The sequence below is a fragment of the Hoyosella altamirensis genome, assembly GCF_014191505.1.
In the GTDB taxonomy this organism is placed as follows: Bacteria; Actinomycetota; Actinomycetes; order Mycobacteriales; family Mycobacteriaceae; genus Hoyosella; species Hoyosella altamirensis.
The window spans coordinates 343947-401617 of sequence record NZ_JACHWS010000004.1 but is presented as its reverse complement, the minus strand read 5'-3'; the positions used below and the strand labels follow the sequence as shown (position 1 = coordinate 401617).

53 protein-coding genes and 1 pseudogene (1 of these 54 only partly in view) are annotated in these 57671 nt (G+C 61.8%); 31 read left to right on the top strand and 23 right to left on the bottom strand.

Annotation, left to right across the window (positions count from 1 at the left end; translation table 11 throughout):
- Positions 1 to 32: 32 nt before the first annotated feature.
- Genes FHU29_RS20810 through FHU29_RS20795 form a run of 4 tightly spaced genes read right to left on the bottom strand, consistent with a single transcriptional unit; the run spans position 33 to position 4945 of the window.
- Positions 33 to 1844 carry an AMP-dependent synthetase/ligase gene (locus tag FHU29_RS20810; RefSeq protein ID WP_064442456.1) on the bottom strand — a complete coding sequence of 604 codons (1812 nt, stop codon included), beginning with the start codon at positions 1842 to 1844 and terminating at the stop codon, positions 33 to 35.
- Entirely contained in the window at positions 1832 to 3013 is a 1182-nt protein-coding gene (locus FHU29_RS20805) for an alpha/beta fold hydrolase (RefSeq protein ID WP_064442480.1), read from the bottom strand. The genes FHU29_RS20810 and FHU29_RS20805 overlap by 13 nt, the downstream gene beginning before the upstream one ends.
- Before the next feature lie 4 nt (positions 3014 to 3017).
- Complete coding sequence (locus FHU29_RS20800) at positions 3018 to 3854, bottom strand: SDR family oxidoreductase (RefSeq protein WP_064442455.1); 837 nt, start codon at positions 3852 to 3854, stop codon at positions 3018 to 3020.
- 32 nt (positions 3855 to 3886) lie between these two features.
- On the bottom strand, positions 3887 to 4945 hold the full coding sequence (locus FHU29_RS20795; protein ID WP_064442454.1) for an SDR family NAD(P)-dependent oxidoreductase: 1059 nt from the start codon (positions 4943 to 4945) through the stop codon (positions 3887 to 3889).
- 251 nt (positions 4946 to 5196) lie between these two features.
- Here FHU29_RS20795 and FHU29_RS20790 point away from each other — a divergent pair, with 251 nt between their 5' ends.
- Positions 5197 to 5805, top strand: coding sequence for a TetR/AcrR family transcriptional regulator (locus FHU29_RS20790; RefSeq protein ID WP_183377639.1), 609 nt, complete (start codon positions 5197 to 5199; stop codon positions 5803 to 5805).
- An 87-nt stretch (positions 5806 to 5892) separates the two neighbouring features.
- Entirely contained in the window at positions 5893 to 7122 is a 1230-nt protein-coding gene (locus FHU29_RS20785) for an NAD(P)/FAD-dependent oxidoreductase (protein ID WP_064442453.1), read from the top strand.
- Between the two features lie 67 nt (positions 7123 to 7189).
- Here FHU29_RS20785 and FHU29_RS20780 read toward each other — a convergent pair whose 3' ends face one another.
- Both FHU29_RS20780 and FHU29_RS20775 read right to left on the bottom strand, forming a co-directional pair.
- Positions 7190 to 7642, bottom strand: coding sequence for a hypothetical protein (locus tag FHU29_RS20780; RefSeq protein ID WP_157095408.1), 453 nt, complete (start codon positions 7640 to 7642; stop codon positions 7190 to 7192).
- 218 nt (positions 7643 to 7860) lie between these two features.
- Positions 7861 to 9153, bottom strand: a complete 1293-nt coding sequence (locus FHU29_RS20775) for a D-arabinono-1,4-lactone oxidase (RefSeq protein ID WP_064442478.1) — start codon at positions 9151 to 9153, stop codon at positions 7861 to 7863.
- Positions 9154 to 9202: 49 nt separating this feature from the next.
- On the opposite strand from FHU29_RS20775, the gene FHU29_RS20770 reads away from it, so the two are divergent.
- The 3 genes from FHU29_RS20770 (at position 9203) to FHU29_RS20760 (ending at position 13188) form a co-directional block, all read left to right on the top strand.
- Positions 9203 to 10408, top strand: coding sequence for an amino acid deaminase/aldolase (locus tag FHU29_RS20770; protein ID WP_064442451.1), 1206 nt, complete (start codon positions 9203 to 9205; stop codon positions 10406 to 10408).
- A 44-nt stretch (positions 10409 to 10452) separates the two neighbouring features.
- Positions 10453 to 11070, top strand: a complete 618-nt coding sequence (gene bluB, locus FHU29_RS20765) for a 5,6-dimethylbenzimidazole synthase (protein WP_423785893.1) — start codon at positions 10453 to 10455, stop codon at positions 11068 to 11070.
- Between the two features lie 114 nt (positions 11071 to 11184).
- Positions 11185 to 13188, top strand: a complete 2004-nt coding sequence (locus tag FHU29_RS20760; RefSeq protein ID WP_064442449.1) for a hypothetical protein — start codon at positions 11185 to 11187, stop codon at positions 13186 to 13188.
- A 3-nt stretch (positions 13189 to 13191) separates the two neighbouring features.
- Here the strand turns inward: FHU29_RS20760 and FHU29_RS20755 are convergent, their stop codons facing one another.
- Positions 13192 to 14805: an ABC transporter permease gene (locus FHU29_RS20755; RefSeq protein WP_064442448.1), complete on the bottom strand. Its 1614-nt coding sequence runs from the start codon at positions 14803 to 14805 to the stop codon at positions 13192 to 13194.
- A pseudogene (locus FHU29_RS20750) lies at positions 14798 to 15058 on the bottom strand (ABC transporter ATP-binding protein); the annotation flags it as partial. The pseudogene FHU29_RS20750 and the gene FHU29_RS20755, both read right to left, overlap by 8 nt.
- A gap of 90 nt (positions 15059 to 15148) precedes the next feature.
- On the opposite strand from FHU29_RS20750, the gene FHU29_RS23450 reads away from it, so the two are divergent.
- Positions 15149 to 15274, top strand: coding sequence for a hypothetical protein (locus FHU29_RS23450; RefSeq protein ID WP_260152982.1), 126 nt, complete (start codon positions 15149 to 15151; stop codon positions 15272 to 15274).
- Positions 15275 to 15974: 700 nt separating this feature from the next.
- On the top strand, positions 15975 to 16415 hold the full coding sequence (locus tag FHU29_RS20745; protein ID WP_183377638.1) for a hypothetical protein: 441 nt from the start codon (positions 15975 to 15977) through the stop codon (positions 16413 to 16415).
- A 199-nt stretch (positions 16416 to 16614) separates the two neighbouring features.
- Here FHU29_RS20745 and secF read toward each other — a convergent pair whose 3' ends face one another.
- Positions 16615 to 17643, bottom strand: coding sequence for a protein translocase subunit SecF (gene secF, locus FHU29_RS20740; protein ID WP_183377637.1), 1029 nt, complete (start codon positions 17641 to 17643; stop codon positions 16615 to 16617).
- Between the two features lie 65 nt (positions 17644 to 17708).
- Entirely contained in the window at positions 17709 to 18557 is an 849-nt protein-coding gene (locus tag FHU29_RS20735) for a universal stress protein (RefSeq protein ID WP_183377636.1), read from the bottom strand.
- A 47-nt stretch (positions 18558 to 18604) separates the two neighbouring features.
- Here FHU29_RS20735 and FHU29_RS20730 point away from each other — a divergent pair, with 47 nt between their 5' ends.
- The gene (locus FHU29_RS20730) at positions 18605 to 20080 is read left to right on the top strand and encodes a potassium/proton antiporter (protein WP_064442683.1); all 1476 of its coding nucleotides are present in this window, start codon (positions 18605 to 18607) and stop codon (positions 20078 to 20080) included.
- Between the two features lie 86 nt (positions 20081 to 20166).
- Entirely contained in the window at positions 20167 to 20676 is a 510-nt protein-coding gene (locus tag FHU29_RS20725) for a hypothetical protein (protein WP_183377635.1), read from the top strand.
- A gap of 23 nt (positions 20677 to 20699) precedes the next feature.
- Here the strand turns inward: FHU29_RS20725 and FHU29_RS20720 are convergent, their stop codons facing one another.
- Positions 20700 to 22265 (bottom strand): multicopper oxidase family protein, encoded by a 1566-nt coding sequence (locus tag FHU29_RS20720; protein WP_064438264.1) that lies wholly within the window; start codon positions 22263 to 22265, stop codon positions 20700 to 20702.
- Between the two features lie 100 nt (positions 22266 to 22365).
- On the opposite strand from FHU29_RS20720, the gene FHU29_RS20715 reads away from it, so the two are divergent.
- From FHU29_RS20715 to FHU29_RS20705, 3 genes are all read left to right on the top strand, one after another.
- Complete coding sequence (locus FHU29_RS20715; RefSeq protein ID WP_064438265.1) at positions 22366 to 22773, top strand: hypothetical protein; 408 nt, start codon at positions 22366 to 22368, stop codon at positions 22771 to 22773.
- A gap of 99 nt (positions 22774 to 22872) precedes the next feature.
- Entirely contained in the window at positions 22873 to 23244 is a 372-nt protein-coding gene (locus tag FHU29_RS20710; protein ID WP_064438266.1) for a hypothetical protein, read from the top strand.
- Positions 23245 to 23331: 87 nt separating this feature from the next.
- Positions 23332 to 24222: a siderophore-interacting protein gene (locus tag FHU29_RS20705; RefSeq protein WP_064438267.1), complete on the top strand. Its 891-nt coding sequence runs from the start codon at positions 23332 to 23334 to the stop codon at positions 24220 to 24222.
- A 49-nt stretch (positions 24223 to 24271) separates the two neighbouring features.
- On the opposite strand, the gene FHU29_RS20700 is transcribed toward FHU29_RS20705, so the two are convergent.
- Positions 24272 to 25513 (bottom strand): alpha/beta hydrolase family protein, encoded by a 1242-nt coding sequence (locus tag FHU29_RS20700; RefSeq protein ID WP_083962044.1) that lies wholly within the window; start codon positions 25511 to 25513, stop codon positions 24272 to 24274.
- Between the two features lie 148 nt (positions 25514 to 25661).
- On the opposite strand from FHU29_RS20700, the gene FHU29_RS20695 reads away from it, so the two are divergent.
- The gene (locus tag FHU29_RS20695; protein WP_341478988.1) at positions 25662 to 26906 is read left to right on the top strand and encodes a hypothetical protein; all 1245 of its coding nucleotides are present in this window, start codon (positions 25662 to 25664) and stop codon (positions 26904 to 26906) included.
- A 9-nt stretch (positions 26907 to 26915) separates the two neighbouring features.
- Here the strand turns inward: FHU29_RS20695 and FHU29_RS20690 are convergent, their stop codons facing one another.
- A complete protein-coding gene (locus tag FHU29_RS20690) occupies positions 26916 to 27311 on the bottom strand; it encodes a pyridoxamine 5'-phosphate oxidase family protein (RefSeq protein ID WP_064438268.1) in 396 nt (131 codons plus the stop codon).
- Between the two features lie 231 nt (positions 27312 to 27542).
- Here FHU29_RS20690 and FHU29_RS20685 point away from each other — a divergent pair, with 231 nt between their 5' ends.
- From FHU29_RS20685 to FHU29_RS20660, 6 genes are read left to right on the top strand one after another with little or no spacing between them, the layout of a single operon-like run.
- Positions 27543 to 28331 (top strand): ABC transporter ATP-binding protein, encoded by a 789-nt coding sequence (locus FHU29_RS20685; protein WP_064438269.1) that lies wholly within the window; start codon positions 27543 to 27545, stop codon positions 28329 to 28331.
- Positions 28328 to 29101 carry an ABC transporter ATP-binding protein gene (locus FHU29_RS20680; protein WP_064438270.1) on the top strand — a complete coding sequence of 258 codons (774 nt, stop codon included), beginning with the start codon at positions 28328 to 28330 and terminating at the stop codon, positions 29099 to 29101. The genes FHU29_RS20685 and FHU29_RS20680 overlap by 4 nt, the downstream gene beginning before the upstream one ends.
- Complete coding sequence (locus tag FHU29_RS20675) at positions 29098 to 31014, top strand: AMP-dependent synthetase/ligase (RefSeq protein ID WP_064438271.1); 1917 nt, start codon at positions 29098 to 29100, stop codon at positions 31012 to 31014. The genes FHU29_RS20680 and FHU29_RS20675 overlap by 4 nt, the downstream gene beginning before the upstream one ends.
- Complete coding sequence (locus FHU29_RS20670) at positions 31011 to 31964, top strand: branched-chain amino acid ABC transporter permease (RefSeq protein ID WP_064438272.1); 954 nt, start codon at positions 31011 to 31013, stop codon at positions 31962 to 31964. The genes FHU29_RS20675 and FHU29_RS20670 overlap by 4 nt, the downstream gene beginning before the upstream one ends.
- The gene (locus tag FHU29_RS20665) at positions 31961 to 33169 is read left to right on the top strand and encodes a branched-chain amino acid ABC transporter permease (protein WP_083962045.1); all 1209 of its coding nucleotides are present in this window, start codon (positions 31961 to 31963) and stop codon (positions 33167 to 33169) included. Before FHU29_RS20670 ends, FHU29_RS20665 begins: the two co-directional genes overlap by 4 nt.
- A 49-nt stretch (positions 33170 to 33218) precedes the next feature.
- Positions 33219 to 34523, top strand: a complete 1305-nt coding sequence (locus tag FHU29_RS20660) for an ABC transporter substrate-binding protein (protein ID WP_064438273.1) — start codon at positions 33219 to 33221, stop codon at positions 34521 to 34523.
- 441 nt (positions 34524 to 34964) lie between these two features.
- Here the strand turns inward: FHU29_RS20660 and FHU29_RS20655 are convergent, their stop codons facing one another.
- From FHU29_RS20655 to FHU29_RS20645, 3 genes are all read right to left on the bottom strand, one after another.
- Positions 34965 to 35780: an ATP-binding cassette domain-containing protein gene (locus tag FHU29_RS20655; RefSeq protein WP_064438274.1), complete on the bottom strand. Its 816-nt coding sequence runs from the start codon at positions 35778 to 35780 to the stop codon at positions 34965 to 34967.
- A gap of 9 nt (positions 35781 to 35789) precedes the next feature.
- Complete coding sequence (locus tag FHU29_RS20650) at positions 35790 to 36845, bottom strand: ABC transporter permease (RefSeq protein ID WP_064438275.1); 1056 nt, start codon at positions 36843 to 36845, stop codon at positions 35790 to 35792.
- 69 nt (positions 36846 to 36914) lie between these two features.
- Positions 36915 to 37958, bottom strand: coding sequence for a substrate-binding domain-containing protein (locus FHU29_RS20645; protein ID WP_083962047.1), 1044 nt, complete (start codon positions 37956 to 37958; stop codon positions 36915 to 36917).
- 266 nt (positions 37959 to 38224) lie between these two features.
- Here FHU29_RS20645 and FHU29_RS20640 point away from each other — a divergent pair, with 266 nt between their 5' ends.
- Positions 38225 to 38725 carry a hypothetical protein gene (locus FHU29_RS20640; protein ID WP_064438276.1) on the top strand — a complete coding sequence of 167 codons (501 nt, stop codon included), beginning with the start codon at positions 38225 to 38227 and terminating at the stop codon, positions 38723 to 38725.
- 24 nt (positions 38726 to 38749) lie between these two features.
- Here the strand turns inward: FHU29_RS20640 and FHU29_RS20635 are convergent, their stop codons facing one another.
- Positions 38750 to 39487 carry a GntR family transcriptional regulator gene (locus FHU29_RS20635; RefSeq protein WP_064438277.1) on the bottom strand — a complete coding sequence of 246 codons (738 nt, stop codon included), beginning with the start codon at positions 39485 to 39487 and terminating at the stop codon, positions 38750 to 38752.
- A gap of 221 nt (positions 39488 to 39708) precedes the next feature.
- Between FHU29_RS20635 and iolC the strand changes: the two genes are divergently transcribed.
- The 10 genes from iolC to FHU29_RS20585 all read left to right on the top strand — a co-directional run bounded on the left by iolC (position 39709) and on the right by FHU29_RS20585 (position 50598).
- Positions 39709 to 40728 (top strand): 5-dehydro-2-deoxygluconokinase, encoded by a 1020-nt coding sequence (gene iolC / locus FHU29_RS20630; RefSeq protein WP_232322848.1) that lies wholly within the window; start codon positions 39709 to 39711, stop codon positions 40726 to 40728.
- Entirely contained in the window at positions 40721 to 41638 is a 918-nt protein-coding gene (locus FHU29_RS20625) for a Cgl0159 family (beta/alpha)8-fold protein (protein ID WP_064438278.1), read from the top strand. The genes iolC and FHU29_RS20625 overlap by 8 nt, the downstream gene beginning before the upstream one ends.
- Before the next feature lie 24 nt (positions 41639 to 41662).
- Positions 41663 to 42589: a 5-deoxy-glucuronate isomerase gene (gene iolB / locus FHU29_RS20620; protein WP_064438279.1), complete on the top strand. Its 927-nt coding sequence runs from the start codon at positions 41663 to 41665 to the stop codon at positions 42587 to 42589.
- Between the two features lie 2 nt (positions 42590 to 42591).
- A complete protein-coding gene (gene iolD, locus FHU29_RS20615) occupies positions 42592 to 44562 on the top strand; it encodes a 3D-(3,5/4)-trihydroxycyclohexane-1,2-dione acylhydrolase (decyclizing) (protein ID WP_064438280.1) in 1971 nt (656 codons plus the stop codon).
- 34 nt (positions 44563 to 44596) lie between these two features.
- On the top strand, positions 44597 to 45526 hold the full coding sequence (locus FHU29_RS20610; protein ID WP_083962048.1) for a TIM barrel protein: 930 nt from the start codon (positions 44597 to 44599) through the stop codon (positions 45524 to 45526).
- 15 nt (positions 45527 to 45541) lie between these two features.
- The gene (locus FHU29_RS20605; protein ID WP_064438282.1) at positions 45542 to 46570 is read left to right on the top strand and encodes a Gfo/Idh/MocA family oxidoreductase; all 1029 of its coding nucleotides are present in this window, start codon (positions 45542 to 45544) and stop codon (positions 46568 to 46570) included.
- 32 nt (positions 46571 to 46602) lie between these two features.
- Positions 46603 to 47472 carry a sugar phosphate isomerase/epimerase family protein gene (locus FHU29_RS20600; protein ID WP_064438283.1) on the top strand — a complete coding sequence of 290 codons (870 nt, stop codon included), beginning with the start codon at positions 46603 to 46605 and terminating at the stop codon, positions 47470 to 47472.
- A gap of 38 nt (positions 47473 to 47510) precedes the next feature.
- A complete protein-coding gene (locus FHU29_RS20595) occupies positions 47511 to 49019 on the top strand; it encodes a CoA-acylating methylmalonate-semialdehyde dehydrogenase (RefSeq protein ID WP_064438284.1) in 1509 nt (502 codons plus the stop codon).
- A gap of 116 nt (positions 49020 to 49135) precedes the next feature.
- The gene (locus tag FHU29_RS20590) at positions 49136 to 49528 is read left to right on the top strand and encodes a tautomerase family protein (protein ID WP_064438285.1); all 393 of its coding nucleotides are present in this window, start codon (positions 49136 to 49138) and stop codon (positions 49526 to 49528) included.
- A gap of 26 nt (positions 49529 to 49554) precedes the next feature.
- Complete coding sequence (locus FHU29_RS20585) at positions 49555 to 50598, top strand: Gfo/Idh/MocA family oxidoreductase (protein WP_064438286.1); 1044 nt, start codon at positions 49555 to 49557, stop codon at positions 50596 to 50598.
- Positions 50599 to 50603: 5 nt separating this feature from the next.
- Here FHU29_RS20585 and FHU29_RS20580 read toward each other — a convergent pair whose 3' ends face one another.
- From FHU29_RS20580 to FHU29_RS20570, 3 genes are all read right to left on the bottom strand, one after another.
- Positions 50604 to 51794 carry a TetR/AcrR family transcriptional regulator gene (locus FHU29_RS20580; RefSeq protein ID WP_064438287.1) on the bottom strand — a complete coding sequence of 397 codons (1191 nt, stop codon included), beginning with the start codon at positions 51792 to 51794 and terminating at the stop codon, positions 50604 to 50606.
- Between the two features lie 186 nt (positions 51795 to 51980).
- Positions 51981 to 53309, bottom strand: a complete 1329-nt coding sequence (locus tag FHU29_RS20575; protein ID WP_157094848.1) for a hypothetical protein — start codon at positions 53307 to 53309, stop codon at positions 51981 to 51983.
- Between the two features lie 8 nt (positions 53310 to 53317).
- Positions 53318 to 53542, bottom strand: coding sequence for a hypothetical protein (locus tag FHU29_RS20570; protein WP_064438289.1), 225 nt, complete (start codon positions 53540 to 53542; stop codon positions 53318 to 53320).
- A gap of 182 nt (positions 53543 to 53724) precedes the next feature.
- On the opposite strand from FHU29_RS20570, the gene FHU29_RS20565 reads away from it, so the two are divergent.
- The gene (locus tag FHU29_RS20565) at positions 53725 to 55032 is read left to right on the top strand and encodes a D-alanyl-D-alanine carboxypeptidase family protein (RefSeq protein ID WP_232322828.1); all 1308 of its coding nucleotides are present in this window, start codon (positions 53725 to 53727) and stop codon (positions 55030 to 55032) included.
- A 9-nt stretch (positions 55033 to 55041) separates the two neighbouring features.
- Here the strand turns inward: FHU29_RS20565 and FHU29_RS20560 are convergent, their stop codons facing one another.
- The 3 genes in view from FHU29_RS20560 to FHU29_RS20550 are tightly spaced (at most 29 nt apart) and all read right to left on the bottom strand, a layout consistent with a single transcriptional unit that may run on beyond the window.
- Entirely contained in the window at positions 55042 to 56067 is a 1026-nt protein-coding gene (locus tag FHU29_RS20560; protein WP_083962089.1) for a YhjD/YihY/BrkB family envelope integrity protein, read from the bottom strand.
- Between the two features lie 5 nt (positions 56068 to 56072).
- On the bottom strand, positions 56073 to 57110 hold the full coding sequence (trpS, locus tag FHU29_RS20555; protein ID WP_064438292.1) for a tryptophan--tRNA ligase: 1038 nt from the start codon (positions 57108 to 57110) through the stop codon (positions 56073 to 56075).
- A 29-nt stretch (positions 57111 to 57139) separates the two neighbouring features.
- Positions 57140 to 57671: the 3' portion of an exodeoxyribonuclease III gene (locus tag FHU29_RS20550; protein WP_064438293.1), read on the bottom strand. The gene runs 281 nt beyond the window's last position; 532 of the gene's 813 nt are visible here — the last part of the coding sequence; its start codon lies off the right edge, out of view; its stop codon occupies positions 57140 to 57142.

Sequence of the window (57671 nt, the reverse complement as noted above, 5' to 3'; positions counted from 1 at the left end):
TTCGCACATAACCGCCCAGTCATGGCATGCAGTCAGACACGGCCGTAGAGCGCATTAACGTCGTTCTCGTGCTCTTTCATCACGACGGCCCTCTTGAGTTTCATCGACGGCGTGAGCTGCCCGTCCTCCACAGTCCAGTCGATGGGGAGGATCTGGAACTTCCGCACCGACTCGGCCTTCGAGACTGCCCTGTTGCCCTCGTCGACAGCACTCTGAACGGCAGCGACTAGATCGGGGTCCGAAGCGAGTTCGACGACGGACCCTGATTTGCCGTGCTTCTCGCTCCATGGGGTGAGCGCTTCGGCGTCCAGGGTGACGAGCGCGCCGATGAACGGCTCGTTATCGCCCACCACCATGACCTGGCTGACCAGAGGATGAGCACGGATGCGGTCCTCGATCACGGCGGGCGCCACGTTCTTTCCGCCCGCGGTGACGATGATTTCTTTCTTCCGTCCGGTGATGGCGAGGTAGCCCTGTTCGTCGAGCGTGCCGATATCGCCGGTGTGGAACCAGCCATCATTATCGATTGCCTCTTCGGTTGCGTCCTCGTTGCGCCAGTACCCGCCGAACACCATTGGGCCCTGGACAAGCACCTCACCGTCGTCGGCAATCCGTACAACCGCCCCTGGGACAGGTAATCCAACGGTGCCCATCTTCGCGTAACGCGGCGGGTTCACCGTGATCGCAGCGGTAGTCTCGGTCAGCCCGTACCCTTCGAGGACCGTTAAGCCGATGCCGCGATAGAAATGACCGAGACGGCTGCCTAGGGCAGAACCGCCGGAAATTGCGTGTGTAGCCCGGCCGCCGAGGGATTTGCGCAGCTTACGGTAAACGAGCGCGTTGTACAGAGCACGGCGGGTGCGCAGCCCAGCGGGTACAACACCAGTATCGAGTGCTTCGCTGTATTGGATCGCGATGGCGGCTGCACGGTTGAAGATCTTGCCCTTGCCCGCGGCATCCGCCTTCTGAACGGCGGTGTTGTACACCTTCTCGAAGACGCGCGGCACTGCCAGGATGAAGGTCGGCCGGAACCCGGCAAGGTCGTCCAGGAGGTCCCGTACATCCGCGGTGTGCCCCAGCGTGACGCGCTGATAAACACAACCTAGCTGGATCACCCGCGCGAAAACATGCGCTAGCGGCAGGAACAGCAGCGTCGCACATTCACGGCGCCCGAAGAGATCGTCGAGCTGCATCGTCACATTGGCGACTTCCGAAAGAAAGTTAGCGTGAGTGAGCGTGCAACCCTTCGGCCGGCCTGTAGTTCCGGAGGTGTAGATCAGCGTGGCGAGTGACTCAGCGTTAAGCGAGTCCCGGCGTGCCTGCACGACAACGTCCGCGATGCCCTCGCTCCGACTGCCCAAAACGAACAGACCTTCTGCGGCCGAGGCGAGTTCACCTTCGATCTGGAATAGATGCTCGAGCGACCGCACTTCCGGCATCAGTCCTGAAACCATCTCGGCGTGCGCCGCTGTTTCCGCGATGCATGCGACAGCTCGGGAGTCCGACAGAATCCAGTGCACTTGCTCCGGGGACGACGTCTCATAAATCGGGACAGTGATCGCGCCAGCGCTCCAGATCGCGAAGTCGAGCAGCGTCCACTCGTATCGCGTGCGGGAGAGAATGGCAACGCGATCGCCTGGGTTCACGCCGCTTGCGATCAGACCCTTGGCCATCGCATCGACCTCAGTGAGGAACTGGGCGGCGGTCACATCGTGCCAGTCACTGCCGACCTTCCGGCGGAACGAGACCGATTGCGGCTCTTCCTGCGCGTTGCGGACGATCATGTCAGTCAAGTTTTCGCGCCGGGCGATGTGTGCGCGCGCGGGTACCGTCAGCTCACGCATACGGGCTCCTTACGGGAAGTAGTGGTGATAGATTCGATGGCTGATCGGAGTTCGGCCATCGAGGGGTTTGTATCGAAGCGCAGGGCGCGAATTTCGTCGGCCTGTCGCAGGAAGTCCGACAGCGCTGCCCATGTAGTGGTCCGAGCGTTGCGGCCAGTGAGCACTCCGAGGTGGCCTCCCGGAGCGACCTCGGTCCGCACATACCGCGAACCGGGCAAGAGTGACGCGAGCTTCTCGACAGACTTTCTCGGCGCGATCGCGTCGCAGCTGCCTGCGACCACCATGACTGGCACCCGGATCCGGGCGAAGTCGATGCACCGGTCAGCGACATCCAGATGCCCGTTGACGAGGCTGTTCTTGCGGAACAGCAGATGGTAGAGCTGAGAGAAGGTACGGCCGGGATACGCCGTCATATGGTCGGTGAATGCATCAACAGCTTCGAGTTGCGCGAGGAACTCGCGGTCGTCGAGCTTCGACAGCATCGTGAAGGGTTTGATGACGTTCTTCGTCAGGCTGCTGAATTGAAAGGCGCGCTTTACGAGTGGCTTCGGTGCCCCACCAAGCGTCCGGGCAAGCTGGGTGAGAACTAGCCCGCGGGTAAGCGCCACGACGGGTCGCACCGGTTTGACGAGCGGCACTGCGGCAAAGTCTATAGGGCTGGCAATCGGCGTGATGGAAGCGATGGGGAGATTCGGCAGATCTGCGGCGGTGAGCAGGCAGAACACACCTCCGAGGCTCCAGCTGACAAGGTGCACCGGAGCTCCCCCGGCATCTTTGCTCGCGGCGCGGATAGCCTGCGGGAGCACGTGGTGGATCCAGTGTTCGATGCCAAGATTTCGTTCACCGAAGCCGATCTGGCCATAGTCGACGACGTACGTGCGTCGGCCGGATTCGACGAGATGCTCCGCGAGGCTGCAACCGCGCCGCAAATCGAAACATGAATCCGGTACCGCCAGCGGCGGCACGAGGAGCACTGGTGCGCCATCGTTTTCGTGATTTCCTGGGGCTGGGAGGTAACGGTAGACAGCACGCTGCGGGCCACTGCTGATAAGAACGCGGGGCATCGGCCGCAGGTCGGCGAGTCCGTGGTAAAGCACCTTGTGGCTCAAGTTCGCGGCGGCTGCAGGCAGCCGTGCGGGTGTTACTGGGAGGGGCATCAGGAGTGTCATCGGGTTACACCTTCTGCGGGTCACGGCCGGTGAAATGCTCCATCGTCTTGTAGACACCGAGTACCCGGCCGGCGACGAAGTCGCGGATGGACGTGGGAAGGATCCCCTTGAATGCCTCGCTGAGCAGCACAGTCTTCGGCAGGATCACGAAGGGTGCGCCCTTCTTCATCTGCTTCCACACCTCTGTGACAACCGCTTCGGGCTCGAGGATTGGGAGCAGCGGCGCAGCTTTCGCGCCGTCGAACATGCCAGTGCTGATGTAGTACGGGCACACAGTGGTGACCTTGACGTGCCGATGGCCAGCTTGCTCGAGTTCCAGGCGCACGGAGTCGGACCAGCCGACGGCCGCCCATTTGGATCCGCAGTAGGAGGCCATGCGCGGGTTCGCGGTCAGGCCTGCTGCTGACGCCACGTTAATGACGCGGCACTCACCCTCAGATGCGACCATGCCAGGCAGGAACTCCCGCGTGATGATCATCGGCGCAAGAGCGTTGATCTTCATGGTGAATGCGGTGTCGCGGGTGCTGTCAGTCTCCCAGAAATAGGCGTTGCCGCGCACCACGCCGGCGTTGTTGAAGAGCACCTCGATGTCGCCCACTTCGTCACGAACCCGTGCGGCCGCATCCTCGATTGCTTCCTGGCTGGATACATCGACCACGTAGGGATGCACCGTCGCGCCGTTCGCGCGCAGTTCGTCGGTGGTCTGCTTGAGCGCGACCTCGTTGATGTCCCACAGCACTATCGCGGACGCGTCTTCCTTCGCCGCGAGCTGCGCATACAGCTTTCCCATGCCCATTGCGGCGCCGGTGATCAGGACCTTTTTGTTTTCGACAGTCTTCATGTTTGTTTCCTTTGTCAGCAGTAGGGGAAGTTTCACCAGTGGATGCCGGGAAGCAGGCGCATCATGGTCTTGGCAGCGCGGGAGAGCGGCTGATCCTGGACGAGGATCGATGCCCTGGCAAGCATCTGGCCACTGCGGCTGAGACCCTGCCGTTCTGGGCTTTCGTCGAGCTCGCCCTTAGCCGCGAGTGAGTCCGGGAAGACCTTGTAGGCCTGGTGGAGGATCTTGTCGACGAGGCCCGGCGCGAGCGTGTAGGCGAGCTCGCCGAATGTGCCCATCGGAGTACCGATCTCTTTGGGACGCTTCACGAGTGCCCGGAGCACCATGTCGGCTGCTTCTTCCGGTGAAAGCGTGGGGAAAGCGTCGTACATCGACGTCGGGGCAATCATCGGTGTACGCACGAGCGGCATGTGGACGGTGGTGAAGCCGACCCCTTTGCCCACCACTTCGCTGGCGACGACTCGGCTGAATGCGTCCAGCGCAGCCTTCGACGCGACGTACGCAGAGAAGCGAGGGGGGTTGGTTTGAGCACCAATCGACGAGATGTTGACGATATGGCCGAAACCGTTTTCGGACATGTGCGGCAGCAGGCGGAGGATCAGCCGGACCGCCGCGAAGTAGTTGAGCGACATGGTGCGCTCGAAGTCGTGGAAGCGGTCGTAGGACAATGCGATCGAGCGGCGGATCGAGCGCCCTGCATTGTTAACGAGCATGTGGATTTGGCCGTGGTCGGCGACGAGCTGTTCGACCAGGGCATCGACGGATTCGTTGTCCGTGACATCGCAGGAGTATGTGTAGGCACTTCCCCCAGCAGCTTCGATTTCCTGCTTGACGGCATCGAGCTTGTCGATGCTGCGGGCGACGAGGATGACGGTGCCGCCGGCTCCGGCAACTTTCAGCGCGGCGGCAGCACCGATGCCGGACGATCCCCCTGTGATGACGACGTTGCGCCCCTCGAGCGGGAGGTCCGCGCCGGAGAGTACGCGGCGTGCAGCGGTCGTCACTGCTAGAGCTTGCGGTAGGACCGCGTGCTCGACGAGGGCACTGAGGGCGGCTGGGGAGATCTGCGATGGAAGGGCGAGAGTTGCCATGGGTGTTACTCCTGTGGTGCGTGAGGTGTGAGATCTGGGCCACAATGCCCTAGAAGGAGGATCAGCTTCACTGGTACTTCTTCGTACCGCTACGAATCACAGTATGGTACGTGACAGTACCGCTTGGCAAGTGACGCTGAACACAGTCTTCAAACTGGCAAAGAATGCCCAGCTCGGAGGGCTCTTCAACACCTCATCGCACGCCGGTGGGTACGATCAGATACCACGCCAGCCTCTACAGGAAGGCACCTATGACTGCAGCTGCACCCGCTAACGGGAAGGGTGATGCCGCGCGCGCCCGGGTCCTCGCCGCCTTCACTGAATCGGTCGCCGCAAAGGGCTACGCCGCCACCACAATCGCCGACGTTGTGGCGCTCGCTCACGTTTCTAGGCGTACCTTCTACGAACACTTCGCCGAGAAAGAGAGCGCCCTCCTCGCAAGTCACGAGGAATTCAGCGCGGACGTCATCGCCACTGTCAGCAAGGCATCGGAAATCGGCGACACTACAGCTGAACGCATCGAATCAACGATCAACGCGCTTCTAAACGCATTAAGCGACTCGCCGGCTGCAACGAAGACGCATTTCGTCGAAACCCTCGGCGCCGGACCCCGAGCGCGCGAAGCACGCCGAGAAATGCAGCGCAGCTTCGTCTCTCTCCTGATCAGCCTCGCCGAGCGGGCACAGCAGCGCAATCCCGCCGTGCGTGCGCTTTCTCCAGAAATGGCTACCGCCATCACCGGCGGGCTGACCGAACTCATCGTGCAAGCTGCGGAAGAGGAGCGGCTCGCTGACCTGCACCAGCTTTCAGACACAATGATCGCGCTCGTTTCGTCAGCGTTCTTGGGCGCCCCCTCCTAGGAGCTCATACGCCGGGAGTGATCTCCATCACGGTAGGGTCGGGGTGTCGGCATTGACGAGACTGCCACCACGAGATCGAGGCCTGTCATGACCACTCAACCCCCCATCGCCATAGTCGGCGCCGGATTAGCCGGCGCCAAGGTTGCGGAAGCGCTGCGCGACCGCGACTATCCCGGTCGCATCGTGCTGATCGGCGCTGAAGAACATCTCCCCTATGACCGGCCACCCCTGTCGAAGGGGTTCGTCCAGGGGAAGAAGACCACGGACGACATCACTCTGCTGCCGCCACAGTGGTACCGCGACCACCATGTTGAGCTGATGCTGGGAACCGAGGTGACCAGCATAAATCGGTCGGCAAAAACTCTGACCCTTCCCGACGGGTCAACGCTGGAGTACGCAAAGCTCGCACTCGCCACTGGCTCCACACCCCGCGTACTTTCCATACCCGGCGCGGAGGCGGACGGCGTGCACTACCTGCGCACAGTGGAACAGTCGGAGGAACTCATTCGCGTCATCGGAGCGGGCGGGCGACTCGTGATCATCGGAGCAGGGTGGATCGGGCTCGAAATCGCCGCGGCGGCACGGGCTAAGGACGTCGCGGTCAGCGTCATCGAAGCTGCTGAGCTCCCCCTGCTAGGCGCCCTCGGCCCAGAAATGGCGACCGTCTTCGCCGAGTTGCATCGCGAACACGGCGTGGATCTGCATCTCGACAGTGGCGTGGAAGAGATCACGACTTCTGATGGATCAGCCAGCGGTGTTCGCCTGACCTCGGGCGAAACCATCCCCGCCGATGCGGTACTGATCGCCGTCGGAGCTCAGCCGAACATTGGCCTTGCCAAGGACGCCGGACTCGACGTCGATGAGGGCGTACTCGTCGACGGCGCGCTGAAAACCTCCGACCCTGACATCGTCGCGGTCGGTGACATCGCGGAGCATGATCATCCGCTGCTGGGGAGGAGAATCCGTGTCGAACACTGGGCGACCGCGCTCAATCAGCCGCAAGTCGCGGCGTCGACGCTCACTGAGCGCACCGCCACCTACGACAACCTGCCCTATTTCTTCACCGACCAATACGACTTAGGCATGGAGTATGTGGGCTTCGCACCACGCGGTGAGTACTCGCGAGTCAGCGTCCGCGGGGATCTCAGCACCCACGAGTTCGTCGCATTCTGGCTTGATAGCGCGGACCGGGTGCTCGCCGGCATGAACGTCAACATCTGGGACGTCACCGACGCGATCAAATCGCTGATCAGGTCGGGAAGATCGATTGATGTTGCGCGTCTCGAGGATAGCGAGATCCCGTTGGACCAGGTGTAGCCCAACACCGACACAAACGCCCGGCCGTGGTGCTGGCCGGGCGTCTGGGCTCGTTCGTGAACGCCGCTTATGCAGCGTCATCGATCGGGAGGATCGCGACGGAGCTCAATTCGACCGTCCGTGATCCGTCAACACCGGAAATGCGAGCTTCTGTGAAGTGCAGGTCGTCGCTGTCATCGAGGGGCTCCACACTGTCCAGCACGATCACGACAGGCTTGCTGAGCGTGGCACCCTCAGCGCAGGTGGGTTCGCACGTGTTGACCTGCTCCACACCTGTGCCCACAGCAATGCCGTCGTTCCACACCAGCCAGGTAATGAAGTTGACCGCGTCGTTGCCATCAGCGGGAGCGAGCATTATTGACTCCGGCTCAATCTGCGTGTCGCCCTGGTCGTTGAGAACGACGGCGGGAACAACTTCTGGTGCGTTCTGAATGACGGCAGCGCCTGCCACTCCTGTCATTCCGAGTGCCAGTGCGGCGCCAGCAGCAGGTATAACCATGGCCAGATTTCGTGTCTTCAACTGTCTCCCTTTCATTTCGCCCCCGGGTCCGTTCCCTCGCGACGCTCAGCCCAGTTGGGCAGCAGCGCTTCCGCATCGGATATCGAGGGATGTGACACCAGTGTTTCACTGAGACAGCTGTTAATTAATGTGATTACGCGCACGAAAACCACGAAAACATCGCCTGAACTGGAGTTTTAATCTTTCGGAAAGGCGGTAACCGTTACGGCTTCTTTATCTCAGCCCAGAACTTGATCGGTGTAGACGTTGCGAAAAGTGCGGTCCGGATCAACAGCGTCCCGAACGCGCGTGAAGTCACGAAATCGCGGATACAGGTCAGCCAGCGCCTCCCGATCGAGCGAATGCATCTTGCCCCAATGCGGTCGCCCCTCCGCGCCCCGCGCGATGGCCTCGAACTCGTGGAAGTACTTCTCATACGACATGCCCTCAAACTGGTGCACTGCCACATAGGCGGTATCCCGCCCATACGCGGGAGAAAGCCAGATGTCATCGGCGGCGGAAAAACGCACTTCGACCGGAAACATCACCGGCTCGGGCAACCTGGAATACAGCGCACGCAGCTCAGCGAGCACACCGGCTAACGCCGCCCGCGGGATCGCGTACTCAGACTCAACCATCCGCACCCGCCGTGGCGTGGCGAACACCCGGTATGACCAGTCCCGATAGGCACGAGGCGACAGCACCGCATCAATGACCCGCCCCGTCGGCTGCACCGTCGCAGGAAGCACACGGCCAAGTCGGCATACCGCCCCGAAGGCACGGTTTTCCACAAGGTCGTAACTGATGAATTCGGCCACCCGGGACAGCGGGCGCGGTGCAGCATCGGTCCGGTTGTTCCTTTTCACCAATGCGCGGCGGCCATACGGAAACATAAAGAACTCGAAGTGATCGTTGGTCTCGACCTCGAGATCAATCGATTCAAGCACCGCCTCCAGCAATTCAGGGCGTTCGTCAGCAGCGAGCACGAAGCGCGGCACGCACTGCAATGTGACAGTGCTGATCACCCCAAGCGCGCCAAGACTCACCCGGGCGGCATCAAACGTTTCACGATTGACCTCGGCCGAACACCGCAGAATTTCCCCGCTGGTTTGCACGAGTTCCAGGCCCACAACCTGTGTTGCCAGGCCGCCCAACCGCGCTCCAGTCCCATGGGTCCCCGTCGAAATCGCACCCGCGATCGTCTGCGTATCGATATCCCCCAGATTCGCAAGCGCCAGGCCGAGTACGTGCAATGAATTGTTGAGTTCCTGCAAGCACGTACCCGCTTTGACCGTCACCTGCCGACGCGGCAAATCGATGTCGGTGAACCCGCGGAAGTCAGAAAGGTCGAGCGCCCAGTCCGCAGTGGCCGCAGTAGCCGTGAACGAATGCCCGCTTCCCCAGGCACGCACTGTCGTCCCCGCTGCTGCCGCGCTTCGCACGATCTCACGCAGTTCCTCAACCGATCGCGGACGCAGCACGCGCGCCGGATACGCTGTCACTGTTCGGGCCCAGTTCTGCCACTGCGTCACCACTGCATATCTCCCTCGCCGCACCGTCTTCCGCGTACGGTAACCAACTGTGACGCGAACCAACCGCAGCCGCGCCGAACTCAAAACCGCATACGACTCGGCTACACGCAACATCGATCCGCCCTGCGCGATTGTCGATCTCGACGCGTTCGACGTGAATCTGCGCGATCTCACGCGACGCGCCGAAGGCGTTCCGATTCGCGTAGCAAGTAAGTCACTGCGCTGCCGGACCCTCCTCGCCCGGGCCCTCGATCACCCTGGTGTCCGCGGAGTTCTCGCATATTCCCTCCGGGAGGCGCTGTGGCTGCACGAGCACAGCACCAGCGACGACATCGTGGTTGCCTACCCGACGGTAGACCGGAGTGCACTTGCGCGTCTTGCAGCGGACGACGCGGCTCGAGCACACATCACACTGATGGTGGACTCGAGCGAGCACCTCGACTTCCTCGACGAGGTTCTGCGCCCAGGGCACCCTGTCATTCGGGTGGCTCTTGAACTGGACGTTTCGTGGCGTCCGCTGAAAGGCATCCATCTCGGTGCCCGCCGCTCACCGATTCACACGCCCGGCGCAGCCGCGGAACTTGCTGCGACGATCACCTCCCGAAACGGTTATGCGCTCGTCGGCGTCATGGGGTACGAGGGCCAGATCGCCGGTGTGGGTGACAAGGATGCTGGTCTCAAGTCGCTCGCGCTGCGCCGCATTCAATCTGCCTCCGCTCTGGAACTGGCTGAGCGCCGCAGTGCCGCAGTCGAGCGTGTCCGCGCGTACGCAGACCTTGAGTTCGTCAACGGCGGCGGCACGGGCAGTGTCGAAACAACGCGACAAGATCCTTCCGTCACCGAGATAGCCGCAGGCTCAGGACTTGTCGGGCCCGCTCTCTTCGACCACTACACGCGGTTCGCGCCGCAGCCCGCGCTACTGTACGCGCTTCCGGTAGTGCGAAAGCCGCGTGATGATATCGCCACACTTTTCGCCGGCGGCTACCTCGCGTCCGGCGCCGCGGACGGCTCCCGGCTCCCTGTTCCCTGGCTGCCCGAAGGACTCCATCTCGGCAGCATGGAGGGTGCGGGTGAAGTCCAGACACCCGTATTCGGAGCGAGCGATCTCGCTATCGGTGACCGCGTGTGGATGCGCCACGCCAAGGCTGGCGAACTGGCCGAGAGGTTCAACGATTACCACCTGGTGCACAGCACTAGCGCAGATCTGTGGCGAACGGTTCCCACGTACCGGGGCGAAGGAGTCAACTGGGGGTAAGCCGCCGCACGCAAGCATGATCGAATAACCGTATGGCTCCTTCCATGACGGTGTACGACGCGATCCGCCTGCGGCGCGATGTTCGCGCTGAATTCTCTGGGGAAACGATCGACGATGCGGCACTTACACGGATCCTGGACGCGGCGCACCGGGCCCCCAGCGTAGGCAACACCCAGCCCTGGGATTTCGTGATCGTGCAGGATCCCCGCCGGCTCTGCGAGTTCGCAGCGCACGTCGCACACCGGCGCGAACGGTTTGCCGCTTCCCTGCCACCGGAACAGCGTGACGTGTTCAACCCGATCAAGATCGAAGGAATTCAGGAAAGCGGTACCGGAATCGTTGTTACCTACGATCCCGATCGAGGCGGGCCGCACGTTCTCGGAAGGCATACCGTCGAGGACACCGGGCTGTTCTCCACCGTCCTCGCTATTCAGAACCTGTGGCTCGCGGCTGTCGCAGAGAGGGTAGGCGTCGGGTGGGTGTCTTTCTATGACGAGGAATTCCTCTCCGATTTCGTGGGCGCCTCCGCGCCAGTGCGGCCGGTCGCCTGGCTCTGTGTGGGTCCTGTAACGGGATTCCAGCACACGCCCGACCTCGAACGTTTCGGCTGGCGGTCCCGGCGGCCACTCAGCGACGCGGTGCACCGAGATCAACTTCGTTGACGTTTCGCCACCTTGTGGCAAAGATTGTGACAAGCCTCACAAGTCCGACTTCACGGCGTCATACTGAGGAAACCCCGCCATAGGGCGGATCGGCGCGCAGGAGAAGAGGACGCCATGTCGCAGCGAATCTCGGCTCTTAGCCTCGCTCAGGAGGCATTACCTGGAGCTGGCGGAGCCGCGGTGGACCAGATCATCATCGTGCTCATCGCAAACGCCGTTATCTTCACGCCCCTGGTGTGGTTCGTGCTGCGGGAACGTAGCGGACATCGCACCGCCATCGGGCGAGCCGCTGACTGGCTAGCGAAAAAAGAAGGAATGCCGCGCTGGTTCAGCCTTCCGGTGTACCTGATGATCGCTGCGCTGCTGTCTGCGGGATTCGGTGTCGCATGGGACATCCCGATCCATATGCAGGACGGCCGGGACGATGGCCCCTTGGCAAACCCGGCCCACTACTTCATTTTCTTCGGCATCGTCGGCTTCTTCGTCGCCGGCGTGATCAGCATGACACTCGTGTCGAAGCGTCTTCCCGCGCGTACCTTCCGGATCCGCGACGACTGGCACGCCCCGATGGGGAGCATGGTGATCGTGGCTGCAGGCCTCATCGCGCTCCTTGGGTTCCCTCTCGACGATCTGTGGCATCGACTTTTCGGCCAGGACGTGACGCAGTGGGGGCCAACCCACACGATGATGATTGGCGGAGCAGTCACCTGCGTTCTTGGTGGCGTGCTGCTCCATTCGGAGGCGCGCCAAATTGGAGCACCCGGAACGCTGGGATTAGGCGGACGGATTCGCGGAGTCTTCCTGCTATCGATTTGCATCATCCCGTTCTACTTTCTGGCGGAGTTCGAGCTAGGACTGCCGCAGTTCCCGGCCGCCACGCAGTTCATCCTCGCGGGTTTACTTATGGGGTGGATCTTCACCGCGTGCCGCCGGTACTTCGGACCCGGCGGAGCGCTGTTCGCGTGGGCCTTCTATCTCGTCGCGCAACTGTTCCTGATCGTGACGGTCAGCCTGATACCCGGCGTGCTGGTGTCTCAGATGTTGCTGTTCTTGCCTGCCGCGATCATCGTTGAACTAGTCGCGCTGGTGATTCCGCCCGCCCGCGGGATCGTGTTCGGACTCGTGTGCGGTGCACTGATCGGAACCGTTGGTCTCTACGCAGAATGGCTCTGGACGCACGTCTACATGCCGATTCCGCAGCCGCTGCCGTCGCACGCGTTGCCGCTTATGTTGTCGGTGGGAACGGCTGCCGCGATTGGCGGCGCACTCATCGGGCATTGGCACGCTCAGCAGCTCCAGCGGGTCGAGGCACGCGGAAACGTGACCTCTCGCCTGCAGGAAATCACCTTCGCGTCCCGGCCACTGCAGGCTTGCTACAGCTACTGGCTGCGAAACCAGACTCCGGCACCGGCCATCGGCGGATCGCCGAACTACTTGCAGCGCAACGGGTACGTAGCGGTGGGCGGCGTAATTTTCCTCGCCCTCATGACGGCGTTCGCACCTCCATCGATGAAGGACGGCGTGTTCGCGGATGTCGAGTTGAGTCAGGACTGCGACGGCGACACTATCTGCAGTGCTTTCGTGACAATTACGATGGACCCCGAGGAAACCGACAGGGCGATCTGGCTCCATGCGTTCTACTGGCAGGGAAAGGTCGGCACCGAAGGTGAGCTCCCCACCGATCCGGCGAGCGGTGCTCCCGGGATAATGCGGGTGGCGATGCTGCCGACCGGCCAGCCCGGCCAGTTCCGCTCCGAATACGAGATGCCCATGTATGGCGGCGGGAAGACACAGATTCGCCTGCATCAGGCGCCCACAATCATGCTCAACCTGCCGCTTTACGCCCCTGACGACCCGGAAATCACGACTGACATCGGTAGGCAGATCGTGGCCACCTCCGGCCAGCGCTACGAGTTCATCTACGAACCCGAGTTCCTGCAGCGCGAAACCAAAGACTATGTTCCTGGCTGGCTGTGGACGGTGGGATACACCGTCGTTTTGATCCTCTGGATGGTCACCCTGGTCTTCTACATCTGGCTGTACAGCCAGGCCGCTTTCGGTTCAAGTCCCGCTGCGCGAGCTCAGCCGCGCCCGCAGCACAAACCGGCCGACGCATAGCAACTACCCCACACCAGTCACATCACGGCGCCGCCACGCGGCCAGTCCTGCGGCTGTCACTGAAAAGGCCAGCACAGCCAACACCAGCAGCGGTAGTCCCTCGACAGCGCCGCCAGGCAGTCGTGGCAAATGGGTGAATGGCGACACATTCAGGGCCCATTGTCCAAGTTCCAGGACGGCACCCACCTGGCCAATAAGGAAGACAGCAGCTAGGGCTGTCCAGCTCACCGAGTAGGCGAACCTGGGCACCAAACCGAACGCGGCCACGGCGATCGCTGCCAGAACAACAACGGCGGCAACCTGAACCAGGGAGGCGCCCGCCAGCCGGGGCACCTGTCCCGAGATATCGCCGACGCTGATACCGTGCGCAAGCCCCATCGCCGACCCGCCAAGAAGCAGCAGCACCACGGCGCCGATCAGCGATATGCCGATGTGCCCCAGCGCCCATCGAATCCGGCTCACTGGAGCGTTCAGCATCAATTCCGCCCGCAGCGAGGTTTCTTCACCACGCAGCTTCAGTACGCCTGCGATCGCGTAACCGGAGGCAAGCAGCCCCAGGAAGCCCATAATCCCCGAGAAATACGCATCGACGACCGTCTGGGTCCCGCCGAGACGCTCCAGCGCCTGTTGAAGTGCGGGATTGTCCGCGAGGAGGCTTTCAATCCCGCGCCCAGCCGAACCGAGAACGAATCCGAGCAGCACAAAACCCGCGGCCCACCCAAAGAATGCGCCGCGGTGCAGCCTCCACGCCACACCTTCCGGCCAGGAGAGAGCCCGTCCCGCGGCCGGCGGACCCAACGGCGACGGGAGAACACCGGCACCCGAGTCGCGGCGCCCAGCGATTGTCACCGCTACAGCAGTGAGCGTCACAGCGAAGGCGGTGATGGGAATAAAGACCCACCATTGTTCACCCGCGTACGGCCGGGCCTGATGCACCCATCCAATCGGGGACAGAAACGACAGCCAGCCCAGCGATCCGCCCGTCGCATCGCTAACGTCACCCGAGAGGCGCACCGCGAAAGCAAACCCGAGTGCAGCGGACGCAATTGCTCGCGCTCCGCCGGCGCTCGCGGTGAGTTGTGCCGCGACCGCTCCAACAGCCGCGAACATGAGCCCGGCACCCGCATAGGATGCCCCTACAGCGATCGATCCCGCGAGCGGTAACCCCACAGCCAGCATTCCCACTGTGAGGAGCGTTCCCATCAGAGCAAGACCGATCGACACCGTTATCAGCGCGGCCGCAAGTCCCGCGTACCTACCGACCACGGTGGTGGCCAGTAGTTCAGTCCGGCCACTCTCCTCCTCCGTTCGGGTGTGGCGGATGACAATCAGCGCGGCGATGAGCGCAACGATGACGGGGGCGATCCCCGACCGGGTCAGCGCAAGAGAGCCCGGGTTTGCTTCGAATACCGGCCCATAGAGCGCCACGAATGCGGGGGTCTGCAACGTCGCCGCGTATGACCGCAACTGGGCGTCGGTCGGGAAGAGGTTCGGGGTGCCGTAGGCCTGCAGGACGGGCAGCATCGTGAGCGCCAGCACCCACCAGGGCAGGACCAGACGGTCCCGCCTCATCATCAGCCGGACAAGCTCACGCGTGCCTGTGCAGCTTTCACGCATCAGGAGTCTCCGGGGCATGGAGCACGTCGTCGTAGTGGCGCAGCAAGATTTGTTCCAAAGTAGGCGGGTGCGCAACAAGAGACTGGACTCCGAGTGCCGCTAGCCGACTCACAAGCGCCTCGACGTGCTCACTGTCGACCTCGAACCGGACCTCTCCCTCCCGTGCGTGGAAATCGTGTACGCCCGGCGCGGTCGACAACTCTTCAGGAGGCTTCCTGGTCCGCGCAACGATCGTCGTTCGGGTGAGGTGCCGAAGATCCGCGAGGCCTCAAGAATCATGTTGCACTTCGGTATTGACCTGAGTGAGGTGGTGCCGCCGGATTAAAGACGGCATAGTGGTTGCGTGGGGAACAGTGAGAAAGAGTTCATCGACGAGCAGGTGCGCCGCATGCAGCGAGTGCGGCTCGTAATCAGTGCTGTGGTATTCGTTATCACCCTCATACTCGTCATCGGACTTGCGCTGATTTGACCATTTGGGTGCATCAGCCATAACGAATAGCGATGCGCAAAGCACAGTCGGTATGATCTCGGCCGTCAAATGGAAAAAGACAGCCCCGACGGGGAGCAGCATATGTAACCCTCTGCTATTCTGGGGCCTTCAGCGACGTGAGGCGTTTCAGAGTGTGCGGGTCTTGACCTTGCCGGGCGGCGTAGTGGAGTGGAATGATTCGTGAATTCGGGTTGGAGCGGTTCCAGCGGCGACGGTAGAGGGTTCCTCGCTGCCGGATCAGCTCTGGTTATCGGGGGTGCGCTCTCCTTGCTTACCGGATGGCCTATTTTCGGCGCTATTCTACTCATCATTGGCGGCCTTTTGATGTACGTAGGTGATGAGAAGCTAGCTAAGTAGCCCCTGAAGACGTCTCCGGTGCGCGACTGACGGTTTCGGCTATCCTCGTTAAGGGCTTTCAACCATGCGTCCCTCCTGTTGCTGTTGGGTATCATCGGCGGAGCTGGAGCAGCCCTTAATACAAACACGGCTCTTACTCGCGCCAATGTGCGGTTGCGGCGGTAATGTTGTGTCCGGCCGCTCGCTCGTGTAGGGGCGTTAAATATGCTGGCCGGTTCTTTCAAGGTTCCGCTACCTCACCCGTACGTGGGATCGTGCATAAATGCGGTATATCCAGAGCCCTAGGTAAGCGGCAATCAATGCTGCCGACAAGCTGCGGCAGATGGGGTTTGCTGACGCGCGGCTGGCCAGCGTGGATGATCTGCAGCGCTTGGCGGGGCTGCGCAACCGCGGTGCCAATCTTGAGATATTCTACTTCGCGGACACCGGCTATATGGAGAGCGCCATGGAGTACGCCAACCGCCATGGCATCTTCCTTTTTCTTTACGAGCAGTCAGGCGAGATCAGCCCGGCCAGCTATTGCGCGCGGCGCCTGGAGTACCTGCAGACCGGTGCTACACCCTATTCTTCCGACGCCGAGGCTGCTCAGGCGAACAAAAAGCTCAGCAGGGTGGTGGGGGTAGTCGCTTTCGTTATTCTGGGTCTTGTCATACTGATGATCGTTATCAGCAGCAGGGCTGGCGTGGAATCCCTGCCGGGCGCAGTGATGGCGGCAGGTTTCCCTGGCGATTGTGGCGGATACCCATTTGCCGCTCGCCGGTAGAATACCGGGTAGCCACGGGCATTGGGCTGCTGAAATGATCCAGTTCAGCTTTCGCGGATTGGTAGTTCGTCAAGAAGCGTCCTTGACCTCGGGGCGGGACGAAAAGGGGTAGGGGGCCTGCCGGGCAGGATGGAGAACGCCCCGGTAATTTTTGCCAGCACAGTATCCGGAACTCGGCCGGGGAGCGGCGTTGCGGATCCTAGGATGGTATCGAGCAGCCGGAAGCCCGGGTTTCTTGGACCGACACGGTGTGGCTCTGGATGGCTTTGGTGCGTTCTTTCATCGAGACAAGCAGTGGAGCCGCGAAGAAGGGTGAGGAGTATGTTCCGATGATGACTCCGACCAGCTGGACCAGGGCGAGATCTTTGAGTGTTCCCACGCCAAGCATCCACACTGCCACGATCAATAGCGAGAGAATAGGAAGCATACTAGTTAATGAGGTGTTGAACGATCTCATCAAGGTTTGATTCACGCCCAGGTTTGCACGCTCAGCGTAAGTGCCCTCATATTGTTTCGTGACATTTTTGGTGTTTTCCGCAACTTTATCAAAAACCACCACGGTGTCGTATAGGGAGTAGCCCATGATTGTGAGCAGGCCGATCACTGTTGCGGGGCTTACCTCGAAGCCGATCAGGGCGTAAATGCCGGCAGTCACTGTCAGGTCGACTATTACCGCCGCGATCGCGGCTAGTGCCATGTGCCACTCGAACCGCAGACTGATGTAAGCAAACACTATGATCAGGAAAACCGCGAGCGCGAGAGCAGCCTTCTGAGTTACTTGCCCACCCCAAGTCTCACTCACTGCGGAGATGCTGACCGTATTCTGCGCCGTGCCAGTTCCGGCCGACTGATCCAGGACAGACTGGAATGCGTTCTCAACGGCGCGGATCTGGGTTTCATCGAGAGGTTCCGAGCGGATCTGTATTGACGAGGCAGGACCGGCGCCCACCACCTGCACAGTGGTGGGAGAGATGCCGGAGCTTTCACTGAATACTTGTTCCGCCTCAGCGGTGTCTAACTGTATAGCAGGAATTTCCACGCGGGTGCCGCCGGTAAAGTCAATGCCGAAAGTAAAACCGCGGAGCAAGATGCCAGAAAGTGATAGTGCTACCAGGACAGCGGTAATTAAATAGAAGATGCGCCTGCGACCGATGATGTCGAATGCGCCCGTTCCGGTGTAAAGACGTTTCAGGAGTGATACCGGAGAGCTGTTCTTCTGCAGGGTCATTTTCTGTGGTCTTCCTTGTGAGACAACTTGATAGCCTGCTGAGTCCTATATCAGGCAGCGGGAGTCTAGAGATGCTGGGCGGGCTTCGCTAACAGCACTGGTGAGGTGGTGTGCGCCAGCACGGTTGCCGTGACACTTCCGAGCACCCATCTGGTGACTCCCCGGTTGCGACTGGTCAATACTGCCAGTGTTCCCGGCGTGTCTGTCTGAAACGACATGATCCCTTCGGCAATGTCGCTGTCGGTGAGGTGCGAATAGTCTGCACGGATCCCGGCCTGCGTGAAATCACTGGCCAGGGAGGCGAGGGTTTCTTCGTATATCCGCGGTTCTTCGGGTTTGCTGGGAGAGTCGATATGCACAAGATGCAGCGTGAGGTCTAGCTGCTGCGCCCATACTCGGGCGGTGTGCAGGGCTGCCTCGTCGCGGCCGCTGCCGTCGAGGCAGACGATGCAGTCGCGATACTGGTGGGGCTCAAACGCTGGCTCATACTCAGGCCCGACCATGAGGACCGGCCTCGCGGAATGTCTGATCACATGTTCGGTCACGCTGCCGGTGATCATCCGGGAGAACCGGTCTCTATTGTGGGTTGCCAGGCAGATCACCGCGCCGGGGGTTTCCTGCGCGGAATGGATGAGGTGATCTCCGGCCCAGCCCGCGCTAACGCACACGACCTCTACATGGGCGTAGGCTATCTCGTCGGCGACTGAATCTATCCCGGTAGCCCACCGGCCTCGCACGGGATCGTGCACGGTGAACAGCTCTAATGGAATCTGGAGCTGGCGGGCGATCTTCAGCGCGGGAGTGATCGCTGTCTCCGCTTCATGGGTGCCGTCGAGCGGGACGATGAGTCTTTCGATCGGCGGCTGGGTTTTGTCCTTCCGCCTGCGTGACAGAGCTGGGGGCGCATCAGCCACAGGTAAGCTCCTTCCTGTCGTCCACTCAAACCAGCACCAAGAGGATTATGAGCCTTCAACTTCCTGCTGACCGCTGGGTTCTCGCAGCTGCACTGTTGCTCATCGCGGCAATTCTGGCGTCCGGCTTGGCTCAGCGTATCCGGATGCCGGGCCTTTTGCTTTTTTTAGGTCTCGGCATGCTCATTTCCGATGACGGACTGGGCCTGGTTTCATTGGCCGATCCTGAGATCGCGCAGATAGTCGGTACCGTAGCGCTGCTGCTCATTCTTTACGAGGGCGGCTTAACCACAAAGCCCAGCGATGTCCGCAGGGCAGCAGCTCCGGGTTTGCTGTTAGCCACAGTCGCGGTGATCATCACGGCGGCAGTGCTGGGCGGAGCCACCTATCTCATCTTGAACGTCGATATTCTGACTGCTTTGCTGATCGGGGCCGTCGTCGCGTCGACCGATGCGGCTGCGGTATTCGCGATGCTGCGCCGCGCGCCGCTGCCCCGCAAAATGTCAGCTCTGCTCGAGGTGGAGTCAGGCGCGAACGATCCAATGGCGATCATGCTGACAGTCGGGCTGATCGCGACCTGGACTGAATCACCGCCCGCAGGTGACTGGATTTCCTTCGCGGTCACCCAACTCGGCGGCGGCCTGCTCATCGGCGGGCTCGTCGGGCTTGCGGGCAGCCGCCTGCTGCTTGTCACCACCCTGGGCCCAGCGGGTGTGTATCCCGTGCTTGCTCTAGGTGTCGCCGGCTTATCGTATGGCCTCGCAGCCGCCGGGGGCGCATCAGGATTCCTTGCCGTATACGTCACCGGGCTAATCGTGGGGGCCCGGGTACCACTGCACAGGCGCGGAATCAGAACGTTCCACGAAGGGTTGGCCAACACCGCAGAAGTGGGCCTGTTCCTAATGCTCGGAATGCTGGTTTTCCCCTCAAGCCTTGTCGATGTCGCCCTCCCCGGCCTGGCAATCGCAGCAGTCCTGATCCTCGTCGCACGCCCCATCGCGGTTGTAGCGTGCCTGATCTGGTTCCCATTCACGTGGCGCGAACTTACCTTCGCCAGCTGGGTGGGGCTGCGCGGCGCTGTCCCGATCTTCCTCGCGACCTTCCCCGCCGTTGCCGGCTACCCAGACGGGGACCTGATCTTCAACATGGTCTTCTTCGTTGTCCTTATCTCCGCACTTGTGCAGGGAATGAGCATCCGCACCGTCGCTAGGTGGCTGAACCTCACACAGGAAGGTGATGTCTGGAGCCCAGTCGCGGAAGGAATCCCTATCGGGGACCTCAACGCTGAACTCGTCGAAGTCCGTGTCACCTCCAGCCTGCCCATCGCCGGAAAATACCTCAGCGAGGTCATGCCCCCCATCGGATTGATCACCACTATCGCCCGCGGGCCCCGGCTGCTCATCCCCACCCCGCGCACCAAACTCCGTGAAGGCGACCTAGTCATCGTGGCGATGCCTCGCCGGCCCGACGCGAACAAAATCGTCACCGCATGGGCCAAAGGTGAAAACACGCCCGACCCAAGCTAGAACCCACCGGGCCGACACGACTCAGAGGAAACTCCAGCAAAGCGTCCCGTGCCACTACCAATTGGTTACGGCTAGGCTCAGATGCAATGGAACCGGTGAGAAATGACCAGAATAGCGGGGACCGAGGCTACAGCGGCAACGCGGTCATTGCCCAGCATCCCCACGGGCGGGGCTCGGACAGCATTGCGCAGCGCCTCGATCTCAACACGGCAGAATACCTTCTGCTCGGGCTAACCGTGTGGTCGTCAAAGAGCAGCGATACGTCCTGGCCTACCGCAGCGACCGGTCTCACCGCCTATGTAGCAGAACGAAAAACGATCAGCTCGCACCCCGGCGGACTGCCCGCTCTCCTCGCTACCGGTGACCCTATCCCGGTACAGCAGTGGCACTACCACTGCGAAAGTACCGAGCTCGGTCAGGCCCATGATGCACTCACCCTCCTAATGCTCGCATCACAGTCCATCCGTATCGAACTATGGTGCCCGGAAATCGCCGAATACGGTATCGCCTCGCTCAACTGGAAAATCACCAATCAGCTCGAGTTCGAACGCCGCGGCAGTAAATGGAACCGAACTCAAGCCGGAGGGCTTGGGTGATCAACAAATTGTGACGCTACGCGTCACACCACGGTGAAGTTAGCCATCATCGCCATATCTTCGTGTTCCAGGTTGTGGCAGTGCATCACGTAACGGCCGCGGAACCCGTCAAAGCGCGCGATTACTTCACATGACTCCATCGGCCCTAGATCAACCGTGTCCTTGAGGCCAGCATCAGACGGTCGCGGTGGACCACTGCTTCGTGACAGCACCTGCATGTGAGCCAAGTGAACATGGACGGGATGCGCAGCAACCGCGCTGAAGCGCCAGATCTCGACATCGCCGTACTTCGGAGTGGCCCAGTCAGTCTCGGTGTCGAAGGGCCGGCCATTGATGGTCCACTGATGCGGGATGAACCCCCCTCCGCGCGCCTGACCAGCACCATGGCCGTGCCCGCCACCGAATTGGAGTGCGAAGATGAAGTCGCGGGTGCGCACAGCATCTTCCCGGCGCAGCCACTGGATCTCGGATAGCGTATCGGGCACTCGTGCGTCCTCGTGGGCGTCGCGGACAACTCGGAACTGCATGACCGCGTCCATCGGCCCTGCGCCCAGCGTGTTCCGCACGGTCACCAGGGCGCCGACCGGGTACTGACTAAAATCGACGACTGTGTCCATGCGTTCACCCGGACTGAGGACTATCGAATTCCGGGTTGCCGGTTTCTCCAGCAGACCGCCATCACTGCCGATCTGGATGAAGGTGCCGCCAGGTGCGAGTTCGAGCCGATAGTTGCGCGCGTTAGATCCGTTGAGCCAGCGCAGCCGGTGCAAGTTCCGCGAAACTTCGTGAACCGGCCACGGTGCACCATTCACCAGCATGACGTCGCCGAGAACTCCGGCGAGGTACAACGGCTCCACTCCGGGGACCGACTGATCCGGCGCGAGAGCGGGATACTTGAATTGCGCATCGGAAGTAAAGGAGCGGTCGGCGAGCATCAGTTCCACGTCGCGCTGACCTGAAGGAAGGCCGAGCGCTTCTTCTTCGGCGTCGGTGAGGATGCAGAAACCAGCAAGCCCCGCATACACATTCGGCCCCGTGAAGTCCATCGCATGGTCGTGGTACCACAGCGTCGCGGCACGCTGGTCCATTGGGTACACATACGAACGCGCGCCGATCGTCGTGTTGCCAGGCATTAGCGACGCACGCACGCGGCCTGAATGCGGCAGCAGAACATCAGTCGGGTATCCGTCGTGCTCGGGCGCCATCCGACCCCCATGCAGATGCATCACCGTACCGATGTCGAGGTCGTTCTGTACCCGCACACGTACCGGTGCGCCTCTGCGTGCACGAATCGTCGGCCCCGGAAACATACCGTCGTATCCGGTTACGCGCGTGCGCCTCCCGGGCAGAATCTCCTGCTCGGCGTAGCGCTGCACGAGGCTGATTTCCCCACCGGAGCGCTGGGCTGGACGAGGAAGCGGAACCGCGAACCGGGCAGGCAGCGGGAGTTCACTGGGCACGAGCGCGGCGAGTTGATTGGTCGCCTGCGAACCACGTGCGGTCAGCAGCCCAAGCCCGGCAGCAGCACCGGCCACAACCACGCCACCACCAATACGCAAGAGCTGCCGTCGGCTGACATGAGTCGCCATTCACCCTCCCACTGCCCGGAAATTTCGTTTCGCATTCGCGCTCACAAGCCGATCACACCGTACGATCGGATCCTCACGCACCGTCCACGAGAGAGAACACATGCGACTGTTTCAGTTCTCACTGCCTGCCCTCGCAGCCACCCTAATCCTGACAGGCTGTTCCGATAATGATTCTGGCAGCGCCGAAGTCGCGGGTGGCACCGGCGCGCCGCAAGGGCAGGCGCTGCATCTCGAAGTCTGCGCGGACATGAACGAGTTCCTCGATGACATGCAGAGCCTGCAGGATCAAGCTGGGCTTGGGCCGATCGACCGACGTGAACTCGCGGACGACTTCATGGACTTTATGCGCCGCGACCTCAGCGACTGGGCCGCCGAATGGAACGAGACCGTCGGCGAGGGCGAGCTCGCGATCCGCGAAGACGACCTTCAGTTGTGGGAGGAAGTACCCGCGGATGAGCGCGAAATCATAGAACGGGCAGTTTATGAGGCCGCCGACGGACGCTGCTGACGATTCACCTCGAAGAGCGAGGTACGTGCGCAAGCCTGAAGGCCGGTGACATCCGAGTAGGATCTTGATCAGTGCGTCACGATTCACTGGAGGTCAACCATGAAGCTAGTATTCCGCGCCACTGGCGCATGTGCGGCAGCGGCGGCATTGGCTTTGGCCGGAACCGGTTCCGCGGCCGCGGAGCCGAACGACTGGATCCAGGAAGGGACCTTGGACGTTTTTGCGGTCACGGCCGGCCCGTTCACCGCCGTGGCAGTCACCAATGCCGAACCTGGCTACGTGTGCATCTCCGACCCTGCCGGCGACCCGATTGGCCCTGCCGACGAGTATGGGCAAGCGCTCGTTGACGGGAACGGGTTTGCGGCGCTGACAGTGCCCGGAACCGGCGCTGCTTCGATCACCGTCATTTGTGGGCCTCGGTACTCGGAATGGTCAAATTCCGGAACCGCTGAGCCGCTCGTTCTGAGCTGAGCGGCGCCATCGGGGTAAGACACACCGCCTGAACGACCATCTGCCATAATCGCTAGGTAAGGTTTGCCTAGCCTGCATTGGAGAACGATGGCTCGCCACGACGACTTCTACCTCGCCGAGGTAGTTTCCGCTCATCGCATCACGCCCAACATGATCCGGATCCGGTTCGGTGGGCCCGAACTCGCGAACTTCGAGACGAGCGGCTACCCAGACGAACGCCTCGGCGTGTATTTCCCGAACCCTGGCCGCCCCGCGCCACAACGGCCATCGATCGACAACGGTGCCTGGACCTTCGACGATCCTGACGACGAACCCGAAGGACGAAGCTACACAGTCCGCAAATACCACCACGACCGTGGCGAACTGGACATCGACTTCGTGGTTCATGAAGGCGGAGTGGCGTCCTCGTGGGCGCTGGCGGCAGAGCCGGGTGCCATTGTGGGCCTATCCTCCGCTGATGGATGGTTCAAACCGCCCGTAACCACCCGAAACTATGTACTCGTTGCAGACGCTACGGGGCTACCGGGAGCAGGTCGCATCCTCGAGGAATTGCCCAGCGGCGTCACTGCCACGGTCATCACGGAAATAATCGATCCAGCAGACGTACAGACCGTCTCATCGAGCGCAAGCATCGACTATAGATGGCTTCCCGGCAGCGGCATGGGGCACGGCCCCTCCCACCTTGAGCACGCGATCCGGGCGCTGCCCGCCCCCGGCTCCGACACGTACTACTGGGTCGCGGCGGAGGCTGCAGCAACCCGCAGTATCCGGAAGTATCTGCGCAAAGAGTTGGGGCTGTCGGCCAAAGACATGTGCGTGATCGGGTACTGGCGGGCGAACAAAGAGGATTTCCTGCGTCGCTACGAGCCTGTCCAGGCCTCAATGCTGCAACGGTACGGTCAGCTCGTCGATTCCGGCATCGAGGGTCAAGAGCTCATCGACGCGTGGGATGCCGAACTCGAACGCGCCGGGTTCTAGCGGTTCTAGACTCCGGGCCACTCCCGGGTGGCATCCCAGGCGCGGTGTGTCAGAACAGTCTGGCGAGAAATGCCGCGACCTCGTCGCGGCTGTCAGCGAGCAGTGAAAGGTGATCCGCTGCTGGATGCACCACGAGCTCGACAGGCTGGTTTCGCGCCGCCATTTCAGCGGTAAAACTCAGTACCAGCGGGGCAGGCACCGCAAGATCGGCCAACCCCTGGGCGACCAGCACGGGAGCTGTGTATCCGTCCGTCGGCACGGCGAGATACTCCGCGACCAGGTCCTCGATTCCCGGAATCTCAGCGAGGGGCCGCGCCAGAATTTCGCGCGGGTGCAGGCCCGTTACCGCGTCACGCACAGGCCGGGTGCATCGGACCAGAGTGAGATCGAGTAACTCTCGGCCTCGAGGTGTGAGGTACTCCCCGATGGGCACATCTGGGTAGGTTTCACGCATCCCAGCCATGATCAGCAGCGCATAGACGATAAGCCCCGGCGGCAGCCCGGCCGGTAACTCGGGGTGAGCGAGGGGTACCAGGCGCTCAACATTGACACCAGGAGCCAGCGCGACCGTACCAAGCAGTCGCGCGGCTACATCAGCGTCGATCTGCTGGGCGAAACGACTCGTAAAAAGTGCCGCGTGGCCTCCCTGTGAGTGCCCGATCAGCGCCCATTCCCGCGAAACCGGCAACTCCATTTGATCGAGCGCACGAACCGAATTCACGATGCTCGACGCTTCCGTCATGCCGTGGAGATAGGGATGCACACCAGGTGTGCCCAATCCTTGATAGTCGGTGATCACCAAGGCGTAACCATCACGGAGCCAGCCGGACAGGTACGCCCCCGTGTCCGGATCTTCCGTCCGCGCGGACGGCGCGCAGTGATCGCCGAGCCCAACGGTGCCATGGCCGTACGCGATGAGCTTGAAGCCACCGTCAGGCGGTGGGCTCGCTGGCAGGTACACGGCACCGGTGCTCAGAGCGGGATTCCCGTGCTGATCCGGCGTGGAATACAGAATTCGGTAAGCCTCCCCGCTTCCCGGGATTATTCGGCGCTCGTCGAGTGGATTTGCCGCGAGGAGAATGCCGCTGTCACGGGGGGCGTGCCCTCGATAGTTCCGGACGTCCAGGCCCGACCATAGCGGTCGTTCATCGGGAGGCAGCAGGTCGATCGCATCGTCGATCTGGTCTGCGGACGCACCTGGGCCCGCGGCGGCGAAAGTCAGTAGAGTCAGTGTCACCGCAAGCGCCATGCCGAGGAAACGCTGCGTGTGCCTTGAGTAAGCTACGGCCATCCCACCCCCGCCGGACGTCACAGAACTTCCGCTAACCGTATGAGGCCGTTCGGAATGTCGGCGGCTTCCTGTCAACTCAGTCACGTTTACGCCCAAAATGTCCCAACTACTGGGAAAATAGCTGACACGGAGTCTTCAAGGAGGAGCGATGTCCGACCGCGCTGGCGTTCCTGACGTACCACCACACATGGTGGGGTCAGCGGACTCGGCTGTGGTGCGGCCCGATCCGGAGACCGTCGAGGAGCGTCGCAGCCGCATATCCGCGCAGGTCCGCACGTGGAGCGAGGACGCCTACATCAGCGAAGACCAGATCGACGGAGCGCACCCTGACTTATCCGATGAAGCGGCGCTGCTGATCGCTGTGGGATATCTCGACGACGACATCCGCGAGATCCTCGCCGCTCGTCGCCGAGCGAAGCGCGGGCTGCCTCGAGTCGGAGGCTACTCGGAGTTGCGTGCACTATCCGACGAGCACGCACGGACACTTGCACGGGCGAATGCAGCGAAAACACCCGTCTCGCGGGGCATGCTGAAGTTGCGCGCCGCGGATCTGCACCGCCAGCTTCATTCGAAGCGGGAAGCGTTCGTGAACTCCGATGAGCACTTCGCGAAGACTGCCCGTGCGGCCCGGCGTGACAAACGCGACGGGGTGCATCTCGACACCGAACAGCGCGAAGCCATTTTCGACGCACTGCGCCGCACGCCAGCACCTATGGCACCAGCCCCCGAACACCTCGATCACTTCTTGGGACCGCTAGGGATCACCGCCGAGCAGGTTGCAAAGTTTTCGGAGGGGACACGGCGCTTCATGCTCGGACGGGCCGCGGGTCCGCGGGTTCCCGACTTCATGGCCGCACCAGGACAATTCGCCGACCGATACGACACGTTGCTTTATCTGGCTGGCACTCTCTACGACCGGATCAGCAACTCTTCCGCCTGGCACTCCGAGCACTTCGCGATGCAGCGCGGCCAACTAGACCTCGCCGATGAGCTGATTCAGATCGCCGTTGACACCGCTTCGCTGCGCGTTATTGTCACTGAACTGAATGGCCTCGACGGGGCCAGCAATGAGGTTGCGCGCCAGCATATTCACGAACGATTTGAGGCGCTCGTGCCGGTCTGGGAGCAACTCGTCGAGCGGGTGGCGGCACTCGCAAGGATCGGGGATCTCCTCACCCAAGCCGAATACAAGCTCCGCACCATCAACACGGTTCGGCGGGCCAAGAGCCTCGATAACAAGATCGACGACCTCATCTCCCGGTCCGGCCTGCGGGAACTCTCAGCACAGAACACGCACCAGGTGGGTGATCAGTTCGGGGATGTGGACGTAGCGCTCGACGCCTACCAGGACTTCCTTGGTGGAGACATCGCGGCGCTGACATCGCGCCGATAGTCGTCCGGTTCATTGGGTCAACTCGCGGCCTCCTATGTGTTCGATACGTACACGGAGGAATTGACCTTTATCCCCAGGCGCCCATGGGCGGCGGCGTGGATCAGCTGACCTGACTAGCTCATCGATATCAGTGATGGGTTCTGCTGTCCCAGAAGCAACCACGCTCCATCCGCTGTTATGTTCCGCATCAATCGAATCGACTTCGAAAGCCACACGGACGCCCTGCAGTGTGCTGAAACCACTCCCCTCGTGGGTGCGAATGACAATGGACTCCTTGTCCGCGAGGAAGTAGTTCACTGGGCGAATAGCGGGAGCACCGTCATCAAGGAAAGCAAGCCTGCCGATGCGCCCCTTCTCGAGCAGCGTCAGACATGCGGCCGATTCGATCTCGCGTAGTTCTCTCATTCTGACCTCCAGGAACAGACGGGTAGTACCTGTAATCGTTCCTGCGCGGCGGCACCGCGGGCAGGGACTTTAGTACCCGGTCTGCCGCGCGAACGTCACCTCGGCAACACACCCAAATGTGGCGATAGGTCGCAAATGTCGGACCTTGCATATAGAGTTCCGTCAACAAGAAACGTGAGGCGCCTCACATGCGCCTTACTTCATTTGGGGCGCGGGGGAAGTCAGTCACGGATGCTGTCAGTCCAGAACCTGGAAATCGTGTACGAGGACGTCATCCTCGTGAGCAAAGGCGTGAGCCTGGAGGTCCCGCGCGAGGGCATTGTGGCGCTCCTCGGCGGCAACGGCGCTGGGAAGACGAGCACACTCCGCGCCATAACTGGCCTGCTTGATATCCATCGGGGCCGCATCACCGCAGGCAAGGTCGTGCTGGATGGCACCGATATCACCGAGCGTTCCCCCTCGGAGGTTGTCACTTCGGGTATTTCGCAAGTGATGGAGGGGCGACGGGTTTTCGTCGACTTCACCGTCGAAGAGAACTTGCGGGTCGGGGCGCACACGCAGCCGCGCAGCACAATTGCGGAGAACCTCGACCGGGTGTACACGATGTTCCCTATCCTCGCCGAAAGACGGAAATCGGGTGCTGGCTACCTCTCCGGTGGTGAACAGCAGATGCTCGCCATTGGAAGGGCATTGATGGCTCAACCCGCCTACCTGCTTCTGGATGAGCCCAGTCTGGGATTAGCGCCACGGATCGTCGAACAGATTCGCGACCTGATCGTGCAGATCAACAAGGCGGGGACTGGTGTCCTTCTCGTCGAGCAGAACGCGGCGATGGCCCTGTCGATAGCCAGCCATGGCTACGTCATGGAGAACGGACGGGTCGTGATGGACGCACCCGCAGAGACACTCCGCAACGACTCCGACATCAGAGAGTTCTATCTGGGCCTGAGCAAAGAGGGAGCAGGCGTGTCCTACCGCGATATTAAGCACTACAAGCGGCGCAAGCGGTGGCTCTCATGATGCTGAATGTCGATAACGTCAGCCTGCGTTTCGGCGGCGCGAAAGCGCTTTCGGAGGTCAGCTTCGACGTCGCCCAGGGTGAACTGTTCGCCATTATCGGACCTAACGGTGCTGGCAAAACGTCCATGTTCAACTGTCTTTCCGGCGTGTATAAGCCACAAGAGGGAACCATCACTTTCGACGGAAGGTCGCTCGTCGGCACTCGTCCCGACGCGGTTGCCAGGCTCGGAATCGCACGGATGTTCCAGAACATCGAGTTGTTCGACAACCTCACAGTGCTCGACAACATCAAATTGGGCCGACATATCCATCTTCGGTACAGCACCATCGAAGCTGCATTGCACATCGGGCGGGCACGCAGTCAAGAATTAGCGGCCCGCCGATTCGCTGAAGACTTGATCGAGTTCCTGAGCCTCCAGTCCGTTCGCAACTACCCGGTCGGCATGCTGCCGTACGGCGTCAAGAAGCGGGTCGAACTTGGACGAGCGCTGGCGATGGAGCCGCGTCTGCTACTCCTCGACGAGCCTGTCGCTGGCATGAACGTCGAGGAAACCGAAGATATGGCGCGCTACATCCTTGATATCCGCGCGGAATTGGGCGTCACGATGATCATGGTCGAGCACGACATGAAACTCGTGATGGATCTTGCGGATCGGGTGCTTGTTCTCGACTTCGGTCGCCGCATCGCGCTCGGAAGCCCCGACGAGGTGCAAAACGATCCCGCCGTGCTGGCCGCTTATCTGGGCGAGGAAGGGGGTGCTACCGCGTGAGTTCCACCAAAGTATTGTCTCTGCCTGCACAGATCGCGCAGCGTGCCAGCGAAACTCCGGATACCGTCGCGCTTCGAGAGAAGAACCTCGGGGTGTGGCGGGACATCACGTGGGCGACCTACCACGAGCAGGTGCAGCTTGTTGCGCACGGACTTGCCGACCTCGGAGTGGGTGCGACCGATCGCGTCGGGATCCTCTCCGAGAATCGGCCCGAATGGCTGTTCGGTGACATTGGCGCGCTGACTCTGCGGGGCGTGACAGTTGGCTTCTACTCCACCAATCCTCCAGCGGAGATTGAGTATCAACTCAACGACGCGGGGGTCCGAGTGCTCATAGCGGAGGATCAGGAGCAGGTCGACAAGGTGATGGAGGTGTGGGATCGCTGTCCCGCCCTCGAGCGTGTGATCTACCTCGAGCCCCGAGGGGTCGGGAACTATTCCGAACCCCGGCTTCTTTCCTTCTCAGACCTCCTCGACCGGGGTGCGGCGCACCGGGAGACGCACACGGGCTTCCTCGAAACGATCGCCGCGGAAGCTCAGCCTGACGATATTGCCACGTTGATCTATACCTCCGGGACAACTGGCCCCCCGAAAGGCGCGATGCTTTCCGTCGCGAACATCGACTACGCCATCAGTGCGCTTCTCCGGGATACCGGTCTCGTCGACCCACCGCCCTCTCCTGAGGATGTGTCACTGTCCTTCTTGCCGCTGTGTCACGTCGCCGAGCGCATGTTCACCATCTGGAACAATGCCGCGAACGGACTCGTCGTGCACTTCGCCGAGTCCATCGATACCGTCGCGGCTGACCTCGCGGAGGTTCAGCCCACACTGTTGTTCGCGGTTCCCCGAATCTGGGAGAAACTGCAATCTGGGGTGGCGATCCGGATGATGTCGGCCTCGCCCGTGAAGCGTTTCACCTATCGGGCCGGCACCGGGCTGGGACATAGAATCGCAGAAGCGCGGATCAGCAATGGCGGTGAACACACCCCAACGTCACGAGCGCTGTACGCCCTCGGATATCCCCTCGTTTTCCGGGCCTTGCGCGACAAGCTGGGATTACGCAAAGTACGCGCCGCTATTTCGGGTGCAGCCCCAATTTCCCCGGACATCTTGAGGTTCTTCTCCGCTCTCGGGGTCCCCATGTTCGAGGCCTACGGTATGACCGAGAATTGCGCCGTCGCCACCGCTAGCCGTCGCGGACGGGTCAAACTGGGCACCGTCGGTGAACCGATTCCGGGAATTGAACTCAAGCTTGACGAAAACACAGGCGAGATACTCACCCGTCATCCGGGCAACTTCGTAGGGTACTGGCGCAGGCCCGAGGCAACGGAGAAGACCCTCGATTCCGAAGGCTGGCTGCACACCGGCGATGTCGGCGAGTGGGTGGACGGTACACACATCCGCATCGTCGACAGGCTTAAAGACATCATTATCACCGCGGGCGGCAAGAACATTTCACCGTCAGAGATCGAGAATCAGCTCAAGACGTCCCCTTTCGTCAAGGAAGCCGTCGTCATCGGAGACAAGCGGCCCTATCTCACCGCGCTAGTAGGAATCGACTTCGACTCCGTGTCCGACTGGGCGGCCCGAAAAGGACTGCAATACACCACCTACCGTGATCTTTCGACGAAACCGGAGGTCCTCGATTTGGTTCGCGAGGCCGTCCTTGCGACGAACGCCCGGTTCGCGCGGGTCGAAAACATCCGGAAGTTCCGCATGTTGCTCAAGGAACTCGATCATGATGACGGCGAGCTCACCGCCACCCAGAAGGTTCGGCGCGCCGCACTTGCTGAACGGTTCGGCTACCTCATCGAAGACATGTACTTCGACAACACCCACCATCCCGGCGGGGACCTGAGCCGCGTGCACACCGGTGACGCCTCAGCCAGCGTGCCGGAGGGAAGTGGAGCATGATCGAACTGCTCGACACCATTGTCCGCGGAACTGGCCTGGGCGCCCTGTACGCGCTCATCGCGATCGGTTTCGTGATCATCTTCCGCGCTACCGGTGTACTGAACTTTGCCCAGCCGATCTTCATGATCTTCGGCACTTACATGAGCTACCTGGTCGCCGTTCGGTGGGGGTTGCCGTTTCCGGTCGCTGTCGTCATCGCGGTCTGCGCGGGTGCCGTCGTGGCGATGGCTTGTGAACGCGTCGCACTGCGCCCGATGGTCGGGCGGCCACCGTTTTCGGCCGCCCTGGTTACCGTCGGTTTGTTCGCCGCGGGCCTTGTCGTCACAACGAAACTCATAGGCCATGGCGTCATCACGTCTGGTGATCCGTGGGGTCTGAGCAATTTCTGTCTAGGCGGTGAGCGTCGGGAAGTGGCGGTCGCTATCACTGGCGTTCCCGCAGCCTGCGACGGTGGCGTCAGCGTCGCGCACACCGATCTCGCGAAGATCATCGCTGCGACGCTCGCGATTGCTGCCCTCGGCTGGTGGCTGACTCGGTCCCGATATGGCCTAGCAATGCGCGCCACCGCGAGTGACCCAGAAGTAGCGATGGCTCAAGGCGTTAGTGCTGGAAAGGTGTTCGCCCTCTCTTGGGGCATCGCTGGCGCTTTCGCTGCACTCGCTGGCGTCCTTCTCGGGACCGCGCCAGGCGGGGTCGCCGCGCTCGGGGCACTCATCGCTCTGAAAGCCATTCCCGCGATCATCGTCGGCGGGCTCGACTCGGTCAAAGGCGCAGTGGTGGGCGGTCTCATCGTGGGACTGTCCGAGGCGCTTACAAAGACCTATCAGCCAGGGATCGCTCCCTGGCTCGGCGCGAATTTCGACATCGTCATGCCTTATCTGATCATGCTCGTGGTGCTCATGATCCGTCCACAGGGATTGTTCGGCACCAAGGAGGTGCAGCGCGTATGAGCACGACAACCAGTCCGGGCCTTAACCTCAGTGGACGGCTCGGTGCAGGAGCGGCCCGCGATGAAGCCGCCTCTGTGCCTCGCAAAGTCCGGTGGGGGCGACCGCGGCTCTATACGAAATACTCGAAAGACCAGGCAATATGGAACACCCCCGCGAAGTTGTGGTGGACCGTAGGCCTCATCGTCCTCGCTGTACTGGCGCCGTTCTTCCTCTCACGGGACCTCACGGTCTTGTTGTCGCTTGCGTGCGTGTACGCGATCGGCGGGATCGGCCTCAATCTCCTCACGGGATACGCGGGCCAAGTTTCCCTCGGTCACGCGTTCTTCGTTGGTGTCGGCGCTTACACAGCTGCAGTCTTCGGTGGCGACGCCACGGGACGTGTCTGGGGACTTGGCTGGGATATGGCGCTGTGGCTGCCTCTTGCAGCGATAGTTCCGGCCATCATCGGGTTCCTCGTCGCACCGCTCGCTGCCCGAGTTCGAGGCTTGTATCTCGCCACTCTGACGCTTGCGTTGCTTATGCTGGGTGACCACCTGTTCCGCGAGTGGCGTGCCGTTACTGGTGGATCAGGCGTAGGACGGGCACCCGCGAATCTCACACTGTTTGGTGTGGACCTGTCGACGAGCTACCGGATCGGCGGTTACGTCCTCACCCAGCAGGTGACTGTCTACTTCATCTGCCTCGTCCTCCTCATCGTGCTCGCCGTCGCGGCGCGGAACATTGCGCGGTCCCGCATTGGGCGCTCCTTCGCTGCAGTGCGTGACCGCGACATCGCTGCGGAAGTGATGGGCATCGGACTTCAGCGCACGAAGACTCTGGCATTCGTTCTCTCGTCCGCATACGCCGGCATCTGCGGTGCACTGCTCGCGGTTGTGGTGGGACGAATCAGCGCAGACCGCTGGAACTTGCTTCTCTCGATCGACTTTCTCGCCATCGTGCTCATTGGCGGTATGGCGACAATTTCGGGCAGTCTCATCGGCGCCTGCTTCGTTGTTCTGCTCCCCCGCGTCATTGATGAGTTCTCTCACCTGATCCCGTTCCTCAGTGCGAGCGGGGTAACGGGCGGAGGGCTCACGGTGGACGAGTTCAAGGCAATCGTCTTTGGTCTGCTGATCGTGCTGTTCATCATCGTGGAACCGCGCGGACTATTCGGTTTATGGATGCGAATTAGGAACTACTTCAAAGCCTGGCCATTCTCCCGGTAGCTGAACCATGCAGTCCCATCCATCAGTCCGAACAACAGGGAGGTACCCGTTGAGATCACGATCCAGGCGCTGGGGAACCACGCTCATAGCTGCTCCAGCAATTCTCGCCCTTGCAGCCGCCACGGCCTGCACCGCGGTGGATGATGAGGACGATGTCACCGCCGGAGTAGGCGTAACCGAAGAACCGTGCCCCGACGCGGTCAACGCCGACAACGGGTGTATCTACCTCGGTGTGCTTTCCGACCTCGAGGGGGGACCGTTCGCTGAACTCGGTGCCCAGATCCATCAGGGCCAACTAGCATTCTGGCGCTCGGTCAATGAGGAGGGCGGTATCGCTGGGTACGACGTGGATATCTCCCGGTACACACGCAACACCGCGTATAGCGTGGATCAGCACGCCACCGAGTACCAGGACATCGAACCGCACGTCCTCGCACTCGCGATGAGCCTTGGTACCCCCCAAACGGAATCTGTACTACCGAGCATGGATAGCTCGAATCTCGTGGCCGTGCCAGGGTCGTGGTGGTCGGGTCTGCACTTTGACGAGGCTGACCGTGGTTTGATCCTGGAATCCGGATACTCCTATTGCACCGAATCAGTCATCGGCCTCGACTGGTTCAGCGAGGAGTACGGCACACCCGAAACGCTGCTCACCGTTGGGTACCCCGGGGACTATGGTTCGGACTCCGCGGTCGGAGCAACGCGCTGGGCGGAAGCCAACGACGTCGAGATTCTTGCGCAGATCGACACGGCACCAAACGCTATGGTGCAGAACCAGGACGCTGCGGTTGAACAGATTCTGAGTCAGCAGCCGGACGTGGTACTCATTGCGACCGCTCCCGGTGAAGCAGCGGAGATCGTCGCGAAAGCCGTGTCACGCGGCTACGACGGCCGATTCCTCGGCTCCGTCCCCACCTGGAATCCCCGACTGCTCGAGACCGCGGCAATCGGTGCTCTGACCGCCCGGTACAACCATGTCGGCCCATGGCAAGGGTGGGACGGCGACAGCGCCGCGCTCTCCGCGATCCGCGAGTCTCTCGATGGCAGGCTTCCCGACAACCAGGGCTACATTTTCGGTTGGGTGTGGTCGTATCCGCTGAAGTCACTCCTGGAAGCGGCCGCCGATGACGGTGAACTGTCCCGTTCGGCGCTGCGCGCCGCGATCGATGGTCTCGAAGTGGACTACGAAGGTGCGCTTCCGAATCGCACATTCGGTGAACCGCCCGCGTTCGACGAGATGAGTGCAACGATCTCAGTTCCTGACGCTGAAGTCGAACTCGGAACCCGGGCCATCGCAGATGGGGTTACGGCAACCACCGAGGTAGAGTACGACGCTCCGTGCGTGCAGCCGTGATGCGGTAGCGGACCCAAACGTGGGCCTTTCCCTTCGAGTGGGAAGGGCCCACGATTTGTGTGCGGATTAAGTGATCATCTCGACGATTCCGGCGACGATCCCGCAGAAGACTGACCAAGGCCATACCTGAATGCAGTACACGTTAACCTCCTAGCAAGTGATTTGCGACACAGCTCGACAGTATCGAGAACACACCCCGCAAACCACCAACCGTTGCAACACAGGGGGATTCACCCCTAACCGCACCCCATCCCCCAATCTGCTGCCTCAGCACAAATATTGTACGATCAACCACCCCTTCGTGACCTGCGTGATTTACGTTATGCTCAGTTCCGCAAAGTGATCGCGCCCGCAACCGGGGGGTAGGGCAGGTCATTTGGGGGAGACGAAAGGGCGCCTGCTTAACGCAGGCGCCCTTCACGTTTTGCAGCGGGACGTGAATTACTTGCCGCGCAGCTCGTGGCTCAGCGCATCGAGTTCATCGCCGCCCGCCATCTGCCGCGTGAGATCGTCAAGTGAGAGCTCGTCGTAGGTGCAGTCCAGCGTTTGACGGCCCCGATTGAGCAACACAAAGTGGTCGCCCACCATGTGCGCATGGTGCGGGTTGTGCGTGATGAAGATGACGCCGAAGCCGTGCTCCTTCGCCGCTGTGATGTACCGCAGCACCATGCCAGACTGCTTCACACCAAGCGCTGCCGTGGGCTCGTCGAGGATCAGTGCCCGCGCACCGAAGTACACCGCGCGAGCGATCGCCACGCACTGGCGCTGACCACCGGAGAGGCTCCCGATAGGCGCATCGACGTCAGGCAGGTCAATGCCCATCTTGTACAGCTCTTCGCGCGCAACAGCACGCATTGTTTTGACGTCAAGGGAGCGCGTGAACTTGTTTTTGTAGAGTTCCTGACCGAGGTAGAAGTTGCGCCACACCGGCATCAGGGCGACGACTGCAAGGTCCTGATAAACGGTGGCGATGCCTTTTTCCAGCGCGTCCATCGGAGAACTGAAATGCACTGGCTCACCGTCAACGAGGACTTCGCCTTCGGTCTGCTGGTGCAGGCCAGCCATGATTTTGATCAGAGTCGACTTGCCGGCTCCGTTGTCACCCAGGACACCGGTAACCTCGCCGGCGAAGACGCGCAAGTTGATGTCTTGTAGCGCAACGATGTTGCCGTACCGCTTACCGACGTGCTTGAACTCGATCAGCGGCACTTTTCCGCCGTGTTTGGCCGCCTGGGCAGATTCTGTTTCAGTGCTCATTTGTCAGCCTTACTTACTCGCCGCGTACTTGCGTATCGCGTTGTTTCCGATGACCGCGAGCAGCAGCATCGCGCCAAGGAAGAACTTGAACCAGTCAGGCTCCCAGCCCGCGAGGACGATGCCCTGGTTGGTCATGCCGAAGATGAAAGCACCGATGCAGGCGCCGATTGCGGTGCCGTAACCACCGGTGAGCAGGCAGCCACCGATAACAGCTGCGGCGATGTAGATCAGCTCGTTGGTGACACCTTGGCCAGACTGGACGGTGTCGAACGCGAACAGGATGTGCATGCCGGAGAACCATGCGGCGAAGCCCACCGTCATGAAGAGAATGATCTTCACGCGGTTGACAGGCACACCAACAGCGCGTGCACTCTCCGCGTTACCGCCGACCGCGAAAATCCAGTTACCGAATTTCGTCTTGAACAGTACAAAGGAGGCAACTACCGCGAACACAAGCCACCACAGGACAGTGATCCGGATGCTGATGCCGCCAACGTTGATGCTCGATGCGAACACGGCGCGCGCGGAGGCCCAGCCTTCCATATCTGACACGCGTGGAGTCGAGACCGAGTTCGTCACGAACTTCGTGACCGCAATATTCGCTCCCTGCAACATCAGGAACATACCTAGCGTGATCAGGAAGCTGTGAATCTTTGTTTTGGTGACAAGCCAGCCGTTGATGAAGCCGATGGCAAGGCAGACAAACAATGCGAGGAAAGCGCCGAGCCATAAGTTCAGGTGCAGGTTGTAGGCGATCATCGACGCTGCAAGGGCGCCGGCAGTGACGTTGACACCAGCGGAGAGGTCGAATTCACCACCGATCATCAGTAGCGCGACAGCGATTGCCATGATGCCGATCGTCGAGCTCGCGTACAGCACCGTTGCGAAGGAATCGACGTTGCGGAACGGTGGCGCCATCGCAATGAAGAAGCCGAAGATCAGGATCGCGCCGAGGACGGAGCCCAGCTCCGGCCGGAGGATCACTGTATGGAGCAACTTGCGTTTCGCTACACGTTCATCTTGAGGTGGCTGGGGCGGCGCCGCAGCTGGGGTCTGGACAGACATATCATTCCCTTGAGTGAGTGGAGAAGCGCCCGGGCGTGGGGTGGGCTCACGCCCGGGCGCTTGGTCCGGTCAGCGGAGTCCCGACCTCGCGAGGTCCGCGATGGATTCAATATTTGATTCGTCGATGAATGTCGGCCCGGTAAGAACTGACTGGCCGCCACCGATGACGGTGTCGTTGTAGATGTTGAGCCAGAGCGAGTCGACCGCGAGATACCCCTGCAGGAAAGGCTGCTGGTCGATTGCCCATTCGACGGCACCGGCCTCGATCGCGTCCATCAGAGCCGCATTGGTGTCGAACGTGACTACGCGTGCTTCGCTGTTCGCGTCAGTGATCGCGTCTACCGCTGTCAGCGCGAACGGTGCTCCTAGGGTGATCACCGTATCGATGTTCGGATCCTGACGGAGCTTCGCGTCGATCGCGGAGCGCACGCCCGGCATATTGCGACCTTCGACGTTCAGCACCTCGACGTTGCCGCCAAAGGTCGAGGCGACGCCCGCACAGCGCGATTCGAGCGCGACGTTGCCCTGCTCCATGATGACGCAGATGGCGTTCTGCGAGCCCTCTTCGTTCAGCCGGTCACCGACCGCCGCGCCGGCCACGTTCTCATCCTGGCCGAAATACTGGTCGACTCCGAGACGCTCCCAGTCATCTAGGCCGGCATTGAATGCGACGAGCGGGACCCCCGAATTTGCCGCCTGCTGCACGGCGCCAGACAGCGCGTCAGGGAACGCCAGTGTCAGCGCGATGCCATCGACACCGGCGTCAAGGGCGCCCTGCACGAAGTTTGCCTGGTTCGGTGCCTGAGGGTCCGACGAGTATCGCAGCGTCGCATTGTTTTTCGCTGCGGCGGTTTCAGCACCAGCGCGGATCAAGTCCCAGAAGGTGTCACCAGGAGCAGCATGGGTGATCATCGCAATGGTGATCGGGTCAGTGTCGGCCTGCCCTGCGCCGATGCCGCCCCCCGTAGCCTCCGGACGCCCACCGGTAGAAGAACATGCTGCGGTAACCGCAATGAGCGTGAGACCGGCTACTGCTCCGAGCCACCGGCGGCAGGTACGCGGTGGTCGAGCTGCCGAGTCCCGACGGTTTTCCCGCTGTGGGTGAGAGGTCATTTGGGGATGTCCCTTCGTGAAAATGAACCGGGCGGAACTGTTGTGTTCGCCATCGATACCTCTAGGTGTAACTCAGCTCACAACGTCCTGTCAATACTTTGTCCTAACATTCGGTCTAATCTGGTGTCGTCGCGGTGAAGGCTGCGTTCACGGGGGGTGGGAGGCAAACCCCCCGAGGGTGCCTTCACGGGCGTACACGGACCGGGGAAGCTTAGGGACGCCAGCATCCCCCGCCTGGCACAAGACGCTCAGGAAGGACCCGCGACATGGTCGCAATCAAGGTCAGCGATGTAGTTTCTCCTCGGCATGTTCAATCCTTCGCATACCGGGACGCAATCTCGACGACACGGCTGCGAACCGAGACGTACGGTGGCTGGATCGCCATCAATTTCGGCGATTCGGGCAGCACGACCCGCCGCGGCGATATCACGTCATTTCTGCCCATAGAGAGCAACACAATCAACACCTATGAGGACTCTGCCCAGATACTGGGGTTCACTGTTTCTGCGGCCCCGTCATCAGTAGCCGACGACGATGACGAAGCGAACGTCGCAGCCCTTGCCGATGCAACCCTGCTGCTCAGGCCACAGGCGTTCGCTGGCATTGCGGGGAGTCCCCTGTGCCTAGTATTCAAGGCCAGGATTGGTGTCCACAAGGGAATTGTTTCCGCGATTACCTACCAAGTGACTGTCCAGTCGAGGATAGGTGAGAGCAAAGACGGAACGCTCCCGCGGATTCAGCTTCGGTCGGCTCAAATTCCTCGGTAAACCTTCAGAGAAGGCGAGAATTCCCTAGCGGCCGACGAGCGTCGTTTCGAACGAGTACCGGTTCGCTCGATAGAGATGCTTACCGAACTCGACCGCGCGCCCTGCATCGTCAAATGCCGTGCGCTGCATCGTGAGTAGCGGCGAACCAGTTTTTTCCTCGAGCAACGCCGCCTCATCCCGGCTTGCGGCCTGGGCACCGATGCGCTGCCGAGCAATCCTGATATGAACACCTCTGACGCGCAACACCTCGTAAAGGCCTCGCGCAGCCAGTTCCTCTTCGGGGGGCGCAATCTCCGCGGGCAAGTAGTTCGACATCAGGGCGATCGGCTCGCTGTCCGACGTTCGAAGCCGACGAATCAGAACCACCTCATCGCCGGGCTGCAAATTGAGTTCGCGCGCCACCTCCGCGTCGGCGGGGTGTGGGCGATACTCCAGCATCGTGGTGCCCGGCTTCTTCCCGGCGCGCATCAGGTCGTCATACAAGCTCGTCAGTTCTACCTGGCGATGCAGCGGCGCTTGCACAACCTGGGTGCCCACGCCACGCTTCCGCACGACCAGCCCTTTGTCGACTAGTTCCTGCATCGCACGCCGCGTCGTGGGGCGCGACAGATTGAGCCGCTCCGCGAGCGCGACTTCGTTTTCCACCCGATCGCCCGGATTCAGCGAACCTTCATGAATCGCCTGCTCAATAGCTGCGGCCAGCTGGTAATACAGGGGCAGCGGACTTGACCGGTCGAGGCGAATCTCTAGCGGGACACTCACCCCACGCCTCCGTTCTCTGGACTTACACGCCTTTGGGCAGTTCAGCACCCCGGCTGCCACACCAACGCTGATCAAACCACGGTAGCACCAAAAGGCACAACGTCAGAATGTTAGGACAAAGTATTGACATCTGCCTGTGCCCTGGCGCACAGTCAGAACAACGAGTGGTGCGCATCGAGCGCCGCTACGGCGACAAGCAGCGACACAATGGGAGCGAATCAGTGCAGGTCACACATACCCCGTCTGAATCCAGCCCCGCCGCTTCGAATACCTCGGGCGCTGGCGGACAGGTTTACGACGTTCTCGCTATCGGCCGTAGTGGGGTCGATATTTACCCACTTCAGATCGGTACCGGCCTCGAGAATGTCACCTCGTTCGGAAAATTTCTCGGAGGCAGCGCCGCGAACGTCACCGTAGCTGCGGCGCGCCTCGGCAGGCGGGCCGCACTGATTTCCGGCGCGGGTGACGATCCGTTCGGCCGCTACGTCAAACAAGAACTTCAGCGGCTCGGTGTCGAGAGCAGGCACGTCATCACCAGCAGTGAGTACGCCACGCCTGTCACGTTTTGCGAGATCTTCCCGCCAGACGACTTTCCTTTGTACTTCTACCGCAAGCCCTCGGCGCCGGACCTGCAGGTCACACCTGAAGACATCGACACCGCTGCGGTTGAGAACGCGAAACTCTATTGGTCCACGGTCACAGGATTGTCCGAAGAACCTAGCCGCAGTGCACATTTCGCGGCCTGGCAGGCCCGGGAACGACGGAAGTTCACGGTCTTAGATCTCGACTACAGGCCGATGTTCTGGGGCTCCGCAGCCGCAGCAACTGAGCAGGTACAGAAGGCACTTCCCCACATCACCGTCGCGGTCGGTAACCGCGAGGAGTGTGAAGTCGCCGTCGGTGAGACTGACCCGCACAAGGCCGCGGATGCATTGCTCGACTTCGGTGTCGAGATCGCGATCGTCAAGCAGGGCCCGAAGGGAGTCCTCGGCAAAACCCGCGACGGCTCCGTCGTGGTGCCGCCAATCCCCGTGGACGTCGTGAACGGGCTGGGCGCCGGAGACGCCTTCGGCGGCTCACTGTGCCATGGCCTGCTCGCCGGGTGGCCGCTCGAAAAGATCCTTCGCCATGCGAACGCCGCCGGAGCGATCGTCGCGTCCCGCCTCGAATGCTCCACCGCTATGCCCACCGAATCCGAAATCACCGCCCTCCTACCCGACGAGGAGTCCCTCCATGTCTGACACGCTCCTCGCACGCAACGTGCCCGGCAGAAAACCCGTGTGCTCGAGTTACTCGGAACTCACCGATACCCGCGCGGCCGATCCTCAAGCAATCAGCCGCGCCTGGGAGGCTCGCACCCAGCGCCCCACCATCCGTGGTGACGGGAAGCTTATGATCGTCGCCGCCGACCACCCAGCTCGCGGCGCCCTGGCTGTGCGCGGCGATCACGGCGCCATGGCTAGCCGGCTGGATCTCCTCGACCGGCTGCGCACCGCACTGGCGAACCCCGGTGTCGATGGCGTGCTCGCCACCAACGACATCCTCGAGGACCTACTCCTGATGGGAGCGCTCGAGGACAAAGTGGTGTTCTCCTCCATGAACCGCGGCGGCATCGCTGGTGCATCGTTCGAGTTCGACGACCGGATGACCGGGGCCACTCCCGAATCCACGGCACAGCAGGGCCTCAACGGCGCCAAGATGCTGTGCCGTATCGCCCCTGAGGATGCGGGCACCCTGCCGACACTCCAAGCTTGTGCGCAGGCGATCGACGACCTCGCTGCCCGGGACCTCATCGCGATGGTCGAACCATTCCTCTCCCGCTGGGTCGACGGCAAAGCCCGCAACGACCTCAGCCCCGACGCTGTCATCAAGTCGATCCACATTGGCCAGGGACTCGGTTCCACGTCGGCGTACACATGGATGAAGCTGCCCGTGGTGCACGAGATGGAACGCGTCATGAACTCAACGACCCTCCCCACCCTCCTCCTCGGCGGTGACCCCGATGGCGACCCGGAAGACACCTTCTCGAGTTGGGCGAGCGCGCTGCAACTACCGGCGGTACGCGGGTTGATTGTTGGCCGCACCCTCCTCTACCCCCAGGACAACGACGTCGCAGGTGCCGTGGCTACCGCGGTTTCACTGCTCCGCTGAATCAGCGAGGATTAAGGACTACACATGCTCGGCACTCTGAAACGAAGCGACTACTACCTCCCCAACGGCGCGTCCGCACGCGGGCCTTTCGCGCTGCAGGTTACTCCCGAGTCGGCGGGCTGGACCGAATCGAGCCTGCGCATCGCCAGCCTCGAACCTGGGCAGCGCCTCACACTGGAGACCCGCAATGACGAGTACATCGTCATTCCGCTTGCAGGGTCGGCCACGGTCGCAAATGGTGCGGGCACCTACACGCTGAAGGGCCGCAAGTCGGTCTTCACCGGCCCCAGCGACTTCGTGTACGTCGGCCGGGACAGCAAGTTCACGCTCTCCACCGAGACGGGCGGACGAATCGCGCTGTGCGGCGCGCGTGCCAAAAACAAGCTGCCGATGCGTTACGTAGCCGCCGAGGACGTTGCGGTGGAACTCAGGGGCGCGGGCAACTGCAGCCGAGAGGTCCGCAACTTTGGCACCGCGGACGCGTTCGAAGCGGACTCACTGATCGCGTGCGAGGTAGTCACACCGGGCGGCAACTGGTCCAGCTACCCCAGCCACAAACACGACGAAGAGACTGAAGTCGAGTCGTCGCTCGAAGAGATCTACTACTTCGAGATCTCCGCGGCAGACCCTGGCGATGGCTCGTTCACCGGTGCCGTCGACACCAGCGGCCAGGGCTTCGGCTACCAGCGCGTGTACGGCACCAAGGAGCGGCCCATCGAGGTCCTCGAAGAAGTACGCACCGGTGATGCGGTGCTGATTCCACACGGCTACCACGGCCCGTCGGTCGCCGCGCCCGGACATCACATGTACTACCTGAACGTGATGGCCGGACCCGGTGAGGTGCGCGCCTGGAAGATCACCGACGATCCCCAGCACACCTGGATCCGTGGCACCTGGGACAACCAGACCGTCGACCCCCGCCTCCCCTTTCGACCGAACTCTGGAGAATAGTCGTGGCACCGATCAACCAGACTCCCACCCACGAGAAAAACATCCGCCGCGTCCCGAATAACGACCCCACGGTGCGCTTGACGGTTTCGCAGGCGACTATCAAATTCCTCGCTAACCAGTACGTGGAGCGTGATGGTGAGCGGCACAAGCTTTTCGCCGGCTGCTTCGGCATCTTCGGCCACGGCAACGTCGCAGGTCTCGGCCAGGCACTGCTGCAGGCGGAGCTCGACGACCCCGAGGCGCTGCCCTACATACTCGGCCGCAACGAGCAAGCCATGGTGCACACCGCGGTCGCGTTCGCACGTGCCAAGGACCGGCTGCAGACGTGGGCAGTGACCACGTCGATCGGGCCTGGCGCGACCAACCTCGTGACCGGCGCGGCGCTTGCAACCACGAACCGCATCCCTGTTCTGCTACTCCCCGCAGACACGTTCGCGACCCGCGTGAGTGCCCCTGTGCTGCAGGAACTCGAGCGCCCCGACACGGGCGACAACACCGTCAACGACACACTGCGTCCGGTCTCGAAGTTCTTTGATCGTGTGTGGCGTCCTGAACAGTTGCCCTCGGCGCTGCTGGGCGCGATGCGCGTGCTCACCGATCAGGCGGAGACCGGTGCGGTGACGGTCGCGATTCCGCAGGACGTCCAGGCCGAAGCATTCGACTGGCCGGTGGCCCTGTTCGAGGAGCGCACGTGGCACCTCGGCCGGGTGGTGCCGCAGCCGGATCAGGTCGCGCGCGCGACCGAACTCATTCGCTCGGCACAGAAACCGCTGATCGTCGCCGGCGGCGGAGTGCACTACTCCCGCGCCACGGAAGCGCTGAAGGCGTTCGCGGAACAAACTGGAATTCCGGTTGGTGAAACCCAGGCTGGTAAGGGCTCACTGCGATATGACAATCCGCTCTCGGTCGGGGCCATTGGCTCCACGGGAACGACCGCCGCGAACGCACTCGCCGCCGAAGCTGACGTTGTGATCGGTATCGGCACCCGCTACAGCGACTTCACCACAGCGTCGCGCACCGCGTTCTCCAACCCGGACGTGAAGTTCGTAAACATCAACGTGTGCTCCCTCGATGTGTTCAAACACAGCGCGGTCGGAGTGCTCGCCGACGCCCGCGAGACTCTCACCACTCTGACAGACCTGATGGAGGGCTACCGCACCGCGGACAACTATCAGGAGAAGGTCAGGGCGCTCGCCGCCGAATGGGACGCCACCGTCGAATCCGCGTACCACCCAGGCCGTACCGGCGAAAACGGCAAACTGCTGCAGTCGGAGATCATCGGTCTGGTTAACGAGCTCACCGACCCGCGTGACGTCGTCGTGTGCGCGGCCGGCTCAATGCCCGGAGACTTGCACAAGATGTGGCGCACTCGGGACAGCAAGGGTTACCACGTCGAGTACGCGTACTCCTGCATGGGTTACGAGATCGCCGGAGGTCTCGGTATTCAGATGGCCTGCCCAGACCGCGACGTATTCGTCACCGTGGGTGACGGCTCGTACCTCATGATGGCGACCGAGCTCGTCACGGCGGTCCAGGAGGGCATCCCCGTCAACGTCGTCTTGGTGCAGAACCACGGCTACGCCTCGATCGGCTCGCTCTCAGAAGAGCTCGGATCGCAGCGCTTCGGCACCAAATATCGGTACCGCTCTGACCGCGGCCGCCTCGATGGCGATATCTTGCCCGTGGATCTGGCAGCCAACGCGGAAAGCCTTGGTGCAGAGGTGATTCGGGCGAACACGTCCCCGGAAATCGCCGACGCCATCAAGCACGCGAAAGCAAGCCCGCGTCCCACAGTGATCTACGTCGAATCCGATCTGAGCACCAACGCGCCGGACAGCAAATCGTGGTGGGACGTGCCCGTCTCAGAAACGTCGGAACTCGAGTCGACGCAACAAGCCCGTGAAGTCTACGACGCCTGGAAGTCCGTGCAGCGCCATTACCTGCGCCCTTCTTCCGCGCGCCCGTCCGAATGATCCTCGCCGAGAAGCGACAAAGGAAATGAAGCCAATGAACGACCTATCCCGCCTCAAGCTCGGCACCGCACCCGATTCCTGGGGTGTCTGGTTTCCCGAGGACGACCACCAGGTCGGCTGGAAGCAGTACCTCGACGAGATCGCCCAGGCCGGTTACTCGTGGACCGAACTCGGCCCATCGGGATTTCTCCCCCAGGATCCGAATCAGCTCCGGGAGGAACTGGAGAAGCGCCAGCTTCAGGTCAGTGGCGGCACCGTGTTCGCCGGTCTGCACCGCGGCAAAGATGCACTGAAAGAGGCCATCGAGACGTTCAGCAGGGAAGCTCGCCTGCTTCAGGCTGTGGGCGCTAAGTACCTGGTGCACCTGCCTGAGCAGTACACCGACATGCATTCAGGTGCGGCCACGGAAGCCGCAGACCTCGAGACCCAGCAGTGGAATGACCTCGTCACCGGGTCGAACGAGCTCGCGAAGGTGATTCTCGAAGATTTCGGTATCGAGCTGGTGTTTCACCCGCACGTCGACACCCACGTCGACACTCAAGAACGCGTCGAGCGGTACCTGCAGGACACCGACCCGCAGTTTGTGAACCTGTGCCTCGATACCGGGCACATCTCGTACTGCGACGGCGACAACGTCGACATCATCAGAAAGTTCCCCGAACGCGTGCACTACGTGCACCTCAAGCAGGTCGATCCTGAGGTTCTCAAGACTGTGCGGGCGCAAAACTTGCCGTTTTCGGAAGCCGTACGGCTCGGCGCGATGGTGGAGCCGCCACACGGCATCCCGGATATGCCGCCGCTGCTCGATGCGCTCGCTGAACTCGGAACCGACATCTTCACGATCGTCGAACAAGATCTCTACCCAGTCGCGCCGCACATTCCGCTGCCCATCGGTGCCCGTACCGCCGGATACTTCTCGGCCTGCGGCCTCGGACCCGTCCGCCGCTGGCCATACAAGAACTGAAAGGACTTGAGAGCAATGACAGTTAAGGTCGCTGTACTCGGCGTCGGAATGATGGGCGCTAACCACGCGGATCAGCTGACTAACCTTGTGGCCGGTGCTGACGTGACAGTCATCAATGACTTTGACGACGAGCGCGCGAACGCGATTGCGGACGCGATTCCGGGTGCACGGGTTGTGTCCGACCCCTTCGACGCCATCGTGGCTGAGGACGTGGACGCGGTGGTGATCGCCACTCCCGGCCCAGTGCACGAGAAGCAAGTTCTCGCTTGCCTCGAAGCGGGCAAGCCCGTGCTGTGCGAGAAGCCACTCACCACGGACGTCGAGTCGTCGCTTGAGATCGTGAAGGCCGAAGCAGCCCTGGGGAAGCAGCTGATTCAGATCGGGTTCATGCGGCGATTCGATGACGAGTACATGAAACTGCGCGCCCTCGTCGAATCCGGCGAGCTCGGTGCTCCCATCATGCTGCATCTCGCACACCGCAATCCCGCTGTCCCGGATCACTTCGACAGCGCGATGATCGTGAAGGACTGCCTTGTCCACGAGGTGGACTGTGCACGATTCCTCCTTGGCGAGGAAATCAAGTCGGTCCACATTCTCAAGCCACGCCCCAACTCGAACGCTCGTGACGGGCTGCAGGACCCCCAGTTCGCGATCTTCGAGATGGAGAGCGGCCGCATGGTCGACGCCGAAGCGTTCGTGACCACGGGAATCGCGTACGAGGTGCGTTCAGAAGCGATTTTTGAGCGCGGCAGCGCCCAGATCGGGCTTGACGTCAATTTGGTGCGGAAGTCGGCGCCCGGCATCTGGGGCGGAACGGTAACACCCGGGTTCAAGGAGCGGTTCGGCCGCGCCTACCACGACCAGCTGCAGCGCTGGGTCAACGCCGTCAAGAGCGGCGACGAAACCGGCAACTACGTCGACGGTCCCCGTGCCTGGGACGGCTATGCGGCAGCCGCGGTCTGCGATGCGGGAGTCCGCTCGCTCACCACAAGTACCCGGGTCGAGGTCGACATGGTCGACCGCGCATCGATTCCCGGCGCTTGACCACACCCACATTTCGCTTGAAAGGAGCTGGCGTGGTCAAGATCGCGCTCGACCCCAACATGTATCACCCCGAGCTGTCGGTCGCTGATGAGGTTCGGAAGGCCGCCGACCTCGGGTATGAGTATCTAGAGCTCTCGCCCCGCGCTGATTTCTTTTTCTGGCATCACTACCCCAAAGCTGATGATGCCGCGATCGCGGACGTGAAGAAGGCCATGAAGGAGACGGGTGTACAGGTACTCACCCTCGTTCCGGTGTTCAACTGGGCGTCTCCTGAAGAGCAGGAGCGGCAGGCGCAGGTCCGCAACTGGAAGCGGCTGCTCGAGATCGCCAATGACCTCGAGTGCCCGCTCGTGAACTCGGAGCTATCAGGTGACCCGAACCGTCCCCGCGAATCGGAGCACGCGTTCTACCGCTCTATGGAGGAGCTGATCCCGGACTTTGAACGCCACGGTATTGCACTCAACCTCGAGGCTCATCCATACGACTTCGCCGAGCGGAACGACGACGCGCTGAACATCATCCGCGGAATCAACAAGCCGTGGGTCAACTACGTGTACTGCGCGCCACACTCGTTTCACCTGTCAGACGGCGCGTACAACGTCGGAGAAATGATGCGCAAGGCGGGCGACAAGCTGCGCCACGTTCACATCGCGGACTGCTACAACCACCGCGCCAACCAGGGCAACCGGTACATCATCAACCCACCCGGGGCTGACGTAAGAATCCACCAGCACAACGAGATCGGGCACGGCGAAGTGCCGTGGGACGAGTTCTTCTCCACCCTTCGCGACATGCACTTCGACGGTGTCGCCACTGTCTGCGTCTTCGGCTGGGAAGAAAAAGCAGACGAAATCCACGAACGCATGCTCGAGCGAATCAGCGCTGAACTCGCTACCACCTAACCACACACTCCTCCCCACTCACTAAGGGAAGCACCACCATGGCCACGACCGAAACCAAGCTCATCTCCCACTGGGTCGACGGAAAATCCTTCGTCGGCACCAGCACGAAAACCGCACCGGTAACCAATCCCGCGACCGGTGAAGTCACCGGTCAGGTTGCACTCGCTAGCGTCGAGGACACTCGGGCTGCTATCGACGCCGCTGCGGCCGCATTCCCTGCCTGGCGCGATACGTCGCTCGCCAAGCGCGTCCAGATTCTCTTCAAGTTCCGCGAACTTCTGAATGAGCGCAAGCCCGAACTCGCGAAGATCATCACCTCCGAACACGGCAAGGTTCTGGACGACGCGCTCGGTGAGGTCACGCGTGGCCAGGAAGTTGTCGAGTTCGCTTGCGGCATCCCGCATCTGCTCAAGGGCGGCATGACGGAGAACGCCTCCACCAAGGTTGACGTGTTCTCGATCCGTCAGCCCATCGGCCCGGTGGCCGCGATCAGTCCGTTCAACTTTCCCGCGATGGTGCCGATGTGGTTTTTCCCCATCGCTATCGCCACGGGCAACACGGTTGTCCTGAAGCCGTCCGAAAAGGATCCCTCGGCTGCCATCTGGATGGCTGAATTGTGGGCGGAGGCGGGGCTGCCCGCCGGTGTCTTCAACGTTCTCCAGGGTGACAAAACTGCGGTTGACGAACTTCTTACCAACTCCGGCATCAAGGCAATCTCGTTTGTCGGCTCCACCCCGATCGCTCAGTACGTGTACAACACGGGCACCGCGCACGGAAAGCGTGTGCAGGCTCTCGGTGGGGCGAAGAACCACATGGTTGTCCTCCCCGACGCCGACCTCGACTTGGCTGCCGACGCCGCCGTCAACGCGGGCTTCGGTTCAGCAGGTGAGCGCTGCATGGCCATTTCCGCACTCGTGGCGGTCGGTGGCGTCGGCGATGAACTCGTGGCGAAGATCAACGAGCGCGCCAGGACCATCACAACCGGTGACGGCACCAAGGGCTGTGACATGGGGCCGCTGGTCACCAAACAGCACCGCGACAAGGTCGCCTCGTACGTCGACGCAGGTGAAGCTGAGGGCGCAACGATTGCCCTGGATGGCCGCCAGGTACAGCCCGATGGCGGTGAGAACGGTTTCTGGCTTGGCCCCACCGTGATTGACAACGTCACGCCGGATATGTCGGTGTACACGGACGAAATTTTCGGCCCGGTCCTCTCGGTTCTGCGCGTGGACAGCTACGACGAGGCTCTTGAACTCGTCAACTCGAACCAGTACGGCAACGGCACCGCAATCTTCACCAACGACGGTGGCGCAGCACGCCGGTTCCAGAACGAAGTCGAAGTCGGCATGGTCGGCATCAACGTCCCGATTCCGGTTCCCATGGCGTACTACAGCTTTGGTGGCTGGAAGTCATCGCTGTTCGGTGACACCCACGCACATGGTGCGGAAGGCATCCACTTCTTCACCCGCGGCAAGGTCATCACCGAGCGGTGGCTCGACCCGAGCCACGGGGGCCTCAACCTGGGCTTCCCGCAGTCGCACCACTAACCGACCCTGGCCCTACCCGACCCTGGTTCACGCCCTTTGCGGCACAAACACACTGGCTACGACCAGTGTGAACGTGCCGCCAAGGGTGTGAACTCGAGAATCACAAGGAGCGCACCGTGCCGCTAGTCCGCATCGATGTCATCGAAGGCCGACGTGACGCCGTTGAGCTGCGGACACTCGCCGACGTTGTGCAGCAGGTAATGCTCGATACGTTCGCCGCGCCGGATCGTGACCGCTATCAGATCATCACCGAGCACAAGCTTGGCCAGATCATCGCCGAAGACACTGGCCTGGGGTTTGAGCGCACCGATGACGTAGTCATCATCCAGGTGACGCAGCAAGGCCGTACACAGGATCAAAAAGTAGCCATGTACCGGGAACTAGCGGCGAAACTCGAAACACAAACCGGCTTAGCGCCCAGTGATCTCGTGGTGTCGATTACAGAGAACACGCGCGCCGACTGGTCCTTCGGCGATGGTGAGGCACAGTTCCTCACCGGTCGTCTCTGAACCATTTCAGCTCCAAGGAAGCACACATGAGCAAGAAGACTGCCATCGCGCTCGCCGGCCTGGGCCGGATGGGCCGCATCCACCTCACCAATCTCGCGGGCCGCTGCCCCTCAGCTCAGTTAGCAGCGGTGTTCGACGTGCGCGAAGACGTCGCGCGCGAGGTTGGTGAACTGTACGGCGTGCCATGGACTACTCGGTACGACGACCTGCTCGAGAATCCAGATCTCGATGCGATCGCTATCGCGACGCCCACCGGCACCCACGCACCGCTGACCATCGCCGCGGCCAGGGCGGGCAAGCATGTCTTCTCGGAGAAGCCGATCTCGCTTGACCGCGGCGCAACAGTGGACGTTCTCGACGCGGTGAAGCGCGCCGGAATCCAGTTCCAAGTCGGCTTTCACCGCCGGTTCGATCCGGACTGGGTGGCTGGCGTCGAGCGCATCCAGAACGGCGAGCTCGGTGAGGTGTTCATGTTCCGCACGTCGCTGCGCGACATGATCGCGCCGAAAGCCGAGTTTCTTGCGGGATCAGGAGGCTTCTTCGTGGATGTCACCATCCATGATCTCGACACCGCGCGCTGGATCGCTGGCGAGATCGTGGAAGTCAGCGCTCACGGCAGTTCCCTCAGTGATCCAGCCGGGTTTGCCGCGATCGGCGATGTCGATACCGCAGTCGTGATCGTCAGGTTCGAGAACGGCGCGCTCGGAATCATCGATAACAGCCGGGCCGCCGGTTATGGCTACGAATGCTCCACGGAGGTTGTCGGCTCGAAAGCGACGCTCCGCATCGATAATCCGCGCCGGTACGGCTACGAGTGGCGTACACCTGGGACGGCCTCGGTGCCGTTGGTGGAGGACTTCGAACAGCGCTACCCCTACGCCTACCAGGCTGAGCTCGAAGCGTTCGCGCAGTGCGTCCAGAGTGGCGAACAACCGCGCTGCACCGGCCTCGACGCGCTCGCTGCGTTCGACATCGCTCAGGCCGCTGCACGTGCCTGGAAGACTGGCGCGACGGTGAAGCTCAATCCGCAGCACGTGGAAGGCGGCACCGAATACGGCCCACTCGGGTAGGCAGCTCAGACGCCGAGGATGCGGAGCCCCACGGCGGTCAGGTCATCAGCGCGTCCAGCGCCGAATGGTCGGCGCAGGACGGAATTGTTGACGACCGTCGTGGCCGCGATCACTCGCAGCCGCGCCTCGGCACGCGTCATCCCTGCCTTTGAGTACTGCAGCAGAGTCGCCCACGATGTCACCCCGTCGCGCTGGATGTCGCGGCTGCGGCTCGCCTTCCCCTCGCGGGCGAGATGCATGGGCTCGGTAGCTGCTACAGCGATCAGGCCAGGGTGGGCGACGCTGAACTCGGCGTAGTAGCGCATGATTGAGCGCACAGTGTCATCCGGCGCTCCACTCTCGCTGACTGCCCGGGACGTGTACCCGTCGATCCACCGGGCGCACCGGTCGAGAACGACTTTGAGCAGATCGGACTTGCGCGGGAAGTAGTGGTAGATGCTCGGACCCACCATGCCCGCACGCGCGGCGACGTCTTCGATCGTGGTCCCCGCATAGCCCTGCTCTGCGAACAGCCGTGTTGCCGCAGCGATGAGTTCCTCGCTTCGCACACCGCTTGCGTCGGCTTCGGCGAGTCGCTCGGCATCGCCTTCGGCGATCAGCAACGGGTAGGGCTCAGTGACCGGCAGGGCGTTGACGACGTCGCGCGCGATTTCGGTGAGCAGTTGTTCACATTCCGAATCTGGGATGTCGACGCGGTGATAGGAGATGCTCCCCATCATCCACGCGATGCACCAGGCGAGGAATCGCGCATGGCTGGCCGCGAGCTCGGGGCGCATCGCGCGTACCGTACGGCTGAGGGCAAGGACGCTCGACACGACTGCTTCAGCGATGGCGCGCTGTTGCGAAGGATGCAGATGGCGCACTTCTCGGCGGAGCAAGGGGTGCACGCCTCGCGCGCTCAACGCGACTTTCGCAAGGGTCCTCAGCATTGCCTCCGGCGCCGGGTCACATGCGATTATCGTGTCGCGGACACCGCGGGCCGCGGTCAGGAGGGTCTGCTCGAGAAGTTCCTCTTTATTGCGGTAGTGCCTGTACAGCGCCGTCGGAGTCACACCCACCGAATCGGCGATGTCGGCCATCGACACCTGGTGGTAACCACGTGCGATGAACAATCTCGTGGCAGCGCTCAAGATCGTTTTCTTACGATCGCGTGGCCGCTTCCGCGGGACAAGCCCCGTTGAGTCGCTGATCGACATTCGTCCTCTGCTCGAGCATCTAGGCCTGGTGGCGCTTCCACTGACCGTCCGCCGCCCCAGCCATTGCTCGAGCCGATTGCAGCCGATTCGCAGGCCAGGGGCTGTTCGAGTCTGTCACTGTCTGACCGACGAGCACAATTACCGGTGCGGAGATCCCGTATGTTAATTCCTCCTCGAATTGTCGCGTCAGCCGCGCAAAGCATCACCGATTATGCCCAGCCGATCCAGCACACCCAGTTCTGTCGCTCGCGCAACAAACACCGATCTGCTTTCAGGTTCGATGGTGCCGATTCGTGCAACCACCGGCGCGAGTTCCGGCTCGCCCACCTGGTTGAGCAGCGCAAGCGCACGCTCGACCACTTCGGTGGTGAGCGCGGCGTCCACGAACGACTCGACGATGCTGAGGTCAATGTCCGCGAGAAGTGCGATGAGCTGTGCTCGTTCGGGTTCGGGCATGTATTCCGCGAGCGTGAGAAGCACGGGCCACTGATGACTCTCGCGAGCAGCCACGATCGCGTGGACCATCGCTGCCTTAGGCAGACCGCTCGCAGCGAGCGCGACTTCGCGTTTCGCGGATTCAGGCACCGCCTCGACCAGTGGCAGCAGTTCCGTCCACATCTCGTGCACCGCTGTGGCCTGCACTATCGCATGCAGCCGGTCACTGTCATGCAACGCGGGAATCGCGGCCAGTCGCACCTTGCTCTCGTCACTCATGATGGTGACGAGGGGCAGCAGAGCGTCGTACATACTTGCCGCGTGCACTGTTGTGATCATCGAATCCAGCACGTCAGCGGGCTGCGCGACCGCAATATCGGCAAGTCTGCGCTGACGATCAGCACTGACAGAGTCAAGGAGACTCAGCGCCTGTACCCAGAGATCGCTATCGACCACATCCGCACGCCCTGCGGCCGCACGGATGATTGACCCGATCTCGTCATCGGACAGGGCATCGGCAATCGAGTCGAACCGTTCCTGCGCCTCGACATAGAAAGCGACGTGCAGGAGCGCCACCGGGTCCGCGCTCCGAATCACCGCGGTGATCACTGTTTCCCGCACGTAGCCGACGAACCTGCCGAGGGTGATGAATTCACGCATCGCAAGTAGCTTGTCGGCAACTTCGCACGCAATCTGATCGGGAATTGCGCGTATGACGGCTTCTGCGCGTGCCGGATCGAGGTGGATGCACAGTTCCGCCAGGAACGGAACCGGAAGCTTTTGCGCAACGTCGATCGCCCTGCTGACGTCCATGAAGCCCGCCGCCCGCGCACACAACATTGGGCCGAAAGACCGCTGCGCAATCGACGCTACAGTTCCCGCTGGCAACAGCTTGCTCGCTTTCGCCAGCGCACGGAGCGCGTCCGCGCCCGAACTGAAGAGCGACGCAGTCACCCGTTCGCGCAGCTCGCGGAGATCGGCGGGTGAGATGTCACCCAAAAAGCCGACTTCCTGAACGGAGACGCCCAGGGTATTGGCAAGTTTGTCCAGCTCAGCGCGCACCATAAGTTGTTCGTTCATAACGGGGCCTACCGTCCCAGGATCTTTTTGACCGGACGGCGCAGCAGCATAGGCAAAGAATCGAACCCGTCATCAGCGGCCTGCCTCAGGGCAGCTCCCTGTCGGCGCTTTGCGTCTTGGATCAGGCGCACGAGCTTCTCCTGCGATGCGCGGTCGAGATGAGCCGCCCCGGCAGGTACGCCACCGCCAAGTTCGTCCGCCAACTGCTGAATTACCCCACTTGAGTGAGTCATACGCCCTCTCCCCGGAGCATGCGCTCCTGTGACCTGGTTGATGCCCGCAATCCGCCGCGGCAATAAGTTAATACACACTAGACCGCTTTGGGGGTGGTTGCGCAAGCGGCAAACATCTTCCGACGCGTACTTCGGCGGTTCAGGTTGGTACATTCAGATTGTTCGCATACGCTGCCAACTCGATGAGCATGCCAGGGAAAGTCCGATTCGCCGCCTTTGGGGCAGTCGCCACCGTTGCCGCTGCCGGACTCGGCATGACCCCCGCAGCCGCCCAGCAAATCGAGCCTCCACAACCCTCGCCCACGACTTCGCCCGCGCCTCTCACAACCCCGGATACGTCAGACTGCCCAGTTCGGGTTACGCCGCCGCCGCCAGTCGATTCGTCCGAGGAACCACAACCAGGCCGATCAGCGCCCACGCCACTGCCGATACCAGACACCCCCGTTGGCGGGCCGCGACTCGCGGATTGCGAACTCGTTCTGGCGCCGGGCGTCCCCGAGCCCCCTGAAGAGATCTCAGCAGCGAGCTGGCTCGTCGCCGATCTCGACACGGGAGACGTCCTCGCAGCGAAGGACCCGCACGGGCGTCACCGTCCTGCGAGCACGATCAAGACACTGCTCGCGCTTGTTGCTTTTGACGAAATCGACCTCGGCCGGACAATCATCGGCACTATCGAGGACGCAAACATCGAGGGCAGCCGAGCTGGGATCGGCCCCGGCGGTGAGTACACGAACGAGCTCCTGATGAAGGCCCTGGTGATGGCGTCCGGCAACGACGCGGCAAATGCCATAGCGCAGCAGCTTGGCGGCGTCGATGAAACGCTGCGCAAGATGAATGAGTACGCGGCTGAATTGGGCGCGCTTGACACCCGCGCTGCGACGCCGTCCGGTCTGGACGGGCCTGGCATGTCCTCCTCCGCCTACGATCTCGCGGTGATTTTCCGCGCAGCGATGGAGAATCCGGTTTTCGTGGACTACCTGCAGACCCCGCATATCGACTTCCCGGGGTACCCCGCGGACCCGGCGACGCCGGGCGACTTCGATCGGCCCGGCTTCGCGATGGGGAATGACAACGTCGTGAACTGGATGTATCCAGACTCAATCGGCGGGAAGAACGGCTTCACGAACTCCGCCCGGCAAACCTATGTGGGTGCAGCTGAGCGTGATGGCCGTCGGCTAATTGTGTCCGTCATGATGGCAGAAAACGAACCAAAGCCAGTCTGGCAGCAGGTGGCGGACTTATTCGACTATGGCTTCGGTATTGCCGGGGACAGCACCGTGGGCACACTCGACGCTCGAACCAGCATCGACGAAGCCGAGCCCGTGGACGAGTCCTTAGCGCAGGCGCTGCCGCCATCCGCGGTACCCGTCAGCGATCCGTCTGCCGAGAGCCCCTCGATGGGGCAGCGCGTTGTGGTGGGTTCACTGGGCGCGCTCGTTGTCGCAGCACTGCTCTACGGCGCCTTCCGCGTCGGGCGCCGCACCGATTAGGGCGGCGACCTACGGCCGACGGTCCTTACGGAGCACCGAAGACAGTCCCAGCACAGTCACTGCGCCAATCCCGAATGCCGCAATTCCAGCGGCCACCGCGTTTCCTTCTCTGACCACGACCGGGGTGTTGATGATCGCAGGGTCGGGAGGCTCCACCGGAGCCATTTCCATGCTGTCTGCCGACGTCGCCGCCCAGGCGGTGAAGAAGAGCAATGCGCGCGCGGTGATGAAGATGAACACGAGAATACCGATGATCGGTCCGAAGACGGCACCAGCTGGGTTGTCCATCACGCTCGTCAGGTAAGCCTGGCCGACCTGCTTGAAGATCTCGAAGAAGATCGCCATGCCCAGCGCCGCCTTGACCGCGCTGCGTGTCGCGACCGGATACCGCGGCAGCTTGGCGATAACCCACGTGAAGACGAGCCATGTTGCCACAACGGCGAGGACGAATGACACCAGCCTTGCCGCCACCCCGACCCCAGGCGCGTCATCGAGCCCAAGCGGCTCGAGAATGACCCCCATCAGTTGCGGCCCGCTCAGGGCCGTCAGGCCGAGAGAAACTCCGATCGCGAGGAACAATCCCCCCATCACACCAAGGTCGTAGATCTTGGTTTTGATGAAGTTGAGCTTCGGCGGCTGAGCACCCCACTGCATCGTCAGTGCCTTACGCAGGTTGGCGATCCAGCCCAGGCCCGCATAGAGCGCGAGAATCAGCCCGAAACTGAGCGCGGTACCGCGCTGCTCGACCGCGCTCTCAAGCAGGTCCCCAATCTGCTGACCAAAACCACCTGGGAGTTCCTCTTCGATCGAAACCTGAATCTCCAAAAGCAGTTCCTGGTTCCGGGCAAGTACGAAACCGGCGACCGCGAAGCCAACCAGCATCAGCGGCGCCAGCGCGAAAACGCTGAAATACGTGATTCCCGCGGCGTAATAGTCACCGTGCTGCCCGGTAAACCGCGTTACCGCCCGCATCAAATGGTCGAACCACGGGTATTTCGCGCGTTGCTTATCGAGAAAACTCGGCTTGTCCGCCAATGCGGTCACCCCTTCGGTGGGAGAAATCCGATCTTGTCGTACACAGCTGCCAGGGTGTCTGACGCTACCGATCGTGCTCGCTGCGCGCCGATATCGAGGGCCCGGTCCAGTTCGGCGGGATCGTCGAGGTACTCGTCGACCCGCTTTCTGAGCGGTACCACGAACTCGGTGAGCACCTCGGCGGTGTCGACCTTGAGGTCACCGTATCCCTTTCCGGCGAAATACTGTTCGAGTTCGGCGACTGAACGCCCGGAAAGTACAGAGTTGATGACGAGAAGATTCGACACACCTGGCTTTTCGTCAGGGGCGTAACGAATTTCACGGTCCGCGTCGGTCACTGCGGAACGAATCTTCTTTGCCGACACCTTGGGTTCGTCGAGAAGATTGATGAGACCAGCCGGGCTCGGGCCTGACTTACTCATTTTCGCCCGCGGGTCCTGCAGGTCGTAGATTTTCGCTGATTCCTTCGTGATGAACGGCTTTGGCACCACAAAGGCCTCGCCAAAGCGAGTGTTGAAGCGCTGCGCAAGATCTCGGGTGAGCTCTAGGTGCTGGCGCTGGTCCTCACCCACCGGCACATACTCAGCCTGGTAGAGCAGAATGTCGGCAGCCATCAGCATCGGATACGTGAAGAGTCCGACACTTGCATGCTCAGCACCCTGTTTCGCTGACTTGTCTTTGAATTGGGTCATTCGGCTTGCCTCGCCGAAACCAGTCAGGCACATCAGCACCCATGCGAGCTGGGCGTGCTCGGGCACTTGACTCTGCGCGAAGATTGTCGATCGGTGCGGGTCAATCCCAACTGCGAGCAGCTGAGCCGCTGCGTTCCTCGTTCGCGCCCGAAGCGCGACAGGGTCGTGCTGGACGGTGATGGCATGCATGTCAGGGATGAAGTAGAAGGCGTCGTAGTCGTCCTGCATCTCCACCCAGTTCTTCAGCGCACCGAGGTAATTGCCGAGATGGAACGAGTCCGCGGTGGGCTGGATACCCGAAAGGACGCGTGACCTACCGGTCGAGGATGGCTGGGGAGACGCTGACGACATGATGAGTGTTCTTTCTGAACTAGTAGCGATCAGGCGTATCGCACCGTCACGGGCGCATGGTCGGACCACCGCGCATCATACGTCGGGGCCCGCTCAACGCGGGCACCGGATGCGCGACCGGCAAGGACGCGGGAGGTGATGTGATAGTCGATCCGCCATCCCGCATCGTTGTCGAACGCCTTTCCCCGGTAGGACCACCAGGTGTATGGGCCTTCTGCGCCGGGGTTAAGGACACGAATGACGTCAGCCCATGCTTGACCATCGCCGATGAGTCCGTTGAGCCATTCCCGCTCATGCGGGAGAAAGCCCGAAGACTTGAGGTTTCCGCGCCAGTTCTTGATGTCCGCCTCGGTGTGCGCAATGTTGAAATCGCCGCAGATTATCTGCGGCCGGTTAGCGATGCTGCCCAGGTAGTCACCGAATGACTTCAGGAACCGGTCCTTCTCGTCCTGGCGTGGAGTACCCACGTCGCCAGACGGCAGATAGAGGCTCGCCACAGTGAGCGGACCGCCGCTGTACTCGATGTCAACCTCGATGTACCGGCCAGCCTCGGAGAACTCA

Bases quoted from the DNA above. Each gene is read 5' to 3' on its own strand.
- FHU29_RS20595 (WP_064438284.1), top strand. From the start codon at position 47,511: ATGGCCACGACCGAAACCAAGCTCATCTCCCACTGGGTCGACGGAAAA.
- FHU29_RS20760 (WP_064442449.1), top strand. From the start codon at position 11,185: ATGTCGCAGCGAATCTCGGCTCTTAGCCTCGCTCAGGAGGCATTACCT.
- FHU29_RS20785 (WP_064442453.1), top strand. From the start codon at position 5,893: ATGACCACTCAACCCCCCATCGCCATAGTCGGCGCCGGATTAGCCGGC.
- FHU29_RS20565 (WP_232322828.1), top strand. From the start codon at position 53,725: ATGAGCATGCCAGGGAAAGTCCGATTCGCCGCCTTTGGGGCAGTCGCC.
- FHU29_RS20715 (WP_064438265.1), top strand. From the start codon at position 22,366: ATGCGACTGTTTCAGTTCTCACTGCCTGCCCTCGCAGCCACCCTAATC.
- FHU29_RS20745 (WP_183377638.1), top strand. From the start codon at position 15,975: ATGGGGTTTGCTGACGCGCGGCTGGCCAGCGTGGATGATCTGCAGCGC.
- FHU29_RS20650 (WP_064438275.1), bottom strand. From the start codon at position 36,845: ATGTCTGTCCAGACCCCAGCTGCGGCGCCGCCCCAGCCACCTCAAGAT.
- FHU29_RS20670 (WP_064438272.1), top strand. From the start codon at position 31,011: ATGATCGAACTGCTCGACACCATTGTCCGCGGAACTGGCCTGGGCGCC.
- FHU29_RS20810 (WP_064442456.1), bottom strand. From the start codon at position 1,844: ATGCGTGAGCTGACGGTACCCGCGCGCGCACACATCGCCCGGCGCGAA.
- FHU29_RS20805 (WP_064442480.1), bottom strand. From the start codon at position 3,013: ATGACACTCCTGATGCCCCTCCCAGTAACACCCGCACGGCTGCCTGCA.
- FHU29_RS20685 (WP_064438269.1), top strand. From the start codon at position 27,543: ATGCTGTCAGTCCAGAACCTGGAAATCGTGTACGAGGACGTCATCCTC.
- FHU29_RS20790 (WP_183377639.1), top strand. From the start codon at position 5,197: ATGACTGCAGCTGCACCCGCTAACGGGAAGGGTGATGCCGCGCGCGCC.
- FHU29_RS20610 (WP_083962048.1), top strand. From the start codon at position 44,597: ATGAACGACCTATCCCGCCTCAAGCTCGGCACCGCACCCGATTCCTGG.
- secF (WP_183377637.1), bottom strand. From the start codon at position 17,643: ATGACCCTGCAGAAGAACAGCTCTCCGGTATCACTCCTGAAACGTCTT.
- FHU29_RS20640 (WP_064438276.1), top strand. From the start codon at position 38,225: ATGGTCGCAATCAAGGTCAGCGATGTAGTTTCTCCTCGGCATGTTCAA.
- FHU29_RS20725 (WP_183377635.1), top strand. From the start codon at position 20,167: ATGGAACCGGTGAGAAATGACCAGAATAGCGGGGACCGAGGCTACAGC.
- FHU29_RS20605 (WP_064438282.1), top strand. From the start codon at position 45,542: ATGACAGTTAAGGTCGCTGTACTCGGCGTCGGAATGATGGGCGCTAAC.
- FHU29_RS20680 (WP_064438270.1), top strand. From the start codon at position 28,328: ATGATGCTGAATGTCGATAACGTCAGCCTGCGTTTCGGCGGCGCGAAA.
- FHU29_RS20720 (WP_064438264.1), bottom strand. From the start codon at position 22,265: ATGGCGACTCATGTCAGCCGACGGCAGCTCTTGCGTATTGGTGGTGGC.
- FHU29_RS20700 (WP_083962044.1), bottom strand. From the start codon at position 25,513: ATGGCCGTAGCTTACTCAAGGCACACGCAGCGTTTCCTCGGCATGGCG.
- FHU29_RS20710 (WP_064438266.1), top strand. From the start codon at position 22,873: ATGAAGCTAGTATTCCGCGCCACTGGCGCATGTGCGGCAGCGGCGGCA.
- bluB (WP_423785893.1), top strand. From the start codon at position 10,453: ATGACGGTGTACGACGCGATCCGCCTGCGGCGCGATGTTCGCGCTGAA.
- FHU29_RS20755 (WP_064442448.1), bottom strand. From the start codon at position 14,805: ATGCGTGAAAGCTGCACAGGCACGCGTGAGCTTGTCCGGCTGATGATG.
- FHU29_RS20625 (WP_064438278.1), top strand. From the start codon at position 40,721: ATGTCTGACACGCTCCTCGCACGCAACGTGCCCGGCAGAAAACCCGTG.
- FHU29_RS20575 (WP_157094848.1), bottom strand. From the start codon at position 53,309: ATGAACGAACAACTTATGGTGCGCGCTGAGCTGGACAAACTTGCCAAT.
- FHU29_RS20655 (WP_064438274.1), bottom strand. From the start codon at position 35,780: ATGAGCACTGAAACAGAATCTGCCCAGGCGGCCAAACACGGCGGAAAA.
- trpS (WP_064438292.1), bottom strand. From the start codon at position 57,110: ATGTCGTCAGCGTCTCCCCAGCCATCCTCGACCGGTAGGTCACGCGTC.
- FHU29_RS20585 (WP_064438286.1), top strand. From the start codon at position 49,555: ATGAGCAAGAAGACTGCCATCGCGCTCGCCGGCCTGGGCCGGATGGGC.
- FHU29_RS20665 (WP_083962045.1), top strand. From the start codon at position 31,961: ATGAGCACGACAACCAGTCCGGGCCTTAACCTCAGTGGACGGCTCGGT.
- FHU29_RS20705 (WP_064438267.1), top strand. From the start codon at position 23,332: ATGGCTCGCCACGACGACTTCTACCTCGCCGAGGTAGTTTCCGCTCAT.
- iolB (WP_064438279.1), top strand. From the start codon at position 41,663: ATGCTCGGCACTCTGAAACGAAGCGACTACTACCTCCCCAACGGCGCG.
- FHU29_RS20690 (WP_064438268.1), bottom strand. From the start codon at position 27,311: ATGAGAGAACTACGCGAGATCGAATCGGCCGCATGTCTGACGCTGCTC.
- FHU29_RS20800 (WP_064442455.1), bottom strand. From the start codon at position 3,854: ATGAAGACTGTCGAAAACAAAAAGGTCCTGATCACCGGCGCCGCAATG.
- FHU29_RS20580 (WP_064438287.1), bottom strand. From the start codon at position 51,794: ATGTCGATCAGCGACTCAACGGGGCTTGTCCCGCGGAAGCGGCCACGC.
- FHU29_RS20695 (WP_341478988.1), top strand. From the start codon at position 25,662: ATGTCCGACCGCGCTGGCGTTCCTGACGTACCACCACACATGGTGGGG.
- FHU29_RS20795 (WP_064442454.1), bottom strand. From the start codon at position 4,945: ATGGCAACTCTCGCCCTTCCATCGCAGATCTCCCCAGCCGCCCTCAGT.
- FHU29_RS20730 (WP_064442683.1), top strand. From the start codon at position 18,605: ATGAGCCTTCAACTTCCTGCTGACCGCTGGGTTCTCGCAGCTGCACTG.
- FHU29_RS20570 (WP_064438289.1), bottom strand. From the start codon at position 53,542: ATGACTCACTCAAGTGGGGTAATTCAGCAGTTGGCGGACGAACTTGGC.
- FHU29_RS20645 (WP_083962047.1), bottom strand. From the start codon at position 37,958: ATGACCTCTCACCCACAGCGGGAAAACCGTCGGGACTCGGCAGCTCGA.